Raw genomic sequence first — 42,750 nt, 5'->3', positions numbered from 1 at the left:
GCTCCTGACCCTCGCTGCCGTGCTGGGCACAACGATAGTCGACTACCTGAACAGCGAGAGGAACTTCAGGAGCAATGCCGAACTCCTGAGAAACCAGACCGAACAGGACATCGTCAGAACGGTCGAGGTGATCGACGCAGGGCTCAAGGTCTTCGACGATACCCTGAACCAGCAGATGCGGGACGGTTTCGTGCTCTTCATGGCCGAGTACGAGCGCGCGGGACGGGACCCCGCCCGAATGGATCTGGAGAATGTCAAGCAGCAGCTGGGCGGGGCGATGGAGCTCTACGTCATCAACAGCGAGGGCGTGGTGGAGTATTCAACCTATGAGCCGGACCTCGGGCTCGACTTCAAGGAGAGCATCCCCTACTTCTACGATTACCTGAACCGGATCCGCACCACGGACGGATTCTACCCCGACCGGGTCGTCCAGGAGAAGACAACCGCCGATCTGAAGAAGTACGCCTACATGCCCACGCCGGACCACGAGTATGTCTTGGAACTCGGGCTGGTGGAGAATGCGTTCAACGACAGGCGCAACCAGCTCCGCTACTCGGAGACCATCACCGACATCGCATCCAGGAATCCGTTCATCGAGGATGTGCGCATCTACACCACCGCGAAGAGGCAGGTGGGAAACCGCACCTTCGTCCCCACGCCGGAGCTGGAGCGGGTGCTGGACACCATCCTTGAGAAGAGGGCAGGGATGGAGGTCGAGAACCCCGAATCCGGCAGGACGCTGCGGTACCTCTTCATCGACCTGCGGGACGAGGACTACAGCTCCGACATGAGCCTCATCGTCGAGCTCACCTACAACACCGCGCTGATCCAAGGGGCGCTGAACAGCCTGATCCTCTCCCACCTCCTGGTTGCCGTCGTCGTGCTGCTGGCAAGTCTCGGGGTTGCCGTATTCGTCTCCCGCTTCCTGACCCGTCCCGTGCAGACGATCGTGGAGGACGTGGACCGGATCGCCCGCGGGGATCTGGACCGCAGGATCGCGCCGGGGCTGGGAGAGGAGTTCTCCATCCTGGGCCAGAGCATCAACGCGATGGTGGGGACGCTGAAAGGCACGATCCAGGAGCTGCGGAACAGCCAGAAGAGCCTCCGCGAGAGCGAGGAGCGCTACCGCGCCGTGGTGGAGGGGCAGACGGAGTTCATCACGAGGTTTGCACCCGACGGGACGCACCTCTTCGTGAACGAAGCCTACTGCCGCTACTTCGGAAAGCCCTGCACCGAGATCGTCGGCACCCGCTTCCGGCCCGGGATGCCTCCGCCCGATCGGGAACGGGTAGCGCGCCATCTCGCCGCCCTCACTCCAGAGCGGCCCGTCGGCAGCATCGAGCACCCGATCGTCCTGGCGGACGGGAGCATCCGCTGGCAGCAGTGGAACGACCGCGCGTTCTTCGACGACAAGGGAAAGGTGGTCGAGTACCTCTCCGTGGGGAGGGATATCACACACCGCAGAATGGCGGAGGAAGCGCTGCGGAGGAGCGAGGAGAAGTACAGGGAACTCGTGGAGAGCGCCAACAGCATCATCCTGCGGCTGGATCCCCGGGGCCACATCACGTTCTTCAACGAGTACGCCCAGAAGTTCTTCGGGTATACCGAGGCGGAGATCCTCGGCAGGAACGCCGTGGGGACGATCATACCGGAGTTCGACAGCGCGGGAAGAGATCTGCGCGGCACGATCCTGGACATCGCCCGCAATCCCGAGAAGTATGCAACGAGCCAGAACGAAAACATCCGCCGCAACGGCGAGCGGGCCTGGATCTCATGGACGAACAGGCCGATATACGGTCCTGAGGGGGAGATCGCGGAGATCCTCTGTATCGGCAACGATATCACCGCGATGCGCCAGGCCGAAGAGGAGATCCGCCAGCTGAACGAGGAGCTGGAGCGGCGCGTGATCGAACGCACGCGGGACCTCGAGTATGCCAACCGGGAGCTGGAGTCCTTCACCTACTCCGTCTCCCACGACCTGCGTGCACCCCTGCGCGCGATGGACGGCTTCTCCCGCATCCTGCTGGACGCGTACGGGGAGGGGCTACCGCCCGAGGCGCGCGAGTACCTCGGAAAGGTGCGCCAGAATGCGCAGAAGATGGCCCGTCTGATCGACGATCTCCTGAACTTCTCCCGGATGGGGCGCCAGGCCCTTCACAGGGAGCCGATCCTCCCGGCGGATCTGGCGCGGGAGGCGTACGAGAGCCTGGAGAGCGAGCGGGAAGGGCGGGCGGTGGAGATCGCCATCGAGGATCTCCCGACGGTCTCCGCCGACCGTTCCATGCTGCGGCAGGTGTTCCAGAACCTGCTCAGCAACGCCCTGAAGTTCACCCGGATACGTCCCGTTGCCCGGATCCGCATCGGGTCCTGCAACAGGGGCGGCAGGGCGATCTACTTCGTGCAGGACAACGGCGTCGGATTCGACATGCAGTATGCCGGCCAGCTCTTCGGGGTGTTCCACCGTCTGCACCCCCACGAGTACGAGGGTTCGGGCGTCGGACTTGCCATCGTGAAACGGATCGTGGAGCGGCACGGCGGCCGCGTCTGGGTGGAGTCCGAGCCGGACAGGGGCACAACATTTTTCTTCACACTGGATGGAGGTAATGCTGATGAGTGAGAAGGGAAATTCCACGGATATTCTCCTGGTCGAGGACAACCCTCACGACGTGGAGCTGATCCTCCACGTCTTCTCCTGGTGCAACCTGAGCGACCGTGTTCACGTGGCATGGGACGGCAAAGAAGCGCTGGACTTCATCTTCGGCACGGGGGCATACGGGGGGCGGGACGTGCGGGACAAACCCAAGGTCATCTTCCTTGACCTCAAGCTCCCGAAAGTGGACGGCATCGAGGTTCTCCGCCGCCTGAAGATGAGCGACGAGACGCGGACCATTCCGGTGGTGGTGCTCACCTCCTCGAGCGAGGACCGGGACATCCTCGAGAGTTACAGCCTGGGGGCGAACAGCTACGTGGTCAAACCGGTGAACTTCGACCAGTTCGCAGCAGCGATACGGGAACTGGGGCTGTACTGGCGCTCGCTCAACCTCCCGCCCCGGAAAGAGGGGATCCAGGAGCGATCCGGCAGGGAGAATCTCTGACAATCCGGGGATCGGCAGGCGCGTGCATCGGCGATGGAAAGACCTGGATACGCCGGGTTGATGCGGACAACCTTTCCGCACCGCATGCTCGAGCCGGATCCAAGACGCAGATACATCGGGCCCGCAGACGACGGAGAAGGAGCGCATTCCCCCGATCCTGCTGTGCGACGCCCCTTCCCCATCCCGCGATGCGGCGGGAAGACGATTCTCCGGCGCCCATCGGAGAGTTGATCGGGATTCCATTCCCGAAAAGTCCAAAGAATTTCCCTATCACGTCCACGATCGGTGTCCGAAATCGAGGAAGGCCGCTGCTGCGGGGATGCCCCGCCGTACGGTTCGCCCTCTCCCCGAATACCCGCGAGTCCTGCCCCGCTCTCTCCCGCGATACGGGCCATCGCGCTGACGGGCTCCATGAAAGCGCGTCCTCCGTGCTTCCCCGACCCGGCAGTGCGACACCCGAACGGTGCGTATCCGTGCGCCGCCTGCCGCCGGATCCACACTCGACACTGCACGGCGCAGGTCCCGGCGGGCGACCTGCGCCCGCACCCGTCCACCGTCTCCGCGGTCAGGGCTCGAGGACGGGGCGGAAACCCGTCCAATCCCCGTCCTTCGATCCCTCTCCCGCCGCGCACCTCCAGTACTCCGCGCCCGAGCGCACCGAGGCGAAGGGTCGTTCAGCAGCGGGCAGCATGCCCATCCCTGCGGTCCTGGAGGCAGGGAATCCCGCCGCAACGGCATGAATCCTGTTTCCGCATCCGACCCGGCCGCATCCCCGATGCGCGGCCCCGCAATCGAATTGCACGCGCGATCGCGCGGGGATGCCGTCACGGGCGGGCACTGTTCTGCATCGGATCGAGGAGCGCGGCGGTATCGAGATCCCGAAGCGCCACCGCTGCCAGGGCCCCGATCACCCCTCTGCCGCCGCACAGCTGGATGCCGTGATCGCGGGCAACCCTCTCGGCATCCGCCCTCTCCACCCGCCCCCGTCTCACCTGCATGCCAAAGTCGCGGAGAGGCGGGGAGACGATGAAGCCGCATTTTACGGCAATCCCCCATTCCGCAGAGATTACCTCGTCCTCGACGAACCGCTGCGCCCTGTCCAGTATCCGATCCTGGCGGGCCGGCTCCACTGCCAGGTCGATGCAGCTGCAGGAGTTGCCGGCCGTCTTCTCCGGGAGATACGGGTAGAGCATGACGACGCGGTGCCCGATCGGGATGATCCCCTCCATCCCTCCCAGGTGCTGGAGGAGCGCCAGAGCAAGCGCAAAGGTCGCACCCTCCTCCGCACTGTCCGTATCGTCGATCCCGATGGCCACATGGACCAGGGCGCGGGTGTAGATCTCCCCCTCAACGATATTCCCGATCCGCCGGATCCGCACGTCGCATACACCGCGGGCGCGGGACATCATCTCCGTCAGGGAATAGGCAGGTCCGCCGAAGCAGCGGATATGCTGGACGATCCAGTCGCCCCTCCTCTCCACACCCCGCACGCCTACGGCCGGGGAGGGATAGGGCCCGATCTCGACCTCTTCCATGCCGAGCCGGGCGGATTCCCGCAGGAGCGCCCCGTCCCTCTTCACCCCGACAAGCACGCCCTCCGCCTGGCGGTGGTGGAACTCGCAGAACGCGGCGCAGCCCCCGCTCATGCACTCGTGGTAGATCTCCACCCGATCGCCGTCCAGGGTGGTGAAGATCCGCCGGCAGGTGCTGGAGGGGATCACGCTCGTGGCGGCGTACCTCGCCGCCTGCCTCCCGCGCTTCTCCTCCAGCAAGAGGATGCACCGCTCCTCGATGAGGCGGTTGATCCAGTCCTGCGCCGTGCTCCGCGGGACCGCCGCCGCGTCGGCCAGATCGTGCACGGTGAACGAGCCGGCGTCCAGGGTGAACTGCCGTATCAGCCGAAGGAACGTTCGTCTCCTCTCAAGCACCCTTGACATAGCAGTCCCGGATAAAGAGCAGATCCCCGATCACGGCGCTGGCGGTCTCGATCGAGCCGGCACCCTTGCCCACGATGGTGAGCGGACCGGCCAGATCGGTCTCGATGGTGACAGCGTTCAGGGTCCCGTGGACGACGAGCGGATGGTCCCACTCGATGATGCGCGGCGACACCCGCAGCAGCCCTTTCTCCGGGATCGCCTCGCCGATCAGGCGGATCGTCATTCCCTGCTCGTCGGCCAGCCGCAGCGCCTCCGGGGTGAGGTTGTCGATGCCGGTCACCTCCACGTCGCTCAGATGCGCATTCAGCCTCCAGATCGCGTTCGCCAGGATGACCAGCTTGATGGCCGTATCGATGCCGCGGACATCGTAGGTCGGATCCGCTTCCGCGTACCCGAGTTCACGGGCCTCGACGAGCGCCTGATCGTAGGTCAGCCCCTCGGCATCCATGCGGGAGAGGATGTAGTTGCAGGTACCGTTCAGGACGCCGTGGATGGCGATGATACGGTTCCCGGAGAGGCCGTGCTCGAGCAGGTGGAAGATGGGGACTGCGCCGCAGACGGTTGCCTCGTAGCGGAGCTGCACCCCCTTCCGTGCGGCGCGGGACTGCAGATCCTGGAAAGCCAGCGCGATGGGGCCCTTGTTGGACGTGACGACGTGCCGCCCGCACTCCAGCGCTGCACGGATGTGCGAGAGCGCCGGTTCCCCGGTCTGGGCGTTGGTCGGCGTCACCTCCACGAGCGCATCGTAGTCCGCCATCCGGATCACGTCCATCGCGCTGATCCCGGGGCTCCCGCAGCGGCCCGTGGTGCGCTTCCGCTCGAGCGCCTCCGCGAGGGAGATCCCTGCGTTGTCGATGACCCCGCTCTTCGAGTCCGCTATCCCCGTCACCGTCAGCCCGAGGGACTTCTGGGCGATGACGGAAGCCACGCCCTGTCCGACGGATCCGAAACCGAGAATGGCGATCTTCATCGCATCTCCTCCAGGGGTTCGACGATCAGGAGATCCTTCCTCTTCGCCACCCGCCGCAGGATATCCAGCGCGCTGGCCATGTCGGACTCGCTGCGCGATTTTATGGTGATCCGGGCCGTCGACGGCTCCTGTATCTCCGGCATGACCATGGAGAGTTCGGAGACCTCGGCAAAACCGGTACGGTCGATCTGATCCACCGTATCCGAGAGATCGGTATGCATGATATGCCCGATCATGATCAGCGAGCGTCGATGGACCAGACGCTCCTTCCCGATGCGCTGGACATGGATCCCGTGCCTCTTGAAGAGCTCCAGCAGGTCGGGAAGCCGTTTCTCGGCCAGCTCGACCACTACCTGGACGTCGATGGTTTCCTTTGACGTCTGGGGCTCCCGCTGATGCACGATGGCGATGATGTTGCCCCCCGCATCCGAGATCGGTTTCAGCGCATTGACCAGCTGCCCCGGCGTATCCTTCATCTCCAGCTTCATCGATATCTGCACGAGAGCCACCTGTAGAAAGAGTGGGGCCTGCAGGAAGATAAGGCTTATAGAATAGGGCAGAGACCGGGTGGACGGCCGCCGCTGACCGGTACCGGACACCTGCATCCGGGCGGTCCCGCCGATTCGTGCACTCCCCGGGCGATCGGAGGGGAGGTCCCGGAGGGCTGCAGTCGGGAAGAGGGGCGATCCGGGCGCATATGAAAAGGCTTATCAGAACCCGAAAAGAAAAGACATTCGAGAGAATTGAACACGCTGTCCAGATTCGAACGAATTGACGCGTTTTTAACGCCCCTGATGCTGAGCGCCATCATCCTCGGGGGCGTGAAGCTGCTGTACACCCTTCTCATTGACCTGGTTCTCAGCGGGGGCGGTTCCGATCTCACCGGGTACCTCGTGCAGTACGAGGTCGCCGCCACGGCGGGCGGGTTCTTTCTCCTCTATGCCATCATCCTCCTGTTCTTCCTGCGACAGCAGAAGGGGGTCCGGAACGGGGCAGACGATCTCCTGGAGCGGATCTGCGATGCGCTCGAAGAGTTCACGCCCTCTCAGATGCACGACGGCGAAGAGGACTACAGGGGGGAACTGTACCAGTACCTGACGGCGAATTTTCCCGACGTCGAGATGACGGTCCAGAACGAACGGGGAAAACCTTCGTTCATCCTCCGGGATGTGGGCATCGAGATCCGGGGCCCCGCCGACAACGGAACGCTCGACAGCATCGCAACACTCTGCATGCAGTCCTCGGCAGGACTCCGGTGCCTGATCGTGGTCCTCTGCGAGCCGCACTACGCGCCGGATCATTTCCACGACGTCGAGAGAGGGATGAAGCAGTATTTCCGCAATGTCAGGATCCTCCAGAAGTAGGGTCCGATGCTTCGCCTTCCGATGGCGGATCCCGCACCATTCCCCGCCGGCCATCCTCCCCGATGCGTGCACGCATCGAAGGATGCCCGTTGGATCGGCATACATATATAGGAGGGGGATCTCACCGGCACCGATTCCTATGGCACAGGCACAGAAAGGCGATACAGTCCGGGTGGAGTATACCGGCAGGCTTCCCGACGGATCCGTGTTCGACTCCTCGGGCGAGGGTGAGCCCATCCAGTTCAGGATCGGAGAAGGTGAGGTGATCCCGGGATTCGAGGAGGCGGTCAGGGGCATGGTGCCCGGCGAGACCAAGACCACCACGCTCTCGGCCGACGAAGCCTACGGCCCCCGTCGGGATGAGCTGGTCATCGAGGTGGACCGCGACCACCTGCCGCAGGACATGCACTTCGAGACCGGGCAGAGGCTGCAGGTGGTGCAGCCGGACGGCACCGCGTTCATGGTGACGGTGAAGAGCGTCTCCGAATCCGCGATCGTCCTGGACGCCAACCACCCGCTGGCCGGTACGGACCTGACGTTCGAGATCAGGCTCGTGAACATCGTATAGCGGATCGGGATCCCCCTCTCGTTTCGGCTCCGAAGATGCGGCATGGGCTCCGTTTCCGTGCCGCGGCCGACAGTCGATCGCTGCCGCGTTTGCTGGATTTGGTGTTCCTGAAGCCCCGTCACTGGACTGCCTCTCTTCCCGCGGGCTTCCCCACCCAGGCGGGATCTCCGCCCCCGGGGTGTTCCGGGTGGGGCGGCCCCATCCCGCCGGTCCACGGAGGGGATGGCATCCCCTGCATCCCCCGCCGGTACGTCGGAGCGGGTCGTTTGAGAGCGTGCCGCACCGGGGAAAAAGACAGACCCCTCCGCTCCGTTCCTGGCGATCTCGTCCTTCGCTGCCGATCAGAAAACCGGAACCGGAGGGAGGATGACAACATCCCGTGAGGCTGCGCCCGACCGCATGCACGAGCGGGCCATCAGGTATATATTCTCCTTCTCCCAAATGACGAAGCAGAAAAGCGATAAGCCAGGGCTCCCGATCATCATGCAGGATGCAGGATGATGCGGATCACCACCTCCCTTGATCGGGAGACCCTGGAGAGAATCGACCGTGAAGCGGAGTCGAAAGGGATTTCCAGGTCCCAGATGGTCGCGGCGGCGATAGAGCAGTACCTTGCGTCGGCAGGCTCCGCGACGAAGCATCGATCGGCGACGATCGAGCACATGGAGATGCACATACGCATACTGCAGGATCAGATCGCGTGGCTCGAGGGTGAGATCCGGGAAGCCCATCGCGAGAAGGAGCTCATCCTCCAGAAGATACCGCCCTACACCCCCGGTACCTGGTGACGGGGGCCATCTGCAGAGGCATCAGGGAATGGATGCGAGAGGATGAAGGTTCGCGTGATCGCCTGCGGCAACCCCTTCATGGGCAACGACGCCGCCGGTCTGCGGGTGATGGAGCTCCTGCAGCGGGAGCATCCCGGCGTGGACGTGGTGGAGGGGGGCATGGGCGGGCTCGGGCTGATCCCCCTGATGGAAGGCTACGATCGGATCGTGATCGTGGACGCCACCCAGGGGATGGGCCCGATCGGATCGGTGCGGGTATTTCGGGAGCTCCCCCCGTCCGACCTCTTTCCCCTCTCCCTCCACGATCTCGGGATTGCCGAGGCCGTCCTGCTGGCGCGCACGCTGGGCATCTCTCCCGACGTTACCGTTGTCGGGATTGAGGGGGGCGCTGTCACCGGGTTCCGGGACGGGATGGACCCTGCCGTGGAGGAGGCAGCGGCAGTCGCCTGCCGCCAGGTGCTCGACTGCGTCGGCGGGACGTTCAGGTCGAGCCCGGAGCTCCCGTGACGATCTTCAGCGCCTCCCACACCTCGGTCAGCATCTCGCCCGGAAAGCCCATCACCATCTCATCGGGCTCGATGCCGGAGAACTTCCGGGAGCCGTCGCACCCGAGGGAGAAGTTCGCCTGCCCGCTCAGGAAAGGATACGCGGTCGCATCCGAACAGACGGACTGAATGCCCGCCATCGATGAGTGGATCCTCCCGCCGAGGGGGTAGAGGAGCGCCTGGGCGATCTTGAGCATGGCCCGCGGTTCGGCGATGATCAGCACCACGTCCGGCGGGAAGGGCGTCTTCTCGAGGGGGGCATACACGAGCGCGTAGGTGGCCTGCTCGCCCAGGTGGGGGATGTTCTCGATCGTCCTCCTGCATGCCGCCTTGCTCTTGAACTTGCCCAGTTTGTAGTAGAACTCCCCGCTCTTGAGGCTCGGAGTCAGCTTCTTGAGCCCCAGCGCCCAGCCGCCGCCCATGCACTGGTGCTTCCCCTCCGTGGCGTAGAAGACAGCCCCCTCTCTGCGGGCTTTCGAGACCATCTGGCAGTGCCGCACCGTCTCGGGGTACTCGGGGATCCCTTCCGGGATGTCCTCTTTGCTCGCGGCGAACTTGATCGCCACCGGAGATCCCTTCAGCCCCAGCGTTGCCTTCAGGGCGTCCGAGATCTCTGCATAATCCGGTTCGGTCCGCATTCTCATACACTCCGCATTTGTCTATGGAAATCCCATCGCCGTTCCGGTCGATAGCATTTGCGATCCCTGAACGGGCATTTCAGAGGTGGCGGAGCTTGTTGTCCACCTTCTCGAAGAAGTTCTTGCCCACGTCCACGAAGAGTGCAGGCTCCGGCGACCGCCGAATCCGGATCACCGTACCGCTCTTTACATCCCAGGTCCGCTGCCCGTCGATGACCAGGTGTGCGGGCTTCGCACTCTCCAGCCGTATTCCCACCGATCGGTCGCAGCTGATGAGGTGGGGGCGGGAGGAGAGCATGTAGGGGGCGAGAGGGACCAGCAGAAATCCCTCGATCCGCGGGTCCACGATGGGCCCTCCGGCGCTCATGGCATAGGCGGTGGAGCCGGTGGGGGTGCTGACCAGCAGACCGTCCGCCCGGAAGGTCTCCGCCGTCGTCCCCTCCACGATCACCGAGAAGCGGAGCATCTTCGCCGGGCGGGCCGTGACGATCACCGCTTCGTTCAGGGCGTCGCCGAGAGGCTCGCCGTCTGCCGAGAGGGAGATCCGCATCCTCCTCTCCACGGAGAACCGATCGCCCAGGTGAGAGAAGAACCCGATCGCCTCCTTCGGCTCCAGATCGGCGAGAAACCCGACCTCCCCCCAGTTGATGCCGATGACGGGTATCTGGGTTTTCAACTGCTGTACGGCGAGCAGCACCGTGCCATCCCCTCCAACGATCACCAGCAGATCGGCCGAGACCTCCGGGAGCGGGACGCCCGTCCTGCCCAGGCAAGACGCGGTGTTCGACTCGTACTCCACCCGATGCCCGCCGGCGGTCAGCAGCTCTCCAAGGGATGCTGCAAATGCCAGCGCATCTTCGGCATCGATCCGGGACATCAGCACTATCTGCATCGTCACCTCAGATACTCGATCACCTTGCGGTGCAGCACGCCGTTCGTGGCGATCATGCACCGCCCCACCGTCACTTCGTCCGGAAACCGAATATCCCGCCCGTCGAGATCGCTCACCTCGCCGCCCGCCTCCTCGCAGACGAGCATGCCGGCTGCTGCGTCGGTCACCCGCAATGTGCCGCGCAGATCGATAAAGCCGTCGATTCTCCCGCACCCCACGTAGCAGAGCTCCAGCGCCGAGGCTCCAAAGAGGCGCCAGCGGCGGACCTTTCTCCCGAGCTGCATCACGCGCGTGGGGTTGAACTTGCGCCCGTAAATGCTCATGGCACTCGTCTCCAGGTAGGCGGTGCTGGAGACACGGATCGGTCTCCCGTCATGGAACGCACCCCCTCCCCGGCGTGCGTAGAACGTCTCGCCGTGCGCGAGATCCCGCACGAACCCCTCCTGCACGACTCCGCCCTCTGCGTACGCCATCGAGAGTGCGTAGAACGGGATCCCCGTGACGGCATTGTAGGTGCCATCGATAGGATCCAGGAATAGCGTCCCCTTCTCGCCCGCGAGGTCGCGCCGTCCGGCCTCTTCGCTGATCAGGGTTTTGCAGAATGGATTGGCATCCAGATAGGTGAGTATGCTGTCCTCGACGATCCGGTCGATCTTCTGCGTAGGCGTCCCGTCCGCACCCATGCCCATGTACTCTCCGGCCTCGCGGGTCCCTGTCAGATCCCGGATGAGATCCTCCACCGTCTCTGAGATCTCTTCGAAGTGCTTGAGAAGATCCATGCTGGATAACCTGCTCCGCTCGGACTCAAACCTCCTTTCTCGCTGGATCGGTTTAAATCCGTCGATTAATTTATGTAATGCAATCAAGATAAATTACTAGCGCAAGAGATGTGAATCGCAATGAAGGAACAGACTGAGGTTGGAAAGCTGAAAGAGGGGCGCTATGTCGTGATCGACGACGAGCCGAGCAAGATCCTGGGGATCGCGACGTCGAAGCCCGGAAAGCACGGAGCAGCCAAGTCGAGGATCGATGCGGTGGGCATCTTCGACGGCGTGAAGCGATCCATCGTACAGCCGGTCTCGGCGAAGATCTACGTGCCGATCGTCGAGCGCAAGAGCGGCCAGGTGATCTCGATCGCCGGGAACACGGTCCAGCTGATGGATACGAAAGACTATACCATGTTCGAGCTGCAGGTCACCGACGAATCCCTCCGCGAGTTAGAGCCCGGCAAAGAGGTCACGTATATCGAGGCCATGGGAAAGCGGAAGCTGGACTGACCTCAATCTTCCATTGCACGGGCTCGTCGAGGATCTGCCAATTTCCCGCCCCCCGATATCTCTTTTCCTTGCATCCAGCAGCAGTAACGAAAGCCGGGTATCCCCCTGATCCTCGGGGGATGCGCCTCCCAGAATCGTTCGACCGGGGCGCTCCCGCGCGACAGGCATGGGCCCTTGGATCCATCTCCGAATTGCAGCTGATTTCGCGCACAACTCCGTGAATCGGGCACTGGTGGTCCAGCCTCGCCGATGCGCACGATCCCACACCCCCCCTGCACCGGAAAATCGCGCTCGGCGAGGCTCCGATGGAGAGATGCCCTGCCTCCATGCCCCCCGCTCTTCAACGCGATACGCGGAGGCAGGGCATCCCCGCTCGCGCGGCTCCCCGGGTGCCGGACGCGTGGCATGCCATTGGGATGGGGAGAGTACGGGAGAGGGAAGTAGGTCAGATGCATGACCGGGCAGAATGCCGTATCCGCATCCGGGATCGGACACGGTCGCACGCACGAGTATGCAGCCGGAGGGCGATATCCCCTGCGGGAGCGGTGCGGCATCGGCGAGGCGATCACGCGACGTACCGCTTCGGAACCTTGATCTCGATCGTGTAGGAGGACACGAACCGCGCGTTGATGACGAAGTAGTAATTGCGGTTGCCCTCATAGAACTTCTCGATCCAGGGGCGGGGATCGTTCTCGGCGAAGAGGCGGGAATCCAGGATATCCGGATTCGCCACCCGCACGAACCGGTTCGGGTCGTCCGCGTCCATCACCTGGATATTGATGCGGGGGAAGACGGTGACGTGATCCTCCGAGACGTCGACGAGAGGCTCCGCCGTGTAGTGCATCTCCCAGTAGGGGAAGGGGATGCGCAGGATCTCGGTCGTGCCGCTCCAGCGCCCCTGGATGACGGCGTAGGTGACCAGGCTGTGGTCCTGCGGCTGGGCGGGGGGCGTGCTGAGCCGGGGCCCGGAGTCTCCGCTCTGGATCTGGTAGACTGCCGGGTCGACAAAACCGATGGACTTCGGCGCCCCGTTCCATGCTGCGGTTGGGGACGGCGCCGGAGCAGGGGTTGTGGGACGGGGCGTCGGGAGCGGTGCCGACCGTGCCGGCACCGGAGTGGCCTCCGCCTCCCTGCCGCTCGGAAGCGAGACCCCGAGGATGTCCTCGCCGGAGAGGGCGGGCTTCACCACCAGGGCAAGGATCGCAACGATCGCCATCGCCGCCGCCAGGGAGAGGATGTCCTGCTTCTCCACGATATCACCTGCGCCCGCCCGCACTCTCGGGGCAGGCTATTCCCGAATCATTTCGACGTGTTTGATATATATAACGATGATTTACCTGTAGTTTTTAATTAATATTAAAATTTACTATTATTCAATTTTCGAATTCTATTTATAGTAAAAATTTCAACAAGGAGATTATCGCCATGGAGCAGACAAAGCACCTCGCGCGGGTCTCCGCCAGGGAGACCGATATCGTGCGGCTGTGGTTGATCGGGGCATTCGCCATCGTCTCCCTCCTGGTGACCGTCTACGCCGTGAGCGGGCAGCCGATCATCCCCCAGGTCTACTACCTCCTCCCCCACCTCTACATCATCCCGATCATTCTGGTCTCCCTCTGGTATCCCCACCGCGGGTTGCAGGTGACGATCCTCCTCGTGGCTGCAGTCGGGTTGCTGACGGGGTGGCTCTTCTTCAGCGGGCACACCCTCGACCCCGTTCTCGCCGTGCTCAACGCCGGTATCGATATATGGGTCGTCTCCGCCCTCGCCCTGCTCGCGCGATGCCGGCGGCAGGAGTCCGTGCCGCGATCCGGGGATGCCGCCGATCGCGGTCAGCCGCATCAGAAACCCCCTGTATCGGACGAGATCGGATGGTGCATCGAGGCGCTGCGCCTGAAGGATGCACGGATGCGGGAGGAGGCGGTCCGCACCCTGGGCGGGAAACGGGATCCCAGGGTCATCGATCCTCTCATCCGGGCCCTCCGCGACGAGGACCCCGCCGTGCGGGAGGAGGCGGCGCGATCCCTGGGGAAGGTCGGGGGAGAGCGGGCGATTCATGCGCTGATCGAGGCGATGAAAGACGAAAGGCGGTCCATGCGGGAGAGTGCGGTGCAGGCGCTCGCGGGCATGGGAGAGGCGGCGGTCGAACCGATGCTCCGCTCGCTGGGCGATGCCGACTGGCATGTCCGCATGGGAGCGGCGATCGCCCTGCGGATCATCGGCGAACCTGCCGCGATCGGCCCCCTCATACCCGCCCTTCGGGACGAGAACCGCTTCGTGCGGCGGGAGGCGGCGAAGTCCCTGGGCCGTTTCGGGGATGCCCGGGCCGTTCCGGCCCTGGAGCAGGCGCTCCATGACGCCGACGGCGGCGTCCGCGCGAAGGCCGAAGCCGCCCTGCGGCGGATCCGCGAGGGGAACGAGGGGCCGTGAGCTGACCTCAAAAACCATGTTATAAGAATATTTCCCCATTTTGAATTCATTCTAAAATTACTGGGTTGTTTCAATGACCTGTTATTTCCAATATAATTATTTCATAAGGATAGAAATTGGATATTGAAAAATAGAAAAATTTAAATAATAATAAATCATTTAACGTATTTTGTGGTATTGGAGGGATCCAATATACACTCACAAGGTGTAGAAGTATGAGAAGCATGAATCGTGAAGATGCATTCACCGGCCTCGAGGCGGCGATCGTGCTGATCGCATTCGTCGTCGTGGCGGCGGTGTTCTCGTATGTCGTCCTGGGAGCCGGGTTCTTTACCACCCAGGAGAGCCAGCGGGTCGTACATACCGGCGTGAGCCAGGCTACCTCGAACATGGAGATCCTCGGGGATGTCTATGGCCTGGATACCAACGGTAATGGCGAGATGGATACGGTCCGGTTCACTGTCGGTCTTGCTGCGGGCGGCGCTCCCATCGACATGACCAAGGTCCAGATGGTATGGTCCACAGCATCCACGGTGGAGACCATTGCAAACGTGACAAACCTTACCGGCGATCCAGCCGAGGGCGGAAAGTGGAACATCTCCGAGCAGAACTTCGGCGACACCGACCTCCTGCTGGAGTCCGGTGAGCAGTTCACGGTCTATGTCATGCCAACTGCCGAGCTTGGCACATCCACAAAGTTCAGTCTCGAAGTCCGCCCGTCCATTGGTGCGGCGCTGGGGCTCACGAGGACAACCCCTGCCCAGATCGATGCAGTGAACAAGCTCTACTGATACCCATCTTTTTTTCTATCTCTATCGGGCAATGCGCCAGCCCTTTCCCGGATTCACCCGGAATGAGAGGCGCCGCCCCGCAACCGCAAAGGGTGAAACTGCCTGAACCCGCCGGGAGCGGCAGGAAGGCTGCTTCCCCCGCGGAGAGGCGGGATCAGCGGCTTACTGCCGGAGCTGCCGTCCCTTTCGCTCCGGAGCGCCCGCATGACGGAACATTGCGACGGGAATGGAACGCTCGGCCCGCCGCGACCCGTCCCGATGCCCCGTGACCCTGGAATGCCGCACACTGCTGGGATACGCCTGGACCGGCAGGGAGGTTCGTTCGAAATGGCGATCCGTACACGGAACTCGATCCCGGTTGGAGCCTCCCCCTTCCGGTTCCGCCCGATCTTCCCTCTCACCGCCGGGAGGCAGGCGGAATCGCCGGGGAGGACCCATTCTCAATCGGGCAAGGGGACGGATAGGGGAGGGGGAAGCGTCTGCGGTTGTGGAAACGGATCCCTTCTCGCTCCTGCTCACGGGCGTCACGGCGGAGGCAGCGGTCAGGCCACGCCACGCCAATCCCGGCATCCGAAGAACGATCGCGGCAAACGGGCGGCGATCGCCCCCTGCCATCTCACCTCCTCGGGAGCACCGTCGTGCATCCCCCTCCCCTCGCCATCGCGCACCCCGAAGTCGCAGCACACTCCCGGATGCGGGCGACCGCGAGCCTCCCGAGCATCGGAGGAGGATGCGAGAGACGGCAGACGCCCCTCATCCTCTTCTTGTGAAAACCGCTACGAAGAAGAATGTCCGGCCAGGCGACGAAGAGGATATCCCGGCAGGGCGATCTTTTCTGTCAACCGTGTTCCGTGCACCGGGGCGATTGCGCCAGATCCGCCATCGGTGCCCGGTGAGAGGGTGGCGCGGACCTCCGCCGTAGCAGAAGGCAGGAAGGGGCGGCAACCCGATCGGGGCCCGCCTCCCGACCCCTCGCGGACAGACGAGAACAAGAGGGATGGGAGGGTGCTGAAGGCCGAGAGGCCCCGAGTCGGAGGGGGTGTCCGGGTTGGATAGGGGAGACGCTAACCGGTTGCCTGTATTCTTAAGGGTACATGCCTGTTTGTAAATAAAAGAGATAATAACTTATTAAAATAAAAAATATAATAATATAATAAGATTTAAAAAATAGATATATTGAAATATGATAAGTGATTACTATTACCTGATATGGCGGTGAATCAGGCGCAGGTCGACCACATCATCTCCAGCGCCTCGGCAGACGATCCCGAGGTGAAGCTGCTCAAGCTGCAGGAGGAGGTCGACCTCATCAAGACCTCCATAAAACGGCTCCTGATCGATATCCGCGAGCGAATGAACGAACTGGAGAATCCGTTCGTCGTCGTGCCGCAGGGTTCCCCCAGCGAAGCCCGTAACAGCGCTGCTTCCCGCGAAGAAGCGGCTGCAGCGCGGGAAGCGGCTGCAGCCGCCCGCGAGGCTGCGGCTGCCCTTCGGGAGTCGCAGGTCGAGGGTGCAGGGACGGATAAGGCGGGTCCTGCCGGGCACAGATGCGGTGCCGCATCAGCACCCGAGGATGCGGACTGCACGAGCGCGGGGGGGGAACCTCTTCGTGCAATCGATACGCAGCTGCTCGAAACCCTCCGTTCCCAGCTGTCCGCTCCGAAGGAGATCCGCGACGACCATCCGAAACGGGGACAGGAGAGGATTCGCCTTCAGAAAGTGCACCGGCTCTTCGAGTGGACGCGCAAGACAGTGACGAAGTACGGCCATGACCGGCTGGAGATGATGCTGGATTCGTACCGCGCCATGGGTTACATCACGAAAGAGGATCGGGAACAGGTGCGGGAGATCGCCCGTCTCATGCCGCCGTCTATCGGGGACCAGCATGAGATGGGATCTGACGAGTTCGTGCAGGAGCTCTATTCCCTCAACCGGATCCTGGATCCGAACGACAACTCACTGGACCGGGACATGATCGAGGTGCTGATGGAACAGAAACGGCGGACGGCTGTCTCAAAAACCAGGGATCCGGTGCAGGATAGTGAAGAGTCCTGGATTCCGACGAAGGACAGGGCATAATGGATGTCGAGCGATACCATCACCACCGCATTGTTCTTGATCACGGCCGTGGTTGCCGCGGCCGTCCTCATCAACGCGATATTTCCGGTCATCTACACGATGACCGGAACATTCAGCTCATCGTCCCACGCAGCCGATGAACGCCTGCGGACGGACCTGAAGATCATCAATGCGTATGCGCATGCAGGATCCGCCCAGATCTGGATAAAGAACGTTGGGACGAATCGCATCTCTGGAAACGAGATAAACCAGTCCGACATATTCATCGGCGCGCCGACAGACTTCGAGTCCGTACCCAAGAAGGCAGGAAGCCTCGGGGGATATGGCTGGGATTACATCATCCTCGGCGACACGAACCGATACTGGGATCCGGCAGAGACCGTCCACCTGACCATAGAGAGCTCCAAGATTCCCACGATCTCGGGAGACATCGTGTATTTCCAGTTCGTCTCCCAGAACGGTGTGGTACGATCGGCGGAATTCTCCGCCAGTGGTTGACATGGCAACGGCCTCGCTGATTGCATCGGCAATTGCAATCCTATTGCTCGTCGTGACCGCCTACGCTCTGATGGGAGGGACGCTCTCGACCGCCTCAATGATCGCGGGCGCCCAGAGCGACGCGGTGCACCACCAGGAGATCCGCCTGCGCACCTCCATCGCCATCCTCGATGCCAGGCTGAACGCCAGCACCGCCACGCTGTGGCTGGAGGTGGAGAACACCGGCAGCGAGACCGTCGGGGACTTCGATCACATGGACATATACCTCTCCAGCGGCGGAGATCCGATGTTCCACCCCCGCGGGAGCGGGCCGGGGACCTGGAGCATCGTCTCGATCTCGCCCGACAGCATCCATCCCGGCATGCTCGATCCGGGAGAGGTGGCGAACCTGTCCGTCGCATACGTCGGCGATCCCCCGCAGTGGGTGCAGGTCGTCACGGCGAGCGGCGTGTACGACTCGAGATACATCGTGTGAGGCGATCGCAGATGGACAGCGCGGGACTGGCAACCATACTCGGCGGGGAGGACAAGAACATCCTCTCCACGGGTAATTCGGAGATCGACAAGAAGATAGCCGACGGTCTACCACTGGGGTCGCTCACCCTGATCGAAGGCGAGAACGACACGGGAAAAAGCGTCCTCACGCAGCAGATCATCTGGGGGGCGATGAAGCAGGGGCTCAACGCCGATCTCTTCACGACGGAGAACACGACCAAGAGCTTCCTCACCCAGATGGAGTCCATGAGCCTGGACATATCGGACCACTTCGCCTGGGGATACCTCCGCGTCTTCCCCCTCCACATGAGCGGATTCCAGTGGAGCAAGGAGGAGATGGACGGCATCCTCCAGAGGGTGATCGACTCCATCCGCGAGAGCCCGTGCCAGGTTGTTGTTATCGACTCCCTGACCATGTTCACCGAGTACACCACCTCCGACGCCGTCCTGACCTTCTTCACCAACTGCAAGAACCTGGTCGACCACGGGAAGACCATCCTCATCACGCTCCACACCTACGCCTACGAAGAGGACACGCTCATCCGCATCCGCTCGATCTGCGATGCGCACCTGATCATGAAGAAGACGCAGCTCGGGAACAAGTACGTCATGCTGATGGAGGTGGTGAAGGTGCGGGGGGCCCGCAAGACCACGGGCAACATCGTCAGTTTCGAGGTGCATCCGGGCTACGGCATGAAGATCATCCCCGTATCGATGGCGAAGGTGTAGCATGACCCTGTCCGTATCCGTGAACCTCCCCTTCAAACCGGCGGAGAACGACGAGGGGAACGACTGCTACACCAACATCGAGGGATGCGCCCTCTACCGCATGCTCCCCGCCAACGCCAAGGAGTACGTCAAAGGGAGCCCCCACCTCCTGGAATACCTCCACATGTTCCCGGTGAACACCTACGGCATCCCCCTCTTCTTCTCCGAACTGAAGCGGGACCTGAAGTCCATGAAGGACCCGAACCTGATCTACCCGGCAAACGACGTCACCTTCATCCACATCTTCCCCGACCAGAACGACTCGCGGAATTACTACATCCCCATCGAGCCCTCCTTCCTCCACAACGTGACCGACTACGTCCCCGCCGTGGAGCGGAAGCTGATCGATCTGTTAGACGCCCTTGAGGAGGACCCGACGACCGAGGACGAGAGGAAGGCGGTCTTAATGAAGCTGATCGCCCAGGTCACATGCGTCGCCGAGCCCGGCCAGGAACGGGACGGCCATCTACTCGCCGACAGGAGCGGCGGAGGTCTGAAGAAGAAGATCCTGGACTTCCTCAACAAAGACCTCACGGCCCGGAAGTCCGTCAACCCCCTGGGCGAGGTCACCGTCGAAGTGCCGACACTTCCCGACGGCAGGATCCTCCTGAGCCCCCCCGAGTACAAGGCGCTCGAGTACCTGATGGTGCGGGACAAGATCGAGCTCGGCCCCCTCAAGCCGTTCATCTCCGATCCCTACATCGAGGACATCACCTGCGACGGGGTGGGCCCGATCTTCGTCGAGCACAAGATCTTCAAGGGCCTGAAGTCCGTCGTCGGCTTCCAGAAGACAGAGGAGCTCGACAACTTCGTGATCAAGCTCGCCGAACGGATCAAGCGCCCCCTGACATACCGCAACCCGATCGTGGACGCAACCCTGCCCGACGGCTCCCGCATCAACATCGTCTACGGGACCGAAATCAGCCGCCACGGCAGCAACTTCACCATACGGAAGGCGATGGACGAGCCGATCAGCATCCTCCAGCTGATCGAGTGGAAGACATGCGACTACATGGTGGCCGCCTATCTCTGGATCTGCATGGAGCACGGGATGTCCCTCTTCATGAGCGGGGAGACGGCGAGCGGGAAGACCACCAGTCTGAACGCCCTCACCGCCTTCCTCCCTCCGGAGAACAAGATCGTCACCATCGAGGACACCCCGGAGCTGAAGGTCCCGCACCGCAACTGGACACGCGAGGTCTCCAAGGGGAAGGGCAAAGGGGAGGGCGAGGGATCGGAGGTGACCATGTTCGACCTCCTGAAAGCCGCCCTCCGCCAGAGGCCCAACCAGATCCTTGTAGGCGAGATCCGCGGCGTCGAGGGCGCGGTCGCCTTCTCGGCGATGCAGACCGGCCACCCCGTGATGAGCACATTCCACGCGGCATCGGTGGAGAAGCTGATCCAGCGTCTCTGCGGGGATCCCATCAACATCCCGAAGACCTACGTGGACAACCTGAACATCGTCGTGATCCAGAGCGCGGTGAAGCGGCCCAGCGGGGAGACGGTGCGGAGGATGCTCTCCGTCAACGAGCTGATCGGTTACAATCCCGAGACGGAGGGCTTCTCGTTCGTCGAGATGTTCCACTGGGATCCTGTCACTGACACCCACGAGTTCACGGGAAAGGGGGCGAGCTACATCCTGGAGAACAAGATCGCCACCATGCTCGGGATCCCCGAGCACCGCAAGGGGGAGATGTACCTCGAGGTGGAGAAGCGTGCCCGCATTCTGGAGCGCCTCCACAAGGCCGGATATACGGGCTTCTGGGACCTCTTCGACATGCTGACCCGCATCCGGAAGCAGGGGCTCCTGCAGATAGGTGGCTGATATGTTCGAGAACGCCGCTTCGGTGGTGCGGAACGGCAGCGGGGGAAGCCTGCCGTTCGCCGACCTCGCAAAGAGGGTTTCCGCCCTGCTCCGGCGGGTGAAGGAGAACAAGAAGATGGGCGCCGATCTCCTCTTCATGAGCACCTACATGGCCGCCATCACCACCGCCGGTGTGACCCGCCCGGAGATCTTCGCATATACCTCAGAGCGGAGGGAGTACGTCCCGTCCCGCTATATCGAGAAGGCCGAGAAGTACGTGCGGAGGTGGAACTACAGCTACGTCGAGGGGCTGCTTCTGGTCGCCGACAAGGTGGAGAACGAGATGCTGCGGAGCCTGCTCAACCGCTACGCCAACTCCATCGAGTCCGGCGTCCCCGACGAGGATTTTCTAACAAGGGAGCTGGAGACCGTAAGATCGGTCTACAGAAACACCTTCGAGCAGGGCCTCGAGATGCTGAAGAAGTGGGGCGATGCCTACATCGCCATGCTCTTCTCGGCATCGCTCGTCGGCATCATCATCATGATATCGGTCGCCATCTACTCCCCCGAGGGGATCGAGTCCTCGCTGAACACCGCCTATCTCCTCATCATCGCCATCTCGGTGATGGGGCTCGCCATCATGTACCGGTCGGTGCCCGACGACGTCAGGACCCACCGCATGCCGCAGTGGTGCTCCCGGGAGCAGGCGATGATCCGCCGCATCGAGAGGCTCGTGCTGCCTGTCGCGGTCGTCGGGAGCCTGCTCCTCCTCCTGCTCGGGGGGGGCTTCGGCATGGTCTTCCTCCTCGCCGGCGTCCTCCTCGCCCCGCTCGGCTTCATCGGCTTCGTCGACGACACCAACATCGTGCAGCGGGATCGGGATTTCCCCACCTTCATCCGCAGCCTGGGTTCGGTGATGGGCGGAAAGGGGATCAACACCGTCTTCGCGCTGGCGGAGGTGGACCGCAAATCCCTGATCCACCTCGAACCTCTCATCGACTCCGTGTACTCCAAACTGAACCTTGGCCTGGATGAGAAGAGGAGCTGGGAGCGGTTCATCGGCGAGAGCGGCAGCAACCTGATCTACAAGTACATGAACATCTTCCGGGACGCCGTGGAGCTCGGCGGTTCACCGGACCGTATCGGCCAGATCATCGGCTCCTCGATGCTCGAGCAGGTGCTGCTGCGGGAGAAGCGCGACATGTTCTACAAGGGGTTCATCGTGCTGCTCATCCCGATGCACGCGGCCATGGTGGGGATCTTCCTCTTCCTCTTCCACATCCTGCTCCTGATGGCGAAGGGGATCGCGGCGGTCATGGAGCAGTTCGGCGGATCGGAGTCGGCGCTCTCGGGCCCATCCTCCGTCGGGGGGCAGGCCCTCGGCGGCATGGGCCTCTTCGTGAACTTCCCCGAGGGGCAGATGACCGTCTTTGTCGTGATTATCATCTCCCTGCTGACCCTCTTCAACGTCATCGCCGGCAAGATCGTCGCCGGAGGGGACCGGTACATGTTCTACTTCTTTGCCAGCCTTCTCTGCATCATCACGGGCGCCCTCTACATCGCCGCCCCGATCGCCGTTCACATGTTCTTCGACATCCCCGGTCTCGGAGGTGCGTGAGATGCAGCAGCGATCGCGGAGGTGCATCCTCCTCGTCACCGTCGTCGCGGCCGGATCCGTCCTGGTCTTCCTGGACGCGCCGCTCCCCATCCTCATCAGCGCCGCCTTCCTGACCGGCTTCATGGTGATGATCCTGACCGGATCCCTCCGGCCGGGGGGCAGAACGGAGAAAAAAGGGCAGGAATCTCCCAGAATGACCCCCCCGCCCCCGAAGGGCGAGGCGGTGCCGGGGAAGAAGCGGACCGCGCTTCGGTTGCCGTTCTCGGGTTTCATCGCCGCCCTGCGGGCGGGAGTCGCACGGTTCCAGACCCGCGGGAACGATCCGGAGGTGCGCATGCGGAAGATCGACGAGCTGCTGGACGAAGCACTCGCCGACAGCCCGGCGAGCCCGCGGGCGCCGCCGGCGCTCCAGAAACCAGCCGCTCCGGGCGGGGGCTCCGCCGCCGATCCCGCCGATCCCTTTCTGGCTCTCTCCTCTGCGCAGCTGGAGGACGGGCTGCTGATGGATTCCGCGGAGGAGTCCGGATACGAGATGGACGACCTCCAGGGACTGGACGCATCTCTGCTGGGCGAGGAGACGCCCGTCCGGGTCGATCAGGAGACTGACGATGTCGACGAGATCCTGATGGCGCACGAGAACGGGCTGGCCGGTCTCGACGATTTGGACGGCATGGATGCGATCGCCAGTCAGTTCGAGGACCTCGCGGACGCGGATCTCGATGCCGTCGACCCCGGTCTGCCGGACGGCACTGCCCCCGTAAGGACCCCGCCCCCCCCGCAGCCCCCCGCTCCGCCGAAGGTGGATGCGAACCCGACGGGGGAGGCGCCGGGGGAGGATATGCTGGCGTTTGCATCGGGAAGCACCGGGGATGAACTCCTCTCCGCCCTTCGGGCAGACATCGCCCCGATGCGAAGGGGCCTCGATTTGAGCCTCGTTCGGGATCTGAAGGATACGAAGGTGGATGCACGGGACCTGGAGAGAGAGCTGGAGGAGACGCTCGGGAAGCTCAGGAGCTTACGAACGTGAGGGGGCTCGAACGTGCAGAAACTCCCCGTAAAACTGGAGCATGATGGCGGATGGGTTGTCAGCAGCGTCGGTCTCGACGGGGAGGCGCTCTCGATCGGCGCACCGCTCGGAAGGGAGATCCCGTACAAGTCCATCGTCGACGTCCAGGAGAGGAAGAGCCTGCTCAGCGTCACCCTCAAGGACGGGACGACGCTGAAGATCGCCTCCGTGGAGAAGGTGCTCCAGATCCTGAAGCGCAGGATCACCGTCTCCTGCAGTGCATACCGGCTGATGGCGTACTTCATGTCGCCGGCGATACGGGGCGGCGTCCTCGTCACGAACGCACGCTGGGAGAAAGGGGCCGTTGCCGTCTTGAAGTCCGGGATCTGGTTCGTGAGCCAGGAGAAGCAGGTCTGCGTTCCCCTGACCGAAGTGGCATCGATCGAACTGACCCAGCGTGAGGTGCAGGGGAAGCAGACCGACGTCATCAAGCTCGACCATCTGGAGCGGAACGAGGTGATCACGAGTTTCGTGCTCTGCCCGCTCTCAACGCTGCAGGTGCTCTATAACTTCCTCAAAGACGCCACCCGTGAGATGGACATGAGGGGGGACGAGCTCGATCCCCTCTCCGCCCAGGTGGCGATGCTGGTGTACAGCGGCATGGACTCCCATGCGATCGAGAACATGCTCTCGATCTCCCAGAAGCAGCTGGAGGCGGTGTTCGACAGGCTGATCGGTCTGGAGATTGCCCAGGTGGTGTGCGTTCGAAGGGAGGTCCAGCTCACGCCAAAAGGTGTGAGATACATATCAGATGCTGTTAAAAATCCAGATAAGAAATAATTTTTTATATTGAAATTTCGTAAATTATTAATAGTAATTATCAATAATAATTGGATTGGTAGCTATGGGACGGATTCTCATCGTCGACGATACCCTCTTCATGCGGACTCTCCTGAAGAACATCCTCTTCTCAGGCGGCCATACCATCGTCGGAGAGGCGGAGGACGGCGAGGACGCGGTGACGAAGTACAAAGAGCTGAAGCCGGAACTGGTCACCATGGACGTGGTGATGCCCAGGATGAACGGGATCGAGGCGCTGAAGACGATCCGCTCCCTGGACCCCGGCGCCCGCGTGGTGATGTGCACAGCGGTCGGGCAGGAGCAGATGGTCAAGCTGGCCATCAAGAGCGGAGCGAAGGGCTACATCGTAAAACCCTTCCAGGCCCCCAAGGTGCTGGAAGAGGTCAGAGCGGTTCTCGCCTGATGCCCCGCGTGCTTGTCGTGGACGACTCCGTCTTCATGCGGACCATCATCGCGGATATGCTCGGAACAGACGGGAGGCTGGACGTGATCGGGACAGCAATCGACGGGCGGGACGCCCTGAAGAAGATCGAGGCGCTGGAGCCGGATGTGATCACGCTGGACATCGAGATGCCCCGCATGGACGGGCTGGAGGTCCTGCAGAGGCTGGCGGAGACGGGATCGTCTGCAAAAGTGCTGGTGCTCAGCTCGCTGACCCCGCGCGATGCGGAGACGACCGCCCGGGCACTCCGACTGGGGGCGGACGACTTCATGTTCAAACCCAAAGATATCACGCAGACGCGGGGGATCGAGCGGGAGCTCGTCGCAAAGATCTTCAACCTCGTCGATCTTCCCGCACGCGCTCCCGAAGCAGCACCGCTCGATGCGAAGCCTGCCGGGATCGCGGTTGTTGTGGGATCGTCCGCCGGCGGACCGCCCATGCTCGACCGTCTCCTCTCCTCCCTCCCTGCGGCGCTACCCGCCGCCGTGATCGTCACGCAGCACATGCCGCCGGGGTTCACCGCGCCGCTCACCGAACGGTTGCGCCGGATCTCCCCAATGCCCGTGAAAGAGTCGGAGAACGGCGATATTCTGAGGCGCGGGAGTGTCGTGGTGTCACGGGCGGGAGTCCATACGGTAGTCTCCGCGACACTGACAGAAGACGGAGAGAGGGGCGGGCGGATCGTGCACTCCTCCGCCCCGCCGCTGCACTCCGTCCGGCCGGCCGTGGACGTCACGTTCTCCTCCGCCGCACGCTCCTTCCGAGAGAGGACTCTCTCCATCCTACTCTCCGGGATGGGAAAGGACGGGGGCGACGGCACGGCGACCGTGAAAAGGTGCGGGGGTGTGACGATGGTCTGCGATGCCGCGGACTGCCTGGTCTACGGCATGGCCAGGTCCGCTCTCGAGCGGGGATGCGTGGATCTCGTCGTCCCGTTCAGGAGGATGCACAGAGAGATAGAACGCATCGTGTACGGCATGGGAGGCGCTGCCGCATGACGGATGCGGAGATGTACCGGGAGCTCTACGTGGCGGAGTCCCGCGAAAACCACGAGATCCTGGTGAGGAACCTCCTCGCCCTGGAGAGCGGATCCGGGGAGGGGGACATAGACGAGATCTTCCGCGCCGCCCACAGCATGAAGGGGATGTCCGCCTCCCTGGGATTCGAGGGCATGGAGAGGCTCTGCCATGCGATGGAGGACATCTTCCAGCTCGTCCGCAGCGGCGCCCTGCCTCCGGCAGTCGAGGCGCCGATCGACCTGCTGCTTCGGTGCACCGACCAGATCGAGGCCCTGCTCGACGACATCGAGGGAGGCGGGGACGGCTCCCTGCCGCAGACCCGGGACCTGCTGACCGCACTCGCGGACTTCCTCCAGGCATGCAGGGCGGAAGGGCATGCGCCGCTTCCGGACAACGGAGAAGCGGACGGCCGGGCTCCGAAACAGGCTTTTTCGATCGATGTCCGCCTGGACGCAGGATGCCTGGCGAGGAACCTGCGGGCGATGCTCGTCCTGGAGAACCTCCAGGAGATCGGATGCATCCGGGCCACGACACCCCCCCGCCAGGTGCTCGAGGACGGAGAGTTCGACGGCGGGTTCACGGTGATCCTGGAGAGCGATGCCGGGCGGGAGGCGATCGAGACGGCGGCGAACGGGTCCGAGGTGGCCGAAGTCTCCGTCCTCCCCCTGGACGGGGCTGAACCTGCGGGCGGGTCGCTCACCGCAGCAAACTCCGCCCCGCCGCCCGAACGGACGGACAGGGCCCGCGAGGTGAAGCATATCCGGGTGGACATCGCCCGCCTGGACACCATGATGAACCTCGTCGAGGACCTGGTGATCAACCGCGGGCGGTTGAAGCAGATCGCTTCCCGGTACGAGATCAAGGAGCTCGACGAAGCCCTGAACATGATGGGCCGCTCTGTCGCCGATCTCCAGGCCCTCATGATGAACATCCGCCTGATCCCGCTCACCCATATCTTCAACCGCTTCCCGCGGGTGGTGCGCGACACAGCCCGCCACGAAGGCAAGGAGATCGAGTTCGTCGTCGAGGGCGGGGATACGGAGCTCGATCGGAGCGTCATGGACGGCCTCTCGGATCCGCTCCTGCACCTGATCCGAAACGCGGTGAACCACGGCATCGAGCCACCCGAGGTGAGGGAGACGAAGGGGAAGCCCCGGAAGGGTACGATCCGCCTCTCGGCGCGGAGAGACCGCGACAACGTGATCCTGGAGATCGAGGACGACGGCGCCGGTATCTCGGTGGAGAGGGTGCGGGAGAAGGCCATCGAGAAGGGCATCATCGAGGCCTCCCATGCCCTCACCCGCGAGGAGGCGATCGAGCTCCTCTTCAGGCCCGGATTCAGCACGGCCTCCGCGGTGACCGATATCAGCGGGCGGGGCGTGGGGCTCGACGTCGTGCGGAGCGCAATCGAGTCCCTCAAGGGGACGATCCGGGTCGAATCCGCCGAGGGCATGGGGACGCGATTCGTGCTGATGCTCCCCCCGACGATGGCGATCGTCGATGTGATGATGGTGAGGATCGGGGAGCGGCGCTGCTCCCTGCCCATCCACAACATCGTGGAGGTCGCCAGCCTGAGACCCGAATCCCTCTACCGCATCGGGGGGAGGGAGGCGATCATGGTTCGCGGCGAGGTGCTGCCCCTGCACCGCCTGGAGGACATGTTCGGCAGTTCGGACGGTCGGGACGTGCTGATCATCCTCCAGGATCAGGGCCGCAGGTTCTGCATCCCCGTCTCCGCCGTGGACGGGCAGCAGGAGGTGGTGGTCAAGCCTCTCTCCAGCATCTTCGGCACATGCCGGGGGATAAGCGGGGTCACCATTCCGGGGGACGGGGACGTTGTGCCCATCCTTGACGTGCACACACTGATCGAAGGAGATGCATGATGACGCTGACGAGTAGCCAGCTCGATGCGTTGAACGAACTGGGGAATATCGGTGCTGCCCATGCGGCCACCACCCTGTCGCAGATGCTGAACACGAACATACAGATGACGGTGCCCGAAGTCCGCATGCTGGATATCGGCGACGTTCACCTCCACCTGGGAGACGAGATAGCAGCGCTGGTGGTGTTCCAGATCCAGGGCGAGCTCTCCAGCGGAGGGTTCGTCCTCCTCTGCCTTCCCGGCAGCTCGGCGATCCGGATGACGAACACCTTGCTGGGGATGACCGATCGGGAGCGCGGCCTCTCGGAGATGGACCGCAGCGCCCTCCTGGAGATCGGGAACATCATGGTCTCGTCCTTCCTGGACGCCACTGCGGAGCTCCTCAACATCGTCATGCTTCCATCGCCGCCGAGCCTGGCGATCGACATGCCCCACGCGGCGATGGAGTCCCTTCTGGCAGATCCGGCTGCCGACGTCAACGAGGTGGTGCTCTTCAAAACCGAGCTGACATCGGACGAGCACCGGATCGTCGCGGATCTGATGCTGCTCCCCAACCCCCCCATGCTCTGCGACATCCTGCGGATCCTGGAACGGCTGCTGCAGCCTCCCGCCTGAGGTCCGTTATGGGGGAGGCAGTATGCAGGGATGCGACCGTCGTGGGCATCGGCGAGTACCGGATCGGCTGCACCCCTCTGTCCACCATCGGGCTGGGATCCTGCGTGGCGCTCATCCTGCACGATGAGGTCCGGTCGCTGGGAGGCATGGCGCACGTCATGCTGCCCGCGGCAAACGGGAGACGGGATCGCCCCGGTAAGTACGCCGACAGCGCCCTGGAGGTGCTGCTCTCGGGTCTGCGGGAGCAGGGCTGCAGGAACGGATCGGTCGCGGCCCTCCTGGTGGGCGGATCGACCATGTTCGGGAATTTGTGCGGCGCACTGAACATCGGCGAGAGGAACGTCACAGCGCTCCGGCTTCTCCTGCACGAGCACCGCATCCGCATCCGGGCCGAAGAGACCGGCGGCACCTTCGGGCGCTCGCTCGTATACTATCCGCGCGCGAACGGGAAGGTATGCATTCGAAGGGCGGACGGCACATGCATCGAGCTGTAGCCGTTCTCCTCTGCCTCGTCGTCTGTGCGATCGGGAACGCGCAGGGCGGCATCGTCCAGTTCTCGCCCGGGCTGGACCAGGTCCCCTCGGTGCGGGTGAGCGACATGGTCCTCGGCAGGGACGGCGAATGCTACCTCGCCACAGACAACGGGCTCGCCATCTTCGACGGCTCCTGGCGCACCCTCCACCCGAACCACTCCCGGCGGGGGGAAGGCATCCTGAGCGACCGGGTACTCTCGCTGGAGCGGGACGCGGAAGGGACGCTCTGGATCGGTTACTCGACGGGTCTGCAGTGGTACAACGGCAGCGGATTCACCACTTTCCGGGACCAGCAGCTGCTGAAGAACCTGATCGTCCAGGACATCCTGCGTCAGGACGACGCGATGTGGATCGCCAGCGGGGATGCCGGCCTGCACCGCTACCGCAACGGCACATGGACCTGGTTCAAGCCCCACGGGGAGAGCGGGCTATCCTGCAACCACATATACAGCATGGCGCGGGATCCCGAGAGCGGAGCGGTCTACTTCGCCGGTGGTGAAGCGGGCGTCTTCGTGCTCGAGAACGGGTCCGAACCTGTCCGTTTCCAGCCGCTCCCCGGCAGCTGGATCGGCATCCGCGAACTCCGAAGCGACCCCACGGGCGGCATCCTCCTCTTCAACGGCACGCACGTCTACCACCTGCGGCGGGGGCATTCCCCGACGATCGAGATCCGGGTCGATGCGCTCTTCCCCCGCACGGAGGAGATCCTGGATGTCGCACGCACGCCGGCGGGCGAACTCCTTCTCGCGACCGACAGCGGCATCTTCCTCGCGGTAGAAGGGCAGATACAGTCCCACATCGGCAAACCCGAAGGGCTCTGGGGCAGCCGGGTGAGGAGGCTCTTCCTGGACGGCGAGGGGAGGTGCTGGTTCACGACACCGGCATCGGTTGGCTACATCTACGGCTGGTCCGAGCGATCCCCGCTGATCCCGATTCGACCGCCGGAGGGGGCGGGAGGACCGTCGATGCCCGTGACACCCCCGCCGCACCGCGAACCCGCGGGGGAGGCAGATCGCGGGCAGAATGCCGCCGCGGTCCCGCAACCGCCCGGTGAACCCTTCGGCGGCGTGGAGGCGTGCATCGCTGCCGTCCGCACATGGCTCGAGAACCTCTTCTCATTGTTCCCCTGAAGCGATTGCCAGCCATGCATCGAACAGCCCGGGATCTCCCGGGGTCCACTCCGTTCCCCCCGGCTGCCCGAATATCCGCCCATCCGAGACGGGGACTGCCTCCGCAACCGGGATGGCACCATACAGCCCGAGCGATGGAGGAGCCGTACGGCTGCTCTTCTGTTCCGGGAGTATCCAGGCGAGGATGAGGCAATGGGGAAGAGCGGCAGTACCCCCCCTTCCCCCAGGTGCGAAAGGCCCGGATATGCTGGCAGGGGGCGATTGGCATCGGAAGGGAACGGGCCCGAATCCAGCCAGGACCGATTCCCTGATCGGGATACCGTCTTTGAAAAGGGCCAGATAGCACGGTGCGAGGGGAGGGCGAATCCCTTTTGGATCCGTCAATGCGATGGGCCCGCACCGCATCCCATCCTACCGGGATCCAGCCCAACAGACCCGAATCGTGGTGGATAAAGCGGGACCGATCCCCCGGAATTGCACTGAGACCCCGGCACCGTTTCAGAATCGCCGAAAGAGTCTGCCGTGCCGCGGGATGAAGGCAGGGGGAAGGGCCTGCACGAATCCTCGGTCCCTGGATTCCGCTGTTGCCGGGACGGGGAACGGGGAGAGGGGGCGAGGGGTTCCATCCCGCTCCCAGAACCAGAATGACCGGCCGGAGGCATGTCAGCCGGAATGCCCGATCCGGTTCCGGGAAGGTCGGGGATCGGCGGATGATCGGACCCCGTAGCATCGAAGGCGTGGACTCCGGAAAGAAGGTGGCGGACTGGGGAGGAACCCGGAGAACCTCTGGAAAGCGTCTCCATCGAGGGGATCCGCATACCCGGAGCGGGACATGCGCAATGGCAAGGAGATCCGCCCAGCCCCTGCTCAGTCCTGGAGCGCAATCCTGGGCTCCACCCGGAGGGTCTGCAGGCAGAACTGGTCGATGGAGTCGAGGAGAGCTTTCTTCGCCCTCTTCGCCCTTTTTTCGTCCTCGTGGAAGAAGTCATGGGCGATATACTCGAGCGCGGTCGCGTAGTAGGGGAGAGAGGGCGGCTTCCTCTTCAGGTCCCTTATGAGGCGGAGCGCGTTCTGGTTCTCCCGGGTGAGGAGGGCAAATGCGAGATCCTGCAGCTGGACGAGATACGGAGGCATGCCCTTCGCGATCGCCAGCTTCCGGAAGGTCTCATACGTGGACCGAACAGTGGTCAGCAGCGAGAGCTTCATGCCGTAGTAGATCGGCTCGAGATCCTCCGGATACTGCTGCATCATCTGCTTGACGACACCGGCGGCGCCGATCGCGTCGCGCTCCTCCAGGCGGATGTAGAATGACTCGCGAAGGAAGACCATATCGTCAAAAAAACGCTCCGTGGCGATCTTCAGGAGTTCCAGCCGCATCTCGCGGTTGCCATCCCGGCGGGCCTTCTCCAGCCCCATGTAGAAGAACCGCTTCTCGCTCGGGAACCACTCCAGAGCACAGGATATCATGAGCCAGAAGGCCCGGGTGACCAGCGGATCCGAAACGGCCAGGAGCTCGGGGAGGCGGTGAACGGGCGGGGCCCTCTCCACCAGGAGGAGCATCTGTTCGCGGGCGAGGAGTTCCGACTCGCCCGGACGGGCCCCCGTTCGCCCTCCGCTGCCGGCGATCTCGGAGAGGGAGAGCATGTAGTAGCAGTAGGCAAGAGCGGTTCCGATGGCGGCGTCCGCCTCCGCGTACCGGGAGAGGTAGGGGATGGCATGGGCGTAGTCGCCTGCCTTCATCAGCTGCACGCCCGCGGCGATATCCAGACCCGTTCGGACGGCGGCGTGCTTCCGGCAGCGGAGCGCGTTCGCGATCACCTTCTCGATGAACTCCGGATCGGCGGCACGCCCGCACCCCTCCAGGAGCTTGCCGGAGATCGCATCGATGAACGCATCATAGGAGGCATCATCGATCTCTCCTCCGAGATCGTCGAGAGAGGCGATCACGTAACCGTAGAAGACAGGCAGGTTCGCCTCAACCTTCTTCGCATTCTTCTGGATGTAGGAAACGAACTCTCTCTGCAGAAGGTTCAGTCTCTCCCCGAGGGGCAGATATGAAGACTTCTCCTCCGGCATACCATAGGGTGGTTTGCTTCAGGGTGTATGATAAATTTTCTAATTTACAACGAACACGAAATGCAGGGATTGTTCCGCCTGCCCGGCACGATTCTTGCACCGGCGGGAGGGCAGCCGCATTGCCCTCGTCGGCACGAGGGCCTATTGATCCTCGCCCGGCTCCTTTACATCCCCGGGGCCCTCAGTCGTCCGATGAAACGATGGCGATCATGGCGGGGCTTGCGGCTCGGGGAGGAGGTGTGACGGTCCCGGTTCTGGCGGGAGGGGGATTGATCAGGACCGTCAGCGCCGGTCGGAGCTTCGCATCCCTGATTCTCCGGCCCTATCGTTACCTTTGGGGATGGGGGAGGGGGGCGCATCCCCTTCCCCCTCCCTCCCCGCGAGTCGCGTTGACCTCCTGGCCCGGGAAGAGCGGCACGGAGCCGCCCTCATCCGGTGCACATCCAGAAGTGCGGTCGGGACGTACGGCTGGTCGGGTGCGAACAATTCACAAGAATCTGTCCGTTATCACAACCATCTATCGAGACCGATCTTACGACGGGGACGAAGAGCGATGCCCACTCATCACTTCTTCGCTTCGGAGTAGTAGTACTCGCCCCGCGCTCTCTGCTCGCGATCCAGGAATGAACCCGGCTTGTTGATCCGGGGCCTCCCGCTCCTGTCCCGGCGGAAGGTGATCCCGATCTCGCGGAGGAAGCGATTCATCCCCTCTTCCATCTCGAACGGCCCCAGCGCCTCGCCGGATACACCCGGAGTCCCCGAGAATACCATCATACGTTCGCTGATCATGTCGATCAGGTAGATATCGTGGTCGATGACGAGCACTCCCGCCTTCTTCGCCTCCGCGTGGCTGCGGATCACCCGCGGCAGACGCACCCGCTGCTCCACGTCCAGGTGGGCGCTGGGCTCGTCCAGGATGTAGAGATCCGCGTCCCGCGAGAGGCAGACAGCGATCGAGACGCGCTGCAGTTCGCCGCCCGAGAGCTCGTTCACCGGTTTCTGGAGGATGTACTGCAGGGCGAGCGGCTCGACCACTTCGTGCTGGTAGAATGAGGAGTCGAACCGCTTCGTGATACTCCTCAGCACGAACTCCACGGTGTCGCACGATGTCCCCTTGATATACTGCGGCTTGTAGGAGACCCGGATCGTGCGATCGGGGCTCCCCTCGTCTGCCTTCTCTTCGCCGGCGAGTAGGCGGGCGAACGTGCTCTTCCCGATCCCGTTCGGACCGACCGCGCCGAGCACCTCGCCGGCGCGGATATCCCCCCCCTCCGCGTGGAGGGTGAACGCCCCGTATCGTTTGGTCAGCGCCGGAAATTCGAGCAGCGTCTCCAGCACCGCCTCCCCGCCGTGCATCCTCCGTTCGAACGAGACCCCGTAGTCCCGGAAGCGGATGTTCTCCTCGTGCAGATAGCCCTCCAGGTACTGGTTGATGCCGTTCCGAACGCCTTTGGGCTGGGTGATGATGCCGTAGACCGAGGGTTTGCCGTAACCGATGTGGACCGTGTCGGCAAGCATATCCAGAATGGCGAGATCGTGCTCCACGATGACGATGGGGCGCATGGAGGCGAGTTCCCGGATCAGGTCGGCGGCGACCATCCTCTGGTAGATATCCAGGAAAGGAGTGATTTCGTCCAGGAAGTAGAAGTCCGCGTCCCGTGAGAGGCACGCGGCAAGGGCGATCCTCTGCAGCTCCCCCCCGGAGATCGTGCCGATATCGCGCTCGAGGATGGAGCGGAGGGCGAGGCGATCGATGTACTCCTCGAGCTTCCCCCGCTCGTCGGTGGTGCGCAGCAGCGCGTCCACACTCCCCTGGAAGACCCGGGGGATCTGGTCGATGTACTGCGGCTTCTGCGCCGTTTTTACAGCTCCCTGCGCGACACGCTGCAGGTACTCGAAGAGCGCGGTGCCGGTGTACTCCTTCAGGATCTCCTTCCAGTCCGGTCTCTCCTCCAGCTGCCCCAGGTTGGGCTGGAGCTGACCGGTGAGGATCCTGATGGCGGTGCTCTTGCCGATACCGTTCGCACCCAGGATTCCCGTAACTTTGCCTTCCACCGGGGCAGGCAGCCCGTAGAGGACGAACCCGTTGAGACCGTAGCGGTGTGTCGGGTGCTCCAGCTCCTCGGGGAGCCCGACGATGTCGATCGCCTCGAATGGGCACTTCTTGACGCAGATGCCGCACCCGACACACAATTCCTCGGAAATAACCGCTTTTCCGTGCTCCCCGATCAGGACCGTCTCGTCTCCGGTCCGGACCCGCGGGCAGTAGAGAATGCACTCCGTGCCGCACCGCCTGGGATGACATCGTTCCCGGTGAATGACGGCAATTCGCATGGCACTTCCTCGCGGACAACGGTTCAGAGGTTAAAATAGAGAGGAGTCAGGAGAACGGTCCATGCGATGTACCAGAAGGCGAACGTCATGAAACCCTGATAGAACCAGTCTTTCGTCGTGAGCGTCGTCGGATCGATCCGCAGCGCGATAAAGATATAGCGCTGGACGACGATACCGATGACCAGCAGGATGATGCCGAGGGACGCGTTCGGCTGGAGGGCGGTCGCGGCGTCCGGTTCTCCGCCCAAAAGAAACGAGAGCGCTCCCACCCCCAGCCCGGCAAAACTGGCGACGGCCGTGCGAACGATCCGCTCCCTGTGCGCCTTCTGCTTCTCCAACCCGTCGGGAAGCTCCCCTCCGCCCTTCTTCGCCTCCCCTGTCATCGGATAACCACTAGACTAATTTTTGTTGTGAATCCATATGTAGTTTGGTATACCATGGCAACGTTGCAGGGCATGAGCGGGATGGATCTGGCGGCAATGGTCCAGGAGCTCCGGGCCCTGCTCCCTCTCTGGATCGGGAAGATCTACCAGTTCGACGGGAAGACGCTCGGCATCCGCCTGAACGGCGAAGGGGCCCGGCATCAGCTGCTGGTGGAGGCGGGAAGGCGTGCCCACCTCACGCCGGCGTTCCCCGCGCCTCCGAAGATCCCCCCCGGATTCGCGATGCTCCTGCGGAAGCACCTCTACGGCGGGCGGATCCCGGAGATCGGGCAGGTCGGCATGGAGAGGGTCTTCTACATCGCAGTCCAGAAGAGGGATGCCTGCTACCGCCTCTACCTCGAGCTCTTCGACGAGGGGAACGCGATCCTCTGCACGGAGGATGACACCATCATCAAACCCCTCTGGCACCACCGCTTCCGGGAGCGGGATGTGGTCCCGGGATCGACCTACGCGCTCGAGGGGATAGACTGCACGCAGCGGTCTCCGACCGAATTCGAGGGGCTGCTCCGGCAGTCCGGGCGCGACCTGGTCCGCACCCTCGCCGTGGATTGCATGCTGGGCGGCCCGTACGCCGAAGAGGTCTGCCGCCGTGCGGGAGCGGAGAAGACCGCTCCGGCCGCTGAAGCGGATGCCGGAGCGGTCTTCAGCGCTCTCACCTCTCTGGTGCGGGACGTGAAGCAGGACAGGAGGCCCGTCATCATGGAGAGCGGCTGCTGGCCCATCCCCCTGGGACGCGGTGCGGTCCTCCAGACCTTCGATACGTTCAACCAGGCGCTCGCCGCCTACTACCCCGCCGCACCCGCCGCGAAACCCGAGGCCTCCCCACGGCTCACCCGCGAGGAGGTGATCCGCCGGCAGCAGGAGGCCTCCGTCGCCCGGTTCGAGCAGCGCATCCGGCGTCTGGAGAGGGTGACGGAGCTGATCTACGAGAACTACCCCCGGATCCAGGAGGTGCTCTCCGCCCTGTCCGACGCGCGGAAGACGCGATCCTGGCAGGAGATCGAGAGTCTCCTGAAAAAAAGCGACACGCCTCTCGCCCGCAGGGTGGTGGCGGTGCATCCGGCCGAGAATGCGGTGGAGGTGGACATCGGGGTATCCGTGAAGCTGCCGCTGCACCAGAGCATCGAGGAGACGGTCGGCAGCTACTACGACCAGATCAAGAGACTGCGAAGGAAACGGGAGGGCGCCCTGGCCGCCATGGACCGGGCCCTGCCCGAGAGGCAGAAGCTGGAGAGGAGGGGCGCGCTGACACCGGCAAAACCCCGCTGGTTCCACCGTTTCCGCTGGTTCTACACGAGCGACGGCGTACTCGTGCTCGGCGGGAAGAATGCCGAGCAGAACGAAGAACTGGTGAAGAAGTACATGGAAGGGGGCGATATCTTCGTCCACGCCGACGTTCATGGAGCCAGCGTCGTTATCGTGAAGGGTCGGACGGAGAGGATGGACGAGGCGGCCCAGTTCGCCGCCTCCTTCTCGGGGGCGTGGAAGGCCGGCCACTTCGTAGCGGACGTCTACAGCGCCCGCCCGGACCAGATCAGCAAGACCCCCCCGTCGGGAGAGTATGTCACCCGGGGTTCGTTCATCGTGCGGGGGGAGCGCACCTACTACCGCGATGTGCCCCTGGCAGTCTCGATCGGAGTTCAGCTCACCCCGGAGGCGGCCGTGATTGGCGGGCCTCCAAGCGCCGTCTCCGCACACGCGGACATCCGGGTGCAGCTGGCACCCGGCCCGTTCGGGGAGAATGACACGGCGAAGAAGGTGGTGCGGCTCCTCCGCCAGAAGATCCCCCCGGAGTACGAGCGGGCGATGCGCGGCATCCTCTCCACCGAACGTGTGATGGCATTCGTGCCGCCCGGCGGATCGGAGATCGCGGGGGATCATGAAGAGTGAGTTCCTGGACTTCCGTGGCGATCACGGGGAGATACGTCTGGTGCCCGAGACGCTGGACGACCTCTGGCACCTCGGGCACCTGATCCGCCCCGGGGATCTGGTGTTTGCCACGACGCTCCGCAGCATGGAGGCGGTGACAGACAGGGTGCGGCCGGAGAAGGCGGAGAAGCGCCCCGTCCGCCTGGGCATCCGGGCGGAGAAGGTCGACTTCCAGAGCTACGCCGCAAGGCTGCGGATCGGGGGGGTCATCCAGTTCGGGGTGGACGTCGGTTCCTATCATACGGTGAACCTGGAGGCCGGCCAGGAGATCTCGGTGATCAAGACCTGGACACGGCAGGATCGGGAGCGTATCGAGCGGGCGGTGAAGGCATCCGTCTTCGGAGTGGTGCACATCCTCACCCTCGAAGAGGGTGCTGCGGAGCTCTACCGCATCCGCCAGTACGGGCCCGAGGAGGTGGCGGAGGTGACCATGGGGAGCGGGAAAGGAGGCGGCGCCTACCAGAGGCAGGAGTTCTTCGATACGATCCGCCGCTGGCTTGCCGAGGTCACCGGGCCGATCGTCCTGGCCGGGCCCGGTTTTGTCAAAGAGGATTTCTTGAAATACCTCCGGGACGCCGGCGATCCCGTCGTGGACCGCATCCGCGTCGTGGACACGCGGCGCACCGGGCGGGGAGGGGTGCAGGACGTGATCGGCCAGGGGGCCCTCGAGCGCCTCTCGGGCGACCTCCAGCTCCAGCGGGAGGTGCAGGCGATGGAGGAGCTGCTGATGCGGATCAGCTGCGGGAGGCCCGCTGCCTACGGGCGGGCGGAGGTGCGAGAAGCCACCTCCTATGGCGCCGTCCAGCAGATCCTGGTCGTGGACGACCTCCTGCGGGACCCCGGCATCCGGACACTGATCGAGGAGAGCGAACGGACGGGCGCCCGGGTGGTGATCCTCTCTTCTGCCTTCGATCCGGGGCGTCGATTGACGGCGCTCGGGGGGATCGCCGCCCTGCTTCGGTTCCCGATCGCATGAAGGCGCTGCGGCGCGAGAACCTGCCGCTCCCGCGCTGGACCGGCAACGGGCACCAAATGCCGGAGAGATTGCGGCGTTCTCCCGAGAGGCCCCTCACCTCCGCCGCGCGGGATAACCCGGTCCGCGAATCGGCGGAGATCCCGATCCGTCCTCTTCGCTGCCGCCATGGATCCAGCAGGCCTCAGGCCAGGTTGGGATGCGGCGCGGGCGGGGAGGGTTCGGATGCCTTCAGAACCCCCCATGCCGGGTCATCGCCGGTGCGCGGAGCGCTCTGCCCTGCGTTCAGCATGCGGCGGGAACGTCCGCCCGCCCCGCGGCGATCGCGCACGGTCCGATCGGCATGCAGCGATCAGCCGCCCGACTTCACGTCGATGAGGCGGATGCAATCGCCATCGCGGACATCGTCGTCCTCCGGCACGATCCGCCCGTTCTTGACGACGATGACATCGAGGGGATTGATGCGGAGCTCGCGGAGGACGTCCGCGATCTTCGATTCCCGAATCGGCACCTCGCACGCCCCCCCTCCCGGAAGCTCGACTCTCACCCGTTCATGCCTCCTGCCTTTCGCGCGCTCTCACGCACTGCGCACCGTGCTCCCGCCGGTCCCCCTTGCATCCGGGAGAGATCCGGGGCCGGATCGCGGCCTGCTCCATCCCGCCGCCGCGGAGGGGATCGACGGGGCGGCAGTGCGGGAACCACTGCACCCCCGCTACCGGGAGATTCCCCGGTGCCCCTCCACCCACACCTCTCCCGAGGGCCCGATCTCCTTCTTCCAGATGGGTACGCGTTTCTTCAGCTCGTCGATCGCGTATTCGCAGGCCAGGAACGCCTCGTGGCGGTGCGGGGCCGCTGCCGCGATGAGCACGATCTTCTCGCCCACCGACAGTGTCCCGATGCGGTGGATGACAGAGAGCGAGAGGATCCGGAACCTGTCCATCGCCTCTTCGCGGATCTTCTCCAGCTCCTGTACGGCCACCTCCGGATACGCCTCGAGCACCATCTTCTCGATCCTGTCGCCCCGCACGGTCCCGATGAAGCTGACCACCGCCCCCGCGCGCTCGTCCCGCAGCTCGGAGAGTACCGCGTCGACAGAGAAGTCCTCCTCCCGGATCTCGATCGTTCCTGACGGCATCCCTATCCTCCCGCAACGGGGGGGAAGATCGCGATCTCGTCCCCCTCGCAGAGCGCGGTCTGCAGACCGCCGCAGGTATCGATGTGCCGACGGTTCCGCATGACAATCACGTGGTCTCGGAGCGCTCCCTGCTCGTCGTATAGTTCCTCCTCGAGTCCGGGGTGGAGTGCGGCGAGGCGGTTCAGCAGCACCCCCACGGTCCATCCCTCCGCGATCTCGATCTCCTGATCCCTGCCGATGATCTCGGCAAACCGTGCAAACGCCCTGACTCGGACCATCATCCGTTCTCCCCCCGTCATCGCCGCTTCGGGAAGTCGAAAACTCCTGACCATATCTGTCACCAACCCGATATCAGCCTTCCCCCGCCTCTCCGAATCGCGGCCCTGAAGGTGCAGCGATCCTGTCCGCCTGTTCCGCCAGACCCTATCCCCCCTCCACGATCTCGGCGATCCTCTGCAGGGCCGCTATCGCGTCCTCCCTCTTCAGGTCCCTGTAGTCGGTCTCCAGAAAATGGCGGAACCTCTCCAGGGAGCCGGAATCGATGCGATCTTCGGCGGCACGCAGCACCGCCGCCCAGGTCCGCCGGGGAAAGTAGAGATCCCGGGCTGCCGACAGGAGGGTCTCCGCCTCCCCGGGGTCCAGGACCCCCTGCTCCACCGCCCGCCTCAGATTGTGCCGGATGTTGATCAGCGGCTCCGAGAGCGGGCGGAACGAGAGCGGATCGAAGCTCAGGGCGACTTCGTCGTCCGACTCCACGGCAGCGGAGCGGTAGAGCGCATAGATCTCCCCGACACCCTCCATCCCGAACCCGTCCAGCTCCGCAGCCCGCAGCGCTCCCATGCTGGAGGCCCCGATCACGCGCACCCCGCGGCGGAGCACCGACAGGATCTCGCGGTGCGCCACGGAGCAGTCCTGGAAGAAGACTCCGTCGATGAGCCCGAGGATGCCGGCGCCGTCTCCGGCAGCCCTCAGGATGTCGCCACGCTTCGCCGGCGGGCGGTATTCGGCTGCCGGCAGGATCCGCCGGGCCTCTTCAGGATCCAGACTCGGGCCGAGAAAGACGACGATTCTTGGCTGCACTCCTGCACCTCTCCCCCAGCCTCTCCCCGTCCATCGCATACACCTCAAGACCCGGGACGATCACGCGGACCACGGGGACACCGATCTCCTCCCGTGTCAGGTCCGCCACGATCACTCTCTCGACTCCCCTCTCCTGCAGATGCCGCAGGAGGAGGCGGATGTCCGTCAGGAAATCGTCGCTGTCGAAGGAGGGTATTTCGGAGCAGTCCTTCTCGGTACGGATCTCGAACCAGTGCCGGTTCATCCTCTTCGTCCGCTCGTAGCCGATCTTCTTCCGGATGTCCGCGAGATCGGTATCCTCCCGGGCACCATGGATCTGCGTCAGGCGGCTCTGGGCGACCTCCGTAAGGGCCCGCAGCATGGCGACCCGCGCATTCGTATGGGTTCCCATGCCGATGGTGAGCAGCGCCGGATCCTTCAGGAGGATGTCGTCGGAGACCGCGGCGAATGTCGGGATTCCGATATCGCTGGAGATGTCCCGCAACACGACGGAAACCCCGGCTTTCTCGAACTTCTGCAGGAATTCTGCGATCAGCGGATCGGTGACGTTGCGGACGACGGGGCCCGTATTGCGGCTCACCTCCACGAGCGACCAGGCGTCCCGCTCGATCACCTCCGCAAGACCGTGGAATACTGCCTCTTCGAGAGTGTTTCCCGAGGCGAGGCCGTTGGTGTTGGTGCGGAAGAGGCGGTTGTACCGTGCGGCCAGAGGATGGAACACGGCATGGGCGGGCACCAGGATCTCCTCATCCTGCAGGATGTCGTAGCCTTTCACCCACGGCACCGCCAGATCTGGGTCCGTGCGGGGCGGCAGGATCAGAGCGCTGGGATCCAGGGCATTCTCCGTCCGTGCGACCGCCGAGTACGCGGAGCACTCGAGGAACCGTCCGTCCGCCTCCGCCGAGAACCGCTCGATCCCCTCCATCATCGCCGATATCCGGGCTTCGATGGGGGTCGCTCCCTTGCCGTTGTAGACCGACACCGCACCCTCTTCGGCCGAAGGGCGGATGCTGGAGAATACGGGGATTCCGATCCGATCGAGGCTGGTGATGTCCGCGACGCGGGTGATGCCGGCGCTGGCCATTTTCCCCTCGATGCGCCGTAATGTCTCTTCCGGAGGATATGCACGGTGCGTATCCTCCCTGTATCCTTTCTTGCAGGGCCGCAGGTGCATGGATGTCATCTCGTGCAGTGAAAAGCTGGCGAAGCTGCGTCGGTCTCAGCAGGCTATTCCACATGTATGTTCGGACCTCATTTATACTTACTGGAGACAGGGGATGGGCAGGTTTTGCAGGTAAAGCGCAGCAGAGGCTCCTGGCATGTGCCGATGATCGCAGGACGCCCCCGCCTGCCCGCTCCTGAAGGGTACGGCAGGGGCAGAATACGACCCCCGGTGGCACCCGGGAGTGCGGCGGCCACCCCTCGAACCGCAGAATGAGCCCGAGGACATCCGTGATCGTCCTCGGCAGGCAGGTCTTCGATGCCCCGGTCCCGCGAGAAGCGCCTCGAGAATGGCGGTAAGCTGCAAGCCACAGACAGAACCGAGCAGAACCCGATGGAAATCCCACACGCAGGCAGTCCATCGCTGTCATCCGCACCCATCCCCACGGGATGCGGGACCTTCGTCCGACGGCCGCAGAAGGGACGGCGTTGGAGGAGGATCCGGTACTTACATCAGGGAGCACGACGATTGGGAGGTACCGCTCATCGGGGGGTGGAATTATCATCCACTGCCCGCACCCAACGCGGAGGTATCATGTATGGTTGCAGTTGAGATCGATCGTCCGGGGTGCATCAGCTGCGCTGCCTGCTGGACAACATGCCCCGGCGTGTTCGAGGAGAACCCGCAGGACACGTTCAGCCAGATCAGAGAGGAGTACCGTACCGGTTCCGATATCAGCAGAGGGGATGTCCCGAAGGATCAGGAGGACTGTGTGCGGGAAGCCGCGGATCTCTGTCCGACGCAGGTCATCCGGGTCGAGTAAGTCCCCGCGGCGATGCGGGGAAGAGCGGGGGGGCCGGCCCCGGCCCGACTCTGCACGATCACGGTCATCCGCTGTATGACTGCGGCGTCAGACGCATTCCGGCGGATGCCTGCCGCCTCCGTCACGGCACGGATCGGCATCTCCGTGCGGGGCAGGGGAATCCCGCTCCCCCGTGCCCGAGGCCGTCCGGGTCGCGATCCTCTCTGCGCACGTTCCGGTTCGAAGAAGCACGGGTATAACGCACGGAGGAGAGGGGTGCCACACCTCCCCATCCCACGCTTTCTGCAGGGGGATGTGAAGAACGCCCATGATTCGTCTGCCCTATCGCGCGGAATGCGCGCAACTGCCTTCGACCATAACCTTTAAGTCGAGAATTGATAACGATTAATAATGTAGGATAGGTGGACCATGGCAGACGAGTTCGAGGTGAAACTGGTCGAGCAGGAGACGGTGATCGTTCCGGACCGGAGCTACCGGGAGAACGCCTGGGTGAAGAACTACGAGGAGACCTACCAGAAGTTCATCCAGGATCCGGAGGGGTTCTGGGATGACATAGCGCAGGAGCTGGACTGGTTCGCGCCCTACGAGAGGGTGAAGGACTGGCAGTATCCGCATGCCAGATGGTTCGTGAACGGCAAGCTCAACATCACCCACAACTGCCTGGACCGCCATGCCCTGAACTCCCGGAGGAACAGGGTGGCGCTGATCTGGCGGGGGGAGAACGGGGAGGAGCGGATCTTCACCTACCGC

At 63.6% G+C, this 42,750-nt stretch carries 42 protein-coding genes; 27 read left to right on the top strand and 15 right to left on the bottom strand.

The window, feature by feature from the left end; all coding sequences use genetic code 11:
* Together QMC96_11340 and QMC96_11335 are read left to right on the top strand one after the other, a co-directional pair.
* On the top strand, window positions 1-2,617 hold a 2,617-nt coding region (locus QMC96_11340), incomplete at its 5' end, for a PAS domain S-box protein (GenBank protein ID MDI6877351.1).
* A complete protein-coding gene (locus QMC96_11335; protein MDI6877350.1) occupies window positions 2,610-3,095 on the top strand; it encodes a response regulator in 486 nt (161 codons plus the stop codon). The genes QMC96_11340 and QMC96_11335, both read left to right, overlap by 8 nt.
* Before the next feature lie 824 nt (window positions 3,096-3,919).
* Here QMC96_11335 and QMC96_11330 read toward each other — a convergent pair.
* The 3 genes from QMC96_11330 to QMC96_11320 are packed head-to-tail and all read right to left on the bottom strand — an operon-like array spanning window position 3,920 to window position 6,490.
* Entirely contained in the window at window positions 3,920-5,032 is a 1,113-nt protein-coding gene (locus QMC96_11330) for a sugar-specific transcriptional regulator TrmB (GenBank protein MDI6877349.1), read from the bottom strand.
* Window positions 5,016-6,002: a homoserine dehydrogenase gene (locus QMC96_11325; protein MDI6877348.1), complete on the bottom strand. Its 987-nt coding sequence runs from the start codon at window positions 6,000-6,002 to the stop codon at window positions 5,016-5,018. Before QMC96_11325 ends, QMC96_11330 begins: the two co-directional genes overlap by 17 nt.
* Window positions 5,999-6,490 carry an amino acid-binding protein gene (locus tag QMC96_11320; protein MDI6877347.1) on the bottom strand — a complete coding sequence of 164 codons (492 nt, stop codon included), beginning with the start codon at window positions 6,488-6,490 and terminating at the stop codon, window positions 5,999-6,001. The genes QMC96_11325 and QMC96_11320 overlap by 4 nt, the downstream gene beginning before the upstream one ends.
* Window positions 6,491-6,796: 306 nt before the next feature.
* On the opposite strand from QMC96_11320, the gene QMC96_11315 reads away from it, so the two are divergent.
* The 4 genes from QMC96_11315 (at window position 6,797) to QMC96_11300 (ending at window position 9,229) form a co-directional block, all read left to right on the top strand.
* Window positions 6,797-7,366: a hypothetical protein gene (locus QMC96_11315; protein ID MDI6877346.1), complete on the top strand. Its 570-nt coding sequence runs from the start codon at window positions 6,797-6,799 to the stop codon at window positions 7,364-7,366.
* A 139-nt stretch (window positions 7,367-7,505) separates the two neighbouring features.
* Window positions 7,506-7,934 (top strand): peptidylprolyl isomerase, encoded by a 429-nt coding sequence (locus tag QMC96_11310; GenBank protein MDI6877345.1) that lies wholly within the window; start codon window positions 7,506-7,508, stop codon window positions 7,932-7,934.
* 497 nt (window positions 7,935-8,431) lie between these two features.
* Window positions 8,432-8,722 carry a CopG family transcriptional regulator gene (locus tag QMC96_11305; protein MDI6877344.1) on the top strand — a complete coding sequence of 97 codons (291 nt, stop codon included), beginning with the start codon at window positions 8,432-8,434 and terminating at the stop codon, window positions 8,720-8,722.
* A 42-nt stretch (window positions 8,723-8,764) separates the two neighbouring features.
* On the top strand, window positions 8,765-9,229 hold the full coding sequence (locus QMC96_11300; GenBank protein MDI6877343.1) for a hydrogenase maturation protease: 465 nt from the start codon (window positions 8,765-8,767) through the stop codon (window positions 9,227-9,229).
* Here the strand turns inward: QMC96_11300 and QMC96_11295 are convergent.
* From QMC96_11295 to QMC96_11285, 3 genes are all read right to left on the bottom strand, one after another.
* Complete coding sequence (locus QMC96_11295; GenBank protein ID MDI6877342.1) at window positions 9,204-9,911, bottom strand: DUF169 domain-containing protein; 708 nt, start codon at window positions 9,909-9,911, stop codon at window positions 9,204-9,206. The genes QMC96_11300 and QMC96_11295 overlap by 26 nt on opposite strands.
* Window positions 9,912-9,984: 73 nt before the next feature.
* Entirely contained in the window at window positions 9,985-10,797 is an 813-nt protein-coding gene (locus tag QMC96_11290) for an NAD(+)/NADH kinase (GenBank protein ID MDI6877341.1), read from the bottom strand.
* 2 nt (window positions 10,798-10,799) lie between these two features.
* The gene (locus QMC96_11285; protein ID MDI6877340.1) at window positions 10,800-11,576 is read right to left on the bottom strand and encodes a bifunctional fructose-bisphosphatase/inositol-phosphate phosphatase; all 777 of its coding nucleotides are present in this window, start codon (window positions 11,574-11,576) and stop codon (window positions 10,800-10,802) included.
* A gap of 120 nt (window positions 11,577-11,696) precedes the next feature.
* Here QMC96_11285 and QMC96_11280 point away from each other — a divergent pair, with 120 nt between their 5' ends.
* Window positions 11,697-12,074, top strand: coding sequence for a translation initiation factor IF-5A (locus QMC96_11280; protein MDI6877339.1), 378 nt, complete (start codon window positions 11,697-11,699; stop codon window positions 12,072-12,074).
* A 565-nt stretch (window positions 12,075-12,639) separates the two neighbouring features.
* On the opposite strand, the gene QMC96_11275 is transcribed toward QMC96_11280, so the two are convergent.
* The gene (locus QMC96_11275) at window positions 12,640-13,326 is read right to left on the bottom strand and encodes a hypothetical protein (GenBank protein MDI6877338.1); all 687 of its coding nucleotides are present in this window, start codon (window positions 13,324-13,326) and stop codon (window positions 12,640-12,642) included.
* 173 nt (window positions 13,327-13,499) lie between these two features.
* Here QMC96_11275 and QMC96_11270 point away from each other — a divergent pair, with 173 nt between their 5' ends.
* The 16 genes from QMC96_11270 to QMC96_11195 all read left to right on the top strand — a co-directional run bounded on the left by QMC96_11270 (window position 13,500) and on the right by QMC96_11195 (window position 30,045).
* On the top strand, window positions 13,500-14,504 hold the full coding sequence (locus tag QMC96_11270; protein ID MDI6877337.1) for a HEAT repeat domain-containing protein: 1,005 nt from the start codon (window positions 13,500-13,502) through the stop codon (window positions 14,502-14,504).
* 215 nt (window positions 14,505-14,719) lie between these two features.
* A complete protein-coding gene (locus QMC96_11265) occupies window positions 14,720-15,295 on the top strand; it encodes a flagellin (protein MDI6877336.1) in 576 nt (191 codons plus the stop codon).
* Window positions 15,296-16,504: 1,209 nt separating this feature from the next.
* On the top strand, window positions 16,505-17,374 hold the full coding sequence (locus QMC96_11260) for a hypothetical protein (protein MDI6877335.1): 870 nt from the start codon (window positions 16,505-16,507) through the stop codon (window positions 17,372-17,374).
* Between the two features lie 3 nt (window positions 17,375-17,377).
* Window positions 17,378-17,872 (top strand): flagellin, encoded by a 495-nt coding sequence (locus QMC96_11255; protein MDI6877334.1) that lies wholly within the window; start codon window positions 17,378-17,380, stop codon window positions 17,870-17,872.
* Window position 17,873: 1 nt separating this feature from the next.
* Window positions 17,874-18,347, top strand: coding sequence for a hypothetical protein (locus QMC96_11250; protein ID MDI6877333.1), 474 nt, complete (start codon window positions 17,874-17,876; stop codon window positions 18,345-18,347).
* Window positions 18,348-18,358: 11 nt separating this feature from the next.
* Entirely contained in the window at window positions 18,359-19,096 is a 738-nt protein-coding gene (locus QMC96_11245; GenBank protein MDI6877332.1) for an ATPase domain-containing protein, read from the top strand.
* A gap of 1 nt (window position 19,097) precedes the next feature.
* A complete protein-coding gene (locus QMC96_11240) occupies window positions 19,098-20,960 on the top strand; it encodes a type II/IV secretion system ATPase subunit (GenBank protein MDI6877331.1) in 1,863 nt (620 codons plus the stop codon).
* A gap of 1 nt (window position 20,961) precedes the next feature.
* Window positions 20,962-22,557, top strand: coding sequence for an archaellar assembly protein FlaJ (flaJ, locus tag QMC96_11235; protein ID MDI6877330.1), 1,596 nt, complete (start codon window positions 20,962-20,964; stop codon window positions 22,555-22,557).
* A gap of 1 nt (window position 22,558) precedes the next feature.
* The gene (locus tag QMC96_11230) at window positions 22,559-23,584 is read left to right on the top strand and encodes a hypothetical protein (protein MDI6877329.1); all 1,026 of its coding nucleotides are present in this window, start codon (window positions 22,559-22,561) and stop codon (window positions 23,582-23,584) included.
* Window positions 23,585-23,596: 12 nt separating this feature from the next.
* Window positions 23,597-24,403: a CheF family chemotaxis protein gene (locus QMC96_11225; GenBank protein MDI6877328.1), complete on the top strand. Its 807-nt coding sequence runs from the start codon at window positions 23,597-23,599 to the stop codon at window positions 24,401-24,403.
* Window positions 24,404-24,467: 64 nt separating this feature from the next.
* Complete coding sequence (locus QMC96_11220) at window positions 24,468-24,827, top strand: response regulator (protein MDI6877327.1); 360 nt, start codon at window positions 24,468-24,470, stop codon at window positions 24,825-24,827.
* Window positions 24,827-25,864, top strand: coding sequence for a chemotaxis protein CheB (locus QMC96_11215; GenBank protein ID MDI6877326.1), 1,038 nt, complete (start codon window positions 24,827-24,829; stop codon window positions 25,862-25,864). The genes QMC96_11220 and QMC96_11215 overlap by 1 nt, the downstream gene beginning before the upstream one ends.
* Entirely contained in the window at window positions 25,861-27,768 is a 1,908-nt protein-coding gene (locus QMC96_11210; GenBank protein MDI6877325.1) for a chemotaxis protein CheA, read from the top strand. The genes QMC96_11215 and QMC96_11210 overlap by 4 nt, the downstream gene beginning before the upstream one ends.
* A complete protein-coding gene (locus tag QMC96_11205) occupies window positions 27,768-28,382 on the top strand; it encodes a chemotaxis protein CheC (GenBank protein MDI6877324.1) in 615 nt (204 codons plus the stop codon). The genes QMC96_11210 and QMC96_11205 overlap by 1 nt, the downstream gene beginning before the upstream one ends.
* An 8-nt stretch (window positions 28,383-28,390) precedes the next feature.
* Window positions 28,391-28,876 (top strand): chemotaxis protein CheD, encoded by a 486-nt coding sequence (locus QMC96_11200; GenBank protein ID MDI6877323.1) that lies wholly within the window; start codon window positions 28,391-28,393, stop codon window positions 28,874-28,876.
* Complete coding sequence (locus QMC96_11195; protein ID MDI6877322.1) at window positions 28,861-30,045, top strand: hypothetical protein; 1,185 nt, start codon at window positions 28,861-28,863, stop codon at window positions 30,043-30,045. The genes QMC96_11200 and QMC96_11195 overlap by 16 nt, the downstream gene beginning before the upstream one ends.
* Before the next feature lie 867 nt (window positions 30,046-30,912).
* Here QMC96_11195 and QMC96_11190 read toward each other — a convergent pair.
* The 3 genes from QMC96_11190 to QMC96_11180 all read right to left on the bottom strand — a co-directional run bounded on the left by QMC96_11190 (window position 30,913) and on the right by QMC96_11180 (window position 34,838).
* Entirely contained in the window at window positions 30,913-32,121 is a 1,209-nt protein-coding gene (locus tag QMC96_11190) for a hypothetical protein (protein ID MDI6877321.1), read from the bottom strand.
* 564 nt (window positions 32,122-32,685) lie between these two features.
* Window positions 32,686-34,455: a ribosome biogenesis/translation initiation ATPase RLI gene (locus QMC96_11185; GenBank protein ID MDI6877320.1), complete on the bottom strand. Its 1,770-nt coding sequence runs from the start codon at window positions 34,453-34,455 to the stop codon at window positions 32,686-32,688.
* Between the two features lie 23 nt (window positions 34,456-34,478).
* The gene (locus QMC96_11180; GenBank protein MDI6877319.1) at window positions 34,479-34,838 is read right to left on the bottom strand and encodes a hypothetical protein; all 360 of its coding nucleotides are present in this window, start codon (window positions 34,836-34,838) and stop codon (window positions 34,479-34,481) included.
* A 54-nt stretch (window positions 34,839-34,892) separates the two neighbouring features.
* Here QMC96_11180 and rqcH point away from each other — a divergent pair, with 54 nt between their 5' ends.
* Together rqcH and QMC96_11170 are read left to right on the top strand one after the other, a co-directional pair.
* Window positions 34,893-36,788: a ribosome rescue protein RqcH gene (gene rqcH / locus QMC96_11175; protein MDI6877318.1), complete on the top strand. Its 1,896-nt coding sequence runs from the start codon at window positions 34,893-34,895 to the stop codon at window positions 36,786-36,788.
* Entirely contained in the window at window positions 36,778-37,803 is a 1,026-nt protein-coding gene (locus QMC96_11170; protein ID MDI6877317.1) for an mRNA surveillance protein pelota, read from the top strand. Before rqcH ends, QMC96_11170 begins: the two co-directional genes overlap by 11 nt.
* 349 nt (window positions 37,804-38,152) lie before the next feature.
* Here the strand turns inward: QMC96_11170 and QMC96_11165 are convergent, their stop codons facing one another.
* The 5 genes from QMC96_11165 to QMC96_11145 form a co-directional block, all read right to left on the bottom strand.
* Window positions 38,153-38,347: a MoaD/ThiS family protein gene (locus QMC96_11165; GenBank protein ID MDI6877316.1), complete on the bottom strand. Its 195-nt coding sequence runs from the start codon at window positions 38,345-38,347 to the stop codon at window positions 38,153-38,155.
* Window positions 38,348-38,512: 165 nt separating this feature from the next.
* Entirely contained in the window at window positions 38,513-38,935 is a 423-nt protein-coding gene (locus tag QMC96_11160; protein MDI6877315.1) for a molybdenum cofactor biosynthesis protein MoaE, read from the bottom strand.
* Window positions 38,936-38,937: 2 nt separating this feature from the next.
* Window positions 38,938-39,216, bottom strand: a complete 279-nt coding sequence (locus QMC96_11155) for a MoaD family protein (GenBank protein ID MDI6877314.1) — start codon at window positions 39,214-39,216, stop codon at window positions 38,938-38,940.
* Between the two features lie 142 nt (window positions 39,217-39,358).
* A complete protein-coding gene (locus tag QMC96_11150) occupies window positions 39,359-40,015 on the bottom strand; it encodes a TfuA-related McrA-glycine thioamidation protein (GenBank protein ID MDI6877313.1) in 657 nt (218 codons plus the stop codon).
* The gene (locus QMC96_11145) at window positions 39,969-41,189 is read right to left on the bottom strand and encodes a YcaO-related McrA-glycine thioamidation protein (GenBank protein ID MDI6877312.1); all 1,221 of its coding nucleotides are present in this window, start codon (window positions 41,187-41,189) and stop codon (window positions 39,969-39,971) included. The genes QMC96_11150 and QMC96_11145 overlap by 47 nt, the downstream gene beginning before the upstream one ends.
* 586 nt (window positions 41,190-41,775) lie before the next feature.
* On the opposite strand from QMC96_11145, the gene QMC96_11140 reads away from it, so the two are divergent.
* Complete coding sequence (locus QMC96_11140) at window positions 41,776-42,000, top strand: ferredoxin (protein MDI6877311.1); 225 nt, start codon at window positions 41,776-41,778, stop codon at window positions 41,998-42,000.
* A gap of 408 nt (window positions 42,001-42,408) precedes the next feature.
* On the top strand, window positions 42,409-42,750 hold a 342-nt coding region (locus QMC96_11135; protein ID MDI6877310.1), incomplete at its 3' end, for an acetyl-coenzyme A synthetase N-terminal domain-containing protein.

This window comes from Methanomicrobiales archaeon, from assembly GCA_030019205.1.
Taxonomy (GTDB): Archaea; Halobacteriota; Methanomicrobia; order Methanomicrobiales; family JACTUA01; genus JASEFH01.
Note: the sequence above shows the minus strand (reverse complement) of the source record. Positions and strands in the feature narration are given on the sequence as shown.

What these genes read in the sequence shown, in the direction of transcription:
- QMC96_11335 (MDI6877350.1), top strand. Translation starts at nt 2,610, where the DNA reads ATGAGTGAGAAGGGAAATTCCACGGATATTCTCCTGGTCGAGGACAAC.
- QMC96_11330 (MDI6877349.1), bottom strand. Translation starts at nt 5,032, where the DNA reads ATGTCAAGGGTGCTTGAGAGGAGACGAACGTTCCTTCGGCTGATACGG.
- QMC96_11325 (MDI6877348.1), bottom strand. Translation starts at nt 6,002, where the DNA reads ATGAAGATCGCCATTCTCGGTTTCGGATCCGTCGGACAGGGCGTGGCT.
- QMC96_11320 (MDI6877347.1), bottom strand. Translation starts at nt 6,490, where the DNA reads ATGAAGCTGGAGATGAAGGATACGCCGGGGCAGCTGGTCAATGCGCTG.
- QMC96_11315 (MDI6877346.1), top strand. Translation starts at nt 6,797, where the DNA reads ATGCTGAGCGCCATCATCCTCGGGGGCGTGAAGCTGCTGTACACCCTT.
- QMC96_11310 (MDI6877345.1), top strand. Translation starts at nt 7,506, where the DNA reads ATGGCACAGGCACAGAAAGGCGATACAGTCCGGGTGGAGTATACCGGC.
- QMC96_11305 (MDI6877344.1), top strand. Translation starts at nt 8,432, where the DNA reads ATGATGCGGATCACCACCTCCCTTGATCGGGAGACCCTGGAGAGAATC.
- QMC96_11300 (MDI6877343.1), top strand. Translation starts at nt 8,765, where the DNA reads ATGAAGGTTCGCGTGATCGCCTGCGGCAACCCCTTCATGGGCAACGAC.
- QMC96_11295 (MDI6877342.1), bottom strand. Translation starts at nt 9,911, where the DNA reads ATGAGAATGCGGACCGAACCGGATTATGCAGAGATCTCGGACGCCCTG.
- QMC96_11290 (MDI6877341.1), bottom strand. Translation starts at nt 10,797, where the DNA reads ATGCAGATAGTGCTGATGTCCCGGATCGATGCCGAAGATGCGCTGGCA.
- QMC96_11285 (MDI6877340.1), bottom strand. Translation starts at nt 11,576, where the DNA reads ATGGATCTTCTCAAGCACTTCGAAGAGATCTCAGAGACGGTGGAGGAT.
- QMC96_11280 (MDI6877339.1), top strand. Translation starts at nt 11,697, where the DNA reads ATGAAGGAACAGACTGAGGTTGGAAAGCTGAAAGAGGGGCGCTATGTC.
- QMC96_11270 (MDI6877337.1), top strand. Translation starts at nt 13,500, where the DNA reads ATGGAGCAGACAAAGCACCTCGCGCGGGTCTCCGCCAGGGAGACCGAT.
- QMC96_11265 (MDI6877336.1), top strand. Translation starts at nt 14,720, where the DNA reads ATGAGAAGCATGAATCGTGAAGATGCATTCACCGGCCTCGAGGCGGCG.
- QMC96_11260 (MDI6877335.1), top strand. Translation starts at nt 16,505, where the DNA reads ATGGCGGTGAATCAGGCGCAGGTCGACCACATCATCTCCAGCGCCTCG.
- QMC96_11255 (MDI6877334.1), top strand. Translation starts at nt 17,378, where the DNA reads ATGTCGAGCGATACCATCACCACCGCATTGTTCTTGATCACGGCCGTG.
- QMC96_11250 (MDI6877333.1), top strand. Translation starts at nt 17,874, where the DNA reads ATGGCAACGGCCTCGCTGATTGCATCGGCAATTGCAATCCTATTGCTC.
- QMC96_11245 (MDI6877332.1), top strand. Translation starts at nt 18,359, where the DNA reads ATGGACAGCGCGGGACTGGCAACCATACTCGGCGGGGAGGACAAGAAC.
- QMC96_11240 (MDI6877331.1), top strand. Translation starts at nt 19,098, where the DNA reads ATGACCCTGTCCGTATCCGTGAACCTCCCCTTCAAACCGGCGGAGAAC.
- flaJ (MDI6877330.1), top strand. Translation starts at nt 20,962, where the DNA reads ATGTTCGAGAACGCCGCTTCGGTGGTGCGGAACGGCAGCGGGGGAAGC.
- QMC96_11230 (MDI6877329.1), top strand. Translation starts at nt 22,559, where the DNA reads ATGCAGCAGCGATCGCGGAGGTGCATCCTCCTCGTCACCGTCGTCGCG.
- QMC96_11220 (MDI6877327.1), top strand. Translation starts at nt 24,468, where the DNA reads ATGGGACGGATTCTCATCGTCGACGATACCCTCTTCATGCGGACTCTC.
- QMC96_11215 (MDI6877326.1), top strand. Translation starts at nt 24,827, where the DNA reads ATGCCCCGCGTGCTTGTCGTGGACGACTCCGTCTTCATGCGGACCATC.
- QMC96_11210 (MDI6877325.1), top strand. Translation starts at nt 25,861, where the DNA reads ATGACGGATGCGGAGATGTACCGGGAGCTCTACGTGGCGGAGTCCCGC.
- QMC96_11205 (MDI6877324.1), top strand. Translation starts at nt 27,768, where the DNA reads ATGACGCTGACGAGTAGCCAGCTCGATGCGTTGAACGAACTGGGGAAT.
- QMC96_11200 (MDI6877323.1), top strand. Translation starts at nt 28,391, where the DNA reads ATGGGGGAGGCAGTATGCAGGGATGCGACCGTCGTGGGCATCGGCGAG.
- QMC96_11195 (MDI6877322.1), top strand. Translation starts at nt 28,861, where the DNA reads ATGCATCGAGCTGTAGCCGTTCTCCTCTGCCTCGTCGTCTGTGCGATC.
- QMC96_11190 (MDI6877321.1), bottom strand. Translation starts at nt 32,121, where the DNA reads ATGCCGGAGGAGAAGTCTTCATATCTGCCCCTCGGGGAGAGACTGAAC.
- QMC96_11185 (MDI6877320.1), bottom strand. Translation starts at nt 34,455, where the DNA reads ATGCGAATTGCCGTCATTCACCGGGAACGATGTCATCCCAGGCGGTGC.
- QMC96_11180 (MDI6877319.1), bottom strand. Translation starts at nt 34,838, where the DNA reads ATGACAGGGGAGGCGAAGAAGGGCGGAGGGGAGCTTCCCGACGGGTTG.
- rqcH (MDI6877318.1), top strand. Translation starts at nt 34,893, where the DNA reads ATGGCAACGTTGCAGGGCATGAGCGGGATGGATCTGGCGGCAATGGTC.
- QMC96_11170 (MDI6877317.1), top strand. Translation starts at nt 36,778, where the DNA reads ATGAAGAGTGAGTTCCTGGACTTCCGTGGCGATCACGGGGAGATACGT.
- QMC96_11160 (MDI6877315.1), bottom strand. Translation starts at nt 38,935, where the DNA reads ATGCCGTCAGGAACGATCGAGATCCGGGAGGAGGACTTCTCTGTCGAC.
- QMC96_11155 (MDI6877314.1), bottom strand. Translation starts at nt 39,216, where the DNA reads ATGATGGTCCGAGTCAGGGCGTTTGCACGGTTTGCCGAGATCATCGGC.
- QMC96_11145 (MDI6877312.1), bottom strand. Translation starts at nt 41,189, where the DNA reads ATGCACCTGCGGCCCTGCAAGAAAGGATACAGGGAGGATACGCACCGT.
- QMC96_11140 (MDI6877311.1), top strand. Translation starts at nt 41,776, where the DNA reads ATGGTTGCAGTTGAGATCGATCGTCCGGGGTGCATCAGCTGCGCTGCC.